37 protein-coding genes, 1 tRNA gene and 1 pseudogene (1 of these 39 running past the window's edge) are annotated in these 57671 nt (G+C 39.5%); 15 read left to right on the top strand and 24 right to left on the bottom strand.

Annotated features, from left to right (window positions below; translation table 11 throughout):
* The 3 genes from H6H03_RS26895 to H6H03_RS26885 form a co-directional block, all read left to right on the top strand.
* Positions 1-384: the 3' portion of a sugar ABC transporter ATP-binding protein gene (locus H6H03_RS26895; RefSeq protein ID WP_190958113.1), read on the top strand. The gene continues 1170 nt to the left of window position 1, outside the view; 384 of the gene's 1554 nt are visible here — the last part of the coding sequence; its start codon lies off the left edge, out of view; it ends in the stop codon at positions 382-384.
* A complete protein-coding gene (locus tag H6H03_RS26890) occupies positions 381-1379 on the top strand; it encodes an ABC transporter permease subunit (protein WP_190958112.1) in 999 nt (332 codons plus the stop codon). The genes H6H03_RS26895 and H6H03_RS26890 overlap by 4 nt, the downstream gene beginning before the upstream one ends.
* 697 nt (positions 1380-2076) lie before the next feature.
* Positions 2077-3693, top strand: a complete 1617-nt coding sequence (locus tag H6H03_RS26885) for an iron uptake porin (protein ID WP_190958111.1) — start codon at positions 2077-2079, stop codon at positions 3691-3693.
* A 302-nt stretch (positions 3694-3995) separates the two neighbouring features.
* Here H6H03_RS26885 and H6H03_RS26880 read toward each other — a convergent pair whose 3' ends face one another.
* Both H6H03_RS26880 and H6H03_RS26875 read right to left on the bottom strand, forming a co-directional pair.
* Positions 3996-6125 carry an ATP-binding protein gene (locus tag H6H03_RS26880; RefSeq protein WP_190958110.1) on the bottom strand — a complete coding sequence of 710 codons (2130 nt, stop codon included), beginning with the start codon at positions 6123-6125 and terminating at the stop codon, positions 3996-3998.
* A gap of 170 nt (positions 6126-6295) precedes the next feature.
* Complete coding sequence (locus tag H6H03_RS26875) at positions 6296-8974, bottom strand: MHYT domain-containing protein (protein WP_242058005.1); 2679 nt, start codon at positions 8972-8974, stop codon at positions 6296-6298.
* A 738-nt stretch (positions 8975-9712) separates the two neighbouring features.
* On the opposite strand from H6H03_RS26875, the gene H6H03_RS26870 reads away from it, so the two are divergent.
* From H6H03_RS26870 to H6H03_RS26845, 6 genes are all read left to right on the top strand, one after another.
* A complete protein-coding gene (locus H6H03_RS26870; RefSeq protein WP_190958108.1) occupies positions 9713-20698 on the top strand; it encodes a DUF4347 domain-containing protein in 10986 nt (3661 codons plus the stop codon).
* A gap of 576 nt (positions 20699-21274) precedes the next feature.
* Positions 21275-22720 carry a serine/threonine-protein kinase gene (locus H6H03_RS26865; protein WP_190958107.1) on the top strand — a complete coding sequence of 482 codons (1446 nt, stop codon included), beginning with the start codon at positions 21275-21277 and terminating at the stop codon, positions 22718-22720.
* 278 nt (positions 22721-22998) lie between these two features.
* On the top strand, positions 22999-24564 hold the full coding sequence (locus tag H6H03_RS26860; protein ID WP_190958106.1) for an NACHT domain protein: 1566 nt from the start codon (positions 22999-23001) through the stop codon (positions 24562-24564).
* Position 24565: 1 nt separating this feature from the next.
* Positions 24566-26923 carry a WD40 repeat domain-containing protein gene (locus H6H03_RS26855; RefSeq protein WP_190958105.1) on the top strand — a complete coding sequence of 786 codons (2358 nt, stop codon included), beginning with the start codon at positions 24566-24568 and terminating at the stop codon, positions 26921-26923.
* 63 nt (positions 26924-26986) lie between these two features.
* On the top strand, positions 26987-28993 hold the full coding sequence (locus H6H03_RS26850) for a WD40 repeat domain-containing protein (protein WP_190958104.1): 2007 nt from the start codon (positions 26987-26989) through the stop codon (positions 28991-28993).
* 59 nt (positions 28994-29052) lie between these two features.
* Entirely contained in the window at positions 29053-30102 is a 1050-nt protein-coding gene (locus tag H6H03_RS26845) for an AAA family ATPase (protein ID WP_190958103.1), read from the top strand.
* Between the two features lie 82 nt (positions 30103-30184).
* Here H6H03_RS26845 and H6H03_RS26840 read toward each other — a convergent pair whose 3' ends face one another.
* On the bottom strand, positions 30185-32347 hold the full coding sequence (locus tag H6H03_RS26840; protein WP_190958102.1) for a GumC family protein: 2163 nt from the start codon (positions 32345-32347) through the stop codon (positions 30185-30187).
* Positions 32348-33045: 698 nt separating this feature from the next.
* A complete protein-coding gene (locus H6H03_RS26835; RefSeq protein WP_190958101.1) occupies positions 33046-34005 on the bottom strand; it encodes a ribonuclease Z in 960 nt (319 codons plus the stop codon).
* Positions 34006-34239: 234 nt separating this feature from the next.
* On the opposite strand from H6H03_RS26835, the gene H6H03_RS26830 reads away from it, so the two are divergent.
* A complete protein-coding gene (locus H6H03_RS26830; protein WP_190958100.1) occupies positions 34240-35037 on the top strand; it encodes a class I SAM-dependent methyltransferase in 798 nt (265 codons plus the stop codon).
* Here the strand turns inward: H6H03_RS26830 and H6H03_RS26825 are convergent.
* From H6H03_RS26825 to H6H03_RS26775, 11 genes are all read right to left on the bottom strand, one after another.
* Positions 35034-35420, bottom strand: a complete 387-nt coding sequence (locus H6H03_RS26825; RefSeq protein WP_190958099.1) for a PspA/IM30 family protein — start codon at positions 35418-35420, stop codon at positions 35034-35036. The two genes, H6H03_RS26830 and H6H03_RS26825, sit on opposite strands and share 4 nt — an antisense overlap.
* 222 nt (positions 35421-35642) lie before the next feature.
* Positions 35643-37526, bottom strand: coding sequence for a sensor histidine kinase (locus tag H6H03_RS26820; protein WP_190958098.1), 1884 nt, complete (start codon positions 37524-37526; stop codon positions 35643-35645).
* Between the two features lie 111 nt (positions 37527-37637).
* Entirely contained in the window at positions 37638-38315 is a 678-nt protein-coding gene (locus H6H03_RS26815) for a response regulator transcription factor (protein WP_190958097.1), read from the bottom strand.
* Positions 38316-38432: 117 nt separating this feature from the next.
* Entirely contained in the window at positions 38433-39092 is a 660-nt protein-coding gene (locus H6H03_RS26810; RefSeq protein WP_190958096.1) for a hypothetical protein, read from the bottom strand.
* A 600-nt stretch (positions 39093-39692) separates the two neighbouring features.
* Entirely contained in the window at positions 39693-41075 is a 1383-nt protein-coding gene (locus H6H03_RS26805) for an HlyD family secretion protein (RefSeq protein ID WP_190958095.1), read from the bottom strand.
* Positions 41076-41324: 249 nt separating this feature from the next.
* Positions 41325-43475: a peptidase domain-containing ABC transporter gene (locus tag H6H03_RS26800; RefSeq protein ID WP_190958094.1), complete on the bottom strand. Its 2151-nt coding sequence runs from the start codon at positions 43473-43475 to the stop codon at positions 41325-41327.
* Positions 43476-43809: 334 nt separating this feature from the next.
* On the bottom strand, positions 43810-44058 hold the full coding sequence (locus H6H03_RS26795) for a CTB family bacteriocin (RefSeq protein ID WP_190958093.1): 249 nt from the start codon (positions 44056-44058) through the stop codon (positions 43810-43812).
* 171 nt (positions 44059-44229) lie between these two features.
* A complete protein-coding gene (locus H6H03_RS26790) occupies positions 44230-44481 on the bottom strand; it encodes a CTB family bacteriocin (protein ID WP_190958092.1) in 252 nt (83 codons plus the stop codon).
* A gap of 194 nt (positions 44482-44675) precedes the next feature.
* On the bottom strand, positions 44676-44909 hold the full coding sequence (locus H6H03_RS26785; RefSeq protein WP_190958091.1) for a CTB family bacteriocin: 234 nt from the start codon (positions 44907-44909) through the stop codon (positions 44676-44678).
* Positions 44910-45103: 194 nt separating this feature from the next.
* Entirely contained in the window at positions 45104-45337 is a 234-nt protein-coding gene (locus tag H6H03_RS26780; protein WP_190958090.1) for a CTB family bacteriocin, read from the bottom strand.
* Between the two features lie 194 nt (positions 45338-45531).
* Complete coding sequence (locus H6H03_RS26775; protein ID WP_190958089.1) at positions 45532-45774, bottom strand: CTB family bacteriocin; 243 nt, start codon at positions 45772-45774, stop codon at positions 45532-45534.
* A 571-nt stretch (positions 45775-46345) separates the two neighbouring features.
* On the opposite strand from H6H03_RS26775, the gene H6H03_RS26770 reads away from it, so the two are divergent.
* The 3 genes from H6H03_RS26770 to H6H03_RS26760 all read left to right on the top strand — a co-directional run bounded on the left by H6H03_RS26770 (position 46346) and on the right by H6H03_RS26760 (position 48949).
* Positions 46346-47254, top strand: coding sequence for a YihY/virulence factor BrkB family protein (locus H6H03_RS26770; protein ID WP_190958088.1), 909 nt, complete (start codon positions 46346-46348; stop codon positions 47252-47254).
* 86 nt (positions 47255-47340) lie between these two features.
* Positions 47341-47847 carry a DUF4112 domain-containing protein gene (locus H6H03_RS26765; protein ID WP_190958087.1) on the top strand — a complete coding sequence of 169 codons (507 nt, stop codon included), beginning with the start codon at positions 47341-47343 and terminating at the stop codon, positions 47845-47847.
* Between the two features lie 166 nt (positions 47848-48013).
* Entirely contained in the window at positions 48014-48949 is a 936-nt protein-coding gene (locus tag H6H03_RS26760; protein ID WP_190958086.1) for an alpha/beta fold hydrolase, read from the top strand.
* Between the two features lie 651 nt (positions 48950-49600).
* Here H6H03_RS26760 and H6H03_RS26755 read toward each other — a convergent pair.
* The 4 genes from H6H03_RS26755 to H6H03_RS26740 all read right to left on the bottom strand — a co-directional run bounded on the left by H6H03_RS26755 (position 49601) and on the right by H6H03_RS26740 (position 53044).
* Complete coding sequence (locus tag H6H03_RS26755; protein WP_242065748.1) at positions 49601-50254, bottom strand: hypothetical protein; 654 nt, start codon at positions 50252-50254, stop codon at positions 49601-49603.
* Between the two features lie 202 nt (positions 50255-50456).
* Entirely contained in the window at positions 50457-51554 is a 1098-nt protein-coding gene (locus H6H03_RS26750; protein WP_190958085.1) for a D-alanine--D-alanine ligase family protein, read from the bottom strand.
* 290 nt (positions 51555-51844) lie between these two features.
* Positions 51845-51994, bottom strand: coding sequence for a PsaJ protein (locus H6H03_RS26745; RefSeq protein WP_190958084.1), 150 nt, complete (start codon positions 51992-51994; stop codon positions 51845-51847).
* Between the two features lie 39 nt (positions 51995-52033).
* Positions 52034-53044 carry an SDR family oxidoreductase gene (locus tag H6H03_RS26740; RefSeq protein WP_190958083.1) on the bottom strand — a complete coding sequence of 337 codons (1011 nt, stop codon included), beginning with the start codon at positions 53042-53044 and terminating at the stop codon, positions 52034-52036.
* Positions 53045-53939: 895 nt separating this feature from the next.
* Here H6H03_RS26740 and H6H03_RS26735 point away from each other — a divergent pair.
* Positions 53940-54788, top strand: a complete 849-nt coding sequence (locus tag H6H03_RS26735) for a lysophospholipid acyltransferase family protein (protein ID WP_190958082.1) — start codon at positions 53940-53942, stop codon at positions 54786-54788.
* A 146-nt stretch (positions 54789-54934) separates the two neighbouring features.
* Here the strand turns inward: H6H03_RS26735 and H6H03_RS26730 are convergent, their stop codons facing one another.
* From H6H03_RS26730 to H6H03_RS26710, 5 genes are all read right to left on the bottom strand, one after another.
* A complete protein-coding gene (locus tag H6H03_RS26730; protein ID WP_190958081.1) occupies positions 54935-55105 on the bottom strand; it encodes a hypothetical protein in 171 nt (56 codons plus the stop codon).
* Between the two features lie 64 nt (positions 55106-55169).
* Positions 55170-55241 (bottom strand) — tRNA-Asn (locus tag H6H03_RS26725).
* Positions 55242-55384: 143 nt separating this feature from the next.
* Complete coding sequence (locus tag H6H03_RS26720; RefSeq protein WP_096538339.1) at positions 55385-55936, bottom strand: NYN domain-containing protein; 552 nt, start codon at positions 55934-55936, stop codon at positions 55385-55387.
* A gap of 261 nt (positions 55937-56197) precedes the next feature.
* On the bottom strand, positions 56198-56875 hold the full coding sequence (locus tag H6H03_RS26715) for an energy-coupling factor ABC transporter ATP-binding protein (RefSeq protein WP_190958080.1): 678 nt from the start codon (positions 56873-56875) through the stop codon (positions 56198-56200).
* 13 nt (positions 56876-56888) lie between these two features.
* Positions 56889-57161 (bottom strand): hypothetical protein, encoded by a 273-nt coding sequence (locus tag H6H03_RS26710; RefSeq protein ID WP_190958079.1) that lies wholly within the window; start codon positions 57159-57161, stop codon positions 56889-56891.
* A gap of 403 nt (positions 57162-57564) precedes the next feature.
* On the opposite strand from H6H03_RS26710, the pseudogene H6H03_RS26705 reads away from it, so the two are divergent.
* A pseudogene (locus tag H6H03_RS26705) lies at positions 57565-57671 on the top strand (photosystem II D2 protein (photosystem q(a) protein)); the annotation flags it as partial.

Genomic DNA, 57671 nt, shown 5'->3' with positions numbered 1-57671 from the left:
GAAGCAGTGGAAAACTTCAACATCCGACTGGCTAACTTGGAAATTAGAGCCGTGGATCTTTCTGGTGGGAATCAGCAGAAGCTACTGTTAGCACGTTGGCTAGCCATCAAACCCAGAGTCATCATGCTGGATGAACCGACACGCGGCGTAGATATCGGTGCTAAGAGCGAGATTTACCGAATTATCAGCGAGTTAGCAGCCCAAGGTGTCGCTATTTTAATGGTTTCCAGCGAATTACCAGAAGTCGTGGGTATGAGCGATCGCGTTTTGGTAATGCGAGAAGGACAGTTAGTAGGCGAACTCGACGACAGTCCCGGTAAAGAAATTACCCAAGAAAAGATTATGCATTATGCAACAGGAGCATCGGGAGTAGTAGAATCATGAGCCAAACAATAAGACCAACCAATAGGAAAGTCGGCAACAATCCCAAGGCCCGCCAAGGGAAATCCATCGCCACCTTTTTGGAAGTTGCAGGTATTTTACCAATACTCGTACTTATCTGTATCTTATTTACCTTCCTTTCACCCAACTTCCTTACAGGCGGTAACCTTGTCAATATCTTACGGCAGGCATCGATTAACATTGTCCTAGCCACAGGCATGACCTTCGTGATTCTCACCGGAGGCATTGACTTGTCTGTGGGTTCAATGTTGGCCGTTTCTGCCGTCGTTGCCTTGCTGGTGTCGCTACTTCCGGCTATAGGTTGGGCAGCTTTGCCTGCTGGCTTGTTGGCGGGATTGCTTTTGGGCTTACTCAACGGCGCTTTGATCGCGCTTTTGGATGTGCCACCTTTTATTGTCACATTGGGTTCCCTGACAGCTTTGCGGGGTGTTGCCTATTTGATTGCCAAGGGAACGACACTTATTAACCGCGATATCAATTTTGCTTGGATTGGTAATAGCTATATCGGGCCTCTTCCCTGGTTGGTAATCATTGCCTTACTGACGGTAGCAGCTAGTTGGTTTGTACTGCGGCAGACTGTTTTAGGAGTGCAAATCTACGCTGTGGGTGGTAACGAACGGGCGGCAAGATTAACGGGGATTAAAGTTAATCGGGTGTTGCTGTTTGTTTATGGCGTGAGTGGATTGCTGTCAGGTTTGGCAGGAGTTATGAGTGCCAGCCGTCTTTATAGTGCTAGTGGCTTATTAGGTCAAGGTTATGAATTAGATGCGATCGCTGCTGTAATTTTAGGTGGAACTAGTTTTACAGGCGGGATTGGCACAATTGGCGGTACTCTTCTGGGTGCATTAATTATTGCTGTCCTCAACAACGGTTTAACTCTGTTGAACATGTCTTTCTTCTGGCAACTAGTCGTCAAAGGACTAGTAATTATCGTTGCCGTAATGATTGACCGACTCCGCAGACGTTCCAGACGCTAGAAAGATAAAAGTTAAAAGTAAGAATTCAGGAATCAGAATAGTTGAAAAATCAATGGTTATATATCTGCTTGATTTTCTGAAAATTATTAAGCTTGGTATCTAAACCTTATTAATTCTAGGTTCTGAATTCTTACATAAAAAGTAAAATCCAATAAATAAACTTAGGTGCTTCACACACTTTTGCTTCTTTTTTAACTTTTATTTTTTTGTTATTTACAGTCGAGAAAATCAATAAATTAAAAACACATCATTTACCGAATTTACCTAATAAAATCTGCATTTTAGCCTGCACTCATTCATTTATAGCGTTTCCTAGTCTGCTGAGCTGAGGTACAAATATCTGCGTACTTCTGCGCTTTATTCCGCTTCACTCTGCGTTTCAAACTATTATCTTTACCTCACTTAACTGGGAATCGCTATAGCAGAGCAATAATCACGCAAAAAGCAAATATAAAAATTAGCCATAGTTCAGACTTTAAAATACTGTTTTTATCAATAGAAGCGGCAATTGAAAGTAGCGATCGCCAAAAAGTAATAAGAGTTTGAAGAAGAATTCACCAATTCAGAATTCAGAAATTTATCTCGACGTTAATTGATGGTTTCATCTTCAGCATTCAGAATCTAGAATCCTGACTCCTGACTGGTGAATTTTGAACCGAGATTTTTACCCATATTTGATTCCAGGGCATAACATCCAATGCTGAAAAATCTTTTATACAGTTTTCCACTGCTTTTATTATCATGCCCAGCAGTTTGGGCAAATTCTTTGAATGATAATTCAAATACTCCAGATGCTAACTTTAGTACCTTGCAAGGACAAGTTACCTCAGTGTCTCAGTTTTCTGATGTCCAACCGACTGATTGGGCATTTCAAGCACTGCAATCGTTGGTGGAACGCTATGGTTGCATTGCAGGTTATCCCAATTCCACCTATCGCGGTAATCGTGCTTTAACTCGTTACGAATTTGCCGCCGGTTTGAATGCTTGTTTGGATCGGGTTAATGAGTTAATCGCTACAGCTACCGGCGATTTAGTCAGTAAGGAAGATTTAGCAGTGCTGCAAAAATTACAGGAAGACTTTGCAGCAGAACTGGCGACTCTGCGCGGGCGGGTGGATAACTTAGAAGCACGTGCAGCCACACTAGAGGCGCAGCAGTTTTCTACTACTACCAAGCTGAACGCTCAAATTATTACTGCGATTACCGATACCTTTGGCGATCGCGTGGGAGGCGATACCGATGAATCCAATACCATCTTTGCTACTCGCGGTCGTTTGAATTTGGAGAGTAGCTTCACTGGTAAAGATTTGTTGCGAGTTCGATTGGAATTCGGTAACTTTGTCAATTCCAATGGTTCAAGCCAAATTGCGGCAGCCAGTGGTACAGGGATGACGCGGTTAAACTTCGACAATGACATCGACAATAGACTTATCATTCCCCACATTCGTTACTACTTCCCGGTGAGTGATTCTCTATCCTTCGTTGTCGGCCCTACAGGCATTGGTTACAACGACATCACAGACAACGTAACTCCTGCTACCATTGCCGATGATGGCAACGGGATTCCCTCACTATTCGGCAAGAATAGTTTCCTTTTCGAGCGGGGTGGTGGTGGTGCAGCCGTCAACTGGAGTATTAGAAAAGACTTAGTTCTGACTGTGGGCTACTTAGCAAATAATCCCAATATCCCCACACAGAACAATGGGTTATTTGATGGTGGCTATAACGCTCTTGCCCATCTAGTGTATTACGCCAAACAAGGAGCTATTGGTGTCGCCTACTCGCATGGCTATAATCCTGCTGGCACCGTTGATGTCACAGGTGGAAGAGGTAGCGCCCTCTCAAGCGCTCCCTTTGGCAACAACATTGCTACTTCCAACAGCATTGTCGGCCTCCAAGGTTATTATCGCTTTTCGCCAAATTTTCAAATACACGGTTGGGGTGGATATATCTGGGCAACTGCCAACAGCTCTGGTTTGAGTGATATTTCCAATGGTAGGGGTGGAACAGATTCTTTATTTGTGAATAATGGCGATAATGCTAATGCCTGGTTTGGAGCGGTTGGCTTGTCCTTTCCAGATGTGGGAGGTAAGGGCAACCTGCCAGGAATTCTCTTTGGTTTGCCGCCGCGGATTTCTAACAGTGATGTCCGTGAAGAACCAGACAACGCTTACCACATCGAAGCATTCTATCGCTTACGCTTAAACGACAACATCTCCGTGACTCCTGGTTTTTGGGTAATTCTGAACCCAGAAAACAACAGCGAAAATGATACTCAGTATGTCGGAGTACTTCGCACAACCTTCGATTTTTAAATTTAAAAATGGGACTGTGGGAGGGTTCGCCTGGTGGGGTGATGAAATTCTCTCCCCATTTTTGCGTCCTTGGCGTCCTTCTCTTCGAGACGCTTCGCGAAGGCGGTAGCCTGCGGCAAGCCGCTCCGCGTCTACGTTTCCTTATCCATATTTTTCACGACTCATTTAGGATTACTATAGGACTCATATTTGATTTTTACGAAGCTAGGTACACCTTTATTCCCAGTCCCCAGTCCCCAGTCCCTTACCTCTACGAGTTATTCAGGAATCAAACCGGATTCCTATATATGATGAACATTTAACTACATTTGTTGGATGGGAATTTCAATGATAAATTCCGAACCTTCTCCAACAACAGAATCAAAATATAGTTGACCCCCATGCAGTTGGGTAATGATTTGATAGCTGATAGACAGTCCTAAACCTGTACCTTTACCCACAGGTTTAGTTGTGAAGAACGGATCAAAAATACGCGATCGCACTGCTTGAGTCATTCCGACTCCATTATCTACAATAGCGATGATAATTGAACGCTCAATTGCCTGGGTGCGTATGATAATTGTGGGTGTAGATGATGCTTCTAATGCATCAATCGCATTCGCCAACACATTCATCAACGCTTGATTAAATTCCCCCGCATAGCATTCGACCTGAGGCAAACTCCCATAGTCTTTGATTACTTGAATTTCTGGGCGTTGATTAGTAGCATTGAGACGATGCTGCAAAATCATGAGTGTACTATCAATGCCTTCATGAATATTAACGGTTTTGCAGTCTGCTTCATCGAGACGGGAAAAGTTACGCAGTGATAAAACAATCTCCCGAATCCGCCCAGTTCCATTTGCCATTGATTGGAGAATTTTCGTCAAATCTTCTGCTAAAAAATCAAGGTCGAGTTCTGCCCGTCTTTCTTCGATTTCCGGTGGTGGACTCAGGAAATGTTCGTGATAAAGTTGGGTTAATTCGAGTAAATCTTGGGTGTAGTGGGTAACATGGCTGAGATTACCGTGAATAAAATTGATGGGATTATTGATTTCGTGAGCAACGCCCGCTACCATTTGTCCCAAAGCGGACATTTTTTCACTTTGTACCATCTGCGCTTGGGTGCGGTGTAGTTCTTTTAGTGTATTTTGTAACTCGGTCGTCCGTTGTGTCACCCGTTGTTCTAATTCAGCATTCGCTTGTTCAAGTTGCGTAAATGAAGTTTTCAATTGACTTGCCATGCTGTTAAATGAATTAGCTAGTTGCCCTAACTCATCTTGTCGAGTGTCATCAAGGTTAATCTCAAAATTACCGTTTGTGAGTTGATCGCTAGCAAGTGTTAATTTCTGGAGTGGTTTGGCAACCTGTTGTTGCAACACCGAAAACAAGAGTATGACTTCTACAAGCAATGCCAAAGCACCAGCCACCAGCACAAATCGAGCGGTGTCAAACGCGGCTCCCGATAGCAAAGACTTGGGATAAACTGTAACGAAATACCAATCGGGACCATCTAATCGCGTAACTGCCAAAAATTCATTGTTTTGGATATTTTCAATTACGCCTGTCCGCAGGTTTTGAGCTAATTCAAAAATTTGTTGTAAATGTGAGTCATTGAGATCCGCGATATTAATTTTACCTTGGGTCTGCTGAATTTTATCCATGTAATGAGGATGAGCGATCAACCGACCATCGGCTCTAAAAATTAAATTGTAAGTTCCCGGTAACTGATTTTTGATGGTTTGCTCTATCAAATCTTTGAGAATGATATCGTGTCCGACAGAACCTAAAAACCAATCGCCTTCATATACAGGAACGATCGCAGACACCATCCAATCTTTGATATTTGGATCGAAATAAACGCCCGTCCATGCAGGTTTGCGGGTTGGGTTATGGATTGGATCGGCTACGTAGTAAAATTCTTGTTTTGTCAGATCGAAACCAGGAGGCCCTATGAGATTAACAGGCACGTCTTTCCAGTAAAGTACGCTATTCTTGTCAGGCGTATCGAAATAGGTATCTGGAAAGCGCACGCTCCATGCAGGCCCGTAAGCTTGAATTAAGGCGTAAGTTATCATAAATACCCGTTTGCGCCTCGCATCCATTTTCGCATCCCGACTGATGTAGGATGTAGGATATCGAGCTATGTCAAACTGCGAGATGGGTTGATTTTGCGGTGCATTGCGTTGAGTTCCATCAGACCAGCTAAAGTGGACGCGATCAAACTTTGCTGCTAAATCCTCCTCGCTCGGTCGCTTGAGTTGTTCTAAAATTTGTTGCTTCAGAAATATGAGATTGTCTTGTGCTAGTTTGAAAGCAGTGCTTTCTCGCTGTCCCCGTTCGGTAATGTATTTCTCTAACTGCTTCTTGGTCTGTGCTTCCAAATTAGACATGACGTGGAAGTAGCTTACGCTTGTAGAAATTAATACAACTCCGGCTACTCGGAGTGTCATATTCAGTAGAGTTTTGCGTGTCAGTGATGTTTTTTTGATCGATTCATGCCCAAGGGGTGACTTGAGAGAAAAAAGTTTGAATACAGACAAGAAGTTGAACATAAGCCAAAAACTAAATTTGATTTCTCATTTTTAATAGAATGCTTATGTTTGTGGCAATGGTCTTTTTTCTACTCCCCAGTTTTAAATCCACCCAGATACACTTGCAATTGCTGTGTCAATTCGATTGTTTGTTCTAGGGAGTTAGATACAGTGCTAGACGAATCTGCGGTGTATTTTAAGGTTTCGGCAATCTGTTCAATTAAAGATGCGATCGCTTGGGAAGTTTCTGTTTGAGATCCTGTTGCCGTAAAAATGGATTGTACTAAATTGTTCATTTGTTGAGATACTTCTAAAATATCTTCCAAACTTAACTTAGCATTTTGTACAATATTTGCTTTTTCTCCTATCTGATTCGTTCCCGATTCTATAGCTTGAACTAATGTGGTAGTTTCCAATTGCATATTAGTTAAAACGCCTTGAATTTCTTGTGTTGCTTCGGCTGATTGCACGGCTAATTGGCTAATTTCTTCTGCTACTTTCGCAAAGCTTCGACCGCGATCGCCCATCCATGTGGCTTCAATGCTAGCATCGCTGGCTAACAAGTTAGTTTGGGTGGCGATTTGTCCAATCATTGATACAACATGAGAAATTTTTTGAGAAAATTCACCTAAACTATTGATTTTGTTAGCTATTTGTGAATTTGTTTTTTGCAACTTCAAGATGCTTTCGGCAGTAAAATCTATTGTTGTCTTGGCTGTTTCTGCTGTGTTAGTAGTACTAACGGCTATTTGCTGTAGTTGTTGAGTGCTATCTGCCACTTTTTGAATCCACAAATTCAGATGATATACTTCTTGAAGGGCATAGTTAATCTGTTGGACTTGTTTGACTGCTTCATTTCCCACTTGCTCGACAATACCAGAGTTTTCGCCAAGGGAAATATTCATTTGGTCGGCAATTTGTTGGACTTGAGTAACAATTTGCCACAGTGTATAAATGATGGTATTAATCAAATTAGCTAAGGTTCCTACTTCGCCTGTTGCCACTTGAGAACGAACAGTTAAATCTCCTTGTAAGACCTCGTTAATATCAGAAATAAGTTCTATTAGCTGCTTTTGGAGAACTTTTTGACTACGCCTTAATTCTTCTTCTATTTCCTTGCGTGAAGTAATTTCAACTAGCACGCCAACAAAGTTGATTGTTTGTCCAAAAACATCTGGAACAGGAGAAATGGTTAATTCACACCAAAAGTAACTTCCATCTTTGCGATAACTTTTGAGCACAACTTGGCATTCTCTTGAAGTCTCCATTGCCTCGTCTAATTCTGCAATGGTATCTAAATCTGTGTCATACCCTTGGAGAAATTTGTAGTTACATCTGAGTAACTCATCAGATGAATAGCCTGTAATTTTTTCCAAGGCAGCATTGCAAAATATAATTGGATTTGTTGACTGACGTGGATCGGTAATGAATATACCGTTACTGGCTGAAGCGATCGCCCGATCGCGAAGCCGTAAAACTTTCTGCGTTTGCTCAAGTTCAGCTACTAAACTCGCTTGTTCTAAAGCGATGCCAAATTGAATTGCTAATTGTTTAAATAAATTAATTTCATACCTGTGCCAATATCGAGTTGTAGAACATTCATGGGCACACAATAAACCGACAAGTTGATTGTTATGAATAATGGGTGCAATCAAATTTGCCTTGATTTCAAAACCTTCGAGAATTTCCCGGTGACATTGTGTAAAACCAGCTGCATAAATATCATTGGTAGCTCGAACTCGACCATTTTTGTACATTTCAATATAGTCTTCTCGGAATGGATCGTTAACCGTTTTTCCTAAGGTTTTCGTCCAACCTGAGGCAACGGACTCGGCAATGATAGTACCACTCCAATCAGTATTGAAACGATACATAATCACACGGTCTGTTTTCAATGCTTGACGAAGCTCATGAACAGTTGTGTTCATGACATCATCTAATTTGAGCGATCGCCGAATTCTTAAGGTAATTTCTGTAAATAACTGTGAAAGTTTGGCTTCAGCTTCTTGCTGTCCTAAAAGCTTTGTTTGGGCAGACAAACGCCGGTCTATAAACGAAGTCAGCAGCGCAAAACCGAGAATCACGAATGTAGCAGTACCAATAGAAATACCCAACAAAGTTAGGGAATCGTTCGTTGTTGCTGGTCCAGAAATTGCTGCTGGGTTAGTCGGCATGAATTTAACAGCCGCCATCCCTGTATAATGCATTCCAGCGATCGCTCCTCCCATGACAATAGCACTGCCAATCTTTGCCAACCAGTCAGTTTTACTAGTTGGTGTGCGTAAATGAAAGGCAATATTGAGTGCTAAAATCGACGCACCAATGGCGATCGCTATAGAAAGTATAAACAGCACTGGGTTGTATGTGACAGTTGCTTGCATCCGCATCGCCAGCATTCCGATGTAGTGCATGGAGGCGATACCAATACCCATTAACGTCCCACCAACTAGCAACTGCCAAATGCTTAATACTGGACGACTGGCCAGGAAAAGTGCGCCCCCCGAAGCAATAATCGCAGGTAGTATAGAAACCAGCACAATCAACATGTCATAGGCGATTGGTGTTGCCATACTGAAAGCTAGCATCGCCACAAAGTGCATCGACCAAATACCGATTCCCATAACCATTGCGCCGCCAATTAACCAAGCGACTTTCGCCGATGCTTTGGCTGCTGTTACCCTTGCAGCCAAATCAAGAGCAGTATAAGAGGCGAAGATAGCGATCGCAATTGAAAATATTATCAGGCGTAGGTCGTGGATGCTACTCATAGCCATATCTGCTTGCAACCTTAGGTAAAGCTTATGCTTTATTTTTTTTATTATTAGTATATTGTCTAGAGATGCTTAGCAAATATTTATTAAATATTACCAAGACCCTTAACTTCGTAAATTATTTCACTGTACTTAAGTTTAAGTAAATTTACTGGGTTATCTTGGTATTTACTGAGCTATATTACTATTCGTATTCTAAAAAAAAGCTAACTTAAATCTTGCACTAAAGTAGAACAAATAGAATTTGTGGCCTTGCATACTTGCGGGATGATTTAGCAACTTGCAAAATTCTCCCTCTGCTTCCCTAACAATGGGATATTTTTTATTTGGAACTCCCTTAGCACTCTATTTTTGCAAATTATAAAATCTCTCCGTTTGCCTCCCCAGGCTAAATTCATCCCACTGTTATGCAACGCGCTATTTTTAATCAGAAACACTGACAGTAGCAGTAAATACTGTTTGTAAAAAAGCGTCAATTTTCTTGAATTTACGTTAATGAAGCACAAAATTTGAGGGTGTGTTACGTAACTATCAACGCACTCGATATTTTAAACTGCTGCATTGACATTCTGCACTTTGTATTAACTACTGAAAATCGTCGTTAAAAAGCGATTTTTCGTAAGTATCATAACTTCACAGCTTTGTTACTATGACCACGATTTTCATCTTATGAGCTAAATGCAAATTAGCTCAATATTTATTAATTGTAACCGTTATTGTTTAAAGGAATTAAAGATGACAACTACACACCAAACAGCAATTGTATTCGTTAATGATAATTTAGACGAATCATCGATTAATTTATTAAAAAATACAGTACAAGACAATACAAAAATTATTACTCTCAATTCCAATGCAGATGGTATTGCTCAAATTACAGAGTCTTTAAAGCAATACTCACAAATAGAAAGTATTCAGATTTTTTCCCACGGTAGCGAAGGAAGCTTACAACTAGGTAATACCGAGTTAAATACTACCAACATCAATGAATATTCTCAACAATTACAGTCTTGGAGCAAAGCATTAACTGAAGATGGAGATATCTTACTCTTAGGCTGTAATGTAGCAACAGGAGAGCAAGGCAAAAGATTTGTTGAAAAATTCAGTGAACTGACTGGTACAGACATCGCTGCATCAGACGACTTGACAGGAAATACAGAGTTTGGTGGAGATTGGGAACTAGAGTACACCACAGGTTTAATTGAAGCACCTCTAGCCTTTCAGATAGAGGTACTAAAAGCTTATACAGGTGTATTAGGTCAAATTCACGTTAAAAATACAAACGATAGTGGTATCGATAGCTTGCGACAAGCTATTTCCCTTGCTAACAGTACTGCTGGTGGGGATGAAATTATTTTTGATATCACAGGTACTATCACTTTATCCAGTGCTTTACCTGCAATTACTGATGATCTAAAGATTGATGGTGATAATAAAATTACCATTAATGGTAATCAACAGCAAATTTTAACAGTTGGTAACGGAGCAGACGTTACAATTTCTGACCTAACCCTAACAAATGGTCTTGCCAAAGGTAGTGATGGTGCCAGTGGTGGCGGCGGCGGCTTAGGAGCTGGTGGGGCTTTATTTATAAATAATAACTCCTCTGTATTAGTGAATAACGTTACCTTCACTAATAACCAAGCTAGAGGTGGTAATGGAACCACAGGTGCTTCTGGAGGAGCTGACGAAAGAAGTGGAAGCAGTGGCGGTTCTGGAGGCCGTCTCAATATCAGTGGTTCTGACTATTACAACAGTATTTCTAATACAGGAGCAGGAGGAGGCGGGGGAGGTCTTCAACAAGGCGGTGGTAACGGTGGTAGTGGAGGCTTCGGTGCTGGTGGCGGTGCTGGTGGTGGCGGTGGTGGCGGTGATAATGGCAATGACGTTGCTGGCAATGGTGGTGTCGGTGGTAGTGGGGGCTTCGGTGCTGGCGGCGGTGCTGGTGGTGGTGGCGGCCATGACTATGATAGGGTAGGTGCTAACGAAGAGGGTAGCGGCGGTGCTGGCGGTGCTGGCGGAGAGTTTGCGGGCGGTGGTTCTGGAGGCTATGGTGCTGGTGGTTCTGGTGGAGTTGGTGGCGGTGGTGCTGGTCTTGGGGGTGCTATTTTTGTCAACAACGGCTCTAATTTAACGTTGATTGGTGGAAGCTTCAACAACAACACAGTTATAGGAGGAACTGGAGCAAATAATGGTCAGGGCTTAGGTAGTGCTGTTTTTGTTCGGGATGGTGCAACACTCAATACACTAGATGTAACTCTCAACGGTAATACTATCTATGGGTCAAACACATCTCTTCCTCGTCCTACAGTTAGCATTACTCCTATCTCTATTACACCTTCAGAACAGGGCTTGGTTGCTGCACAGTTTAAAGTCAGTCTTTCTACAGCTATTCCGGCTGACTTAACTGTTAACTATACTCTCACTGGTAGTGCCACAGCTAATAAAGACTACACACCATCAAGTAGTATTGTTATCCTTGCTAATACCACTAATGCTACTATTAGCATCCCAGTTCTTGAGGATAAATTCTTCGATCCAAATGAAACTATAGTTGTTACTCTAGCTTCGGGAAATTTTTACAATATCAACTCTTCCCAAAGTAAAGCGACGCAAACAATTATAGATAATGAACCTAAAGTAATCAGTGTCACAGGTCTGCAAACTGTAGAGGGTGGTACTAATGGTCAATTTACGATTACCTTAGACAGGCCTGCTCCTGTTAATGGGTTGAATGTTCGATACAAAATTGGCAATGGTTCAGCAGTCTTCAAAGAAGATTACAAGCTATTCATTACCGATCAACTCAATCCTGGTCAAGAAATTGAACTATTAAACTCGGCTGGTTTCATTACTATACCTGCGGGTAGCACGACATTTAACGTCAAGGTTGTTCCCATCAACGATCGCATTCTAGAACCAACTGAAACCATTATCTTGGAAATTGTCGAAAATCAACAAAATGGCGAACTACAAGATTACGGAATTGAACCAGGTAAAGGTCAGAGTAGTATAAACATTCTAGATAACGAAATTGAACCAACCATCTCAGTTAAAGCAGGAAATCAACCTTCAGAAAACAACTCCAACTTAGGAACATTTGAGTTTACGGTTAAATATCTTGACCAGAATGGCAATCTTTTAAGTAATAACGATCCCAGAATTCCTGAATATTACATTGATAAGAATAGCAACCTGAGTAGAGATATTGTCATTGAATATGACTTAAATGGCTCTGCCATCAGAGGAGCAGATTACCCTTTAGTCAAGCTAGAATCTCCGATTCGTAACGACGAGTATAAGTCTATATTGAAAAAGACTGTAGCCATAACTCCTGAAAACGACTTTATTGATGAAGATGTCGAAACAATTAATCTGAATCTCAAAGAAGCAATTCCATCTCGTCCATACTACAACATCAACAATGTTGAGTCTAACGCCATCCTATCAATTGAAGATAACGACACCGCAGGAGTCGTGATTTCTCCAGTCAGTGGGAATACTAGCGAACAGGGAGACCAAGCTACATTTACTGTCCGCCTCGCTAGTCAGCCTACTTCTCCTGTCACCATCAACTTTTCTAGTTCTCAGCCCAACGAGGGCAATACTACCGTCAACTCCATCACCCTTGATAGTAATAACTGGAATCAACTGCAAACTATCACAATTCAAGGTGTTGACGATACAATTCCAGATGACAATCAAACCTACACGATCCAAACTAGTATCACTACTAGCGATCCAAAATATCAAGTAATTGATCCGCAAGATATCACACTCATTAACTTTGATGATGACAAGCCAAATATCTTAATTCGGCAGTCAGATGGTAGTACAAAGGTAAGTGAAGGTGGAATCACAGATAGCTATACTCTGGTTCTGACTCAGAAACCTAGTGAAATTGTTGAAATTACTGTTAACCCCGAAAGTCAAATTGATTTGGGTGCTGGGGCGGGTGTTCCCATTGTCCTCACTTTCACCCCAACTAACTTCAATACTCCTCAAACTGTCACACTCAAAGCAAACGACGATCTAGATTTAGAATTTACTCATCGTAGCGTTATCAGTCACGCTGTTCGTAGCAGCGATTCTGGATACCGACAACTCCCTGTTGGTAACGTGAATGTCGAGATAGAAGATAACGAAAAAATTACTGTTAACGTTAAAGCCATTGGTAATGGTAGTGAAGAAAGCGGTATTCCAGGGATAATTGACTTTATTCTCGATCGAGCTGCACCAAGTCAGGGCTTTAAGATTAATTACACCATTACAGGCGCTCATCCCATCAGTGCGAATGCAGCCACTCCTGGCGTAGACTTTTTACCTTTGACAGGTTCTATTCAAGTCGATCCTGGTGCTACAGGTGCAACTCTTAATATCACACCAATCTTTGACATCCTATCAGAATTACCATCTGAAGATGTCACGATTTCAATTGCTGCTGGTGATGGATATATAGCGGGACAGTCTAATACTGCAACTATTCAGATTACAGATGATGATGTTCCAGGGTTGAGAATTATTCAATCTGGTACAACCACTGAAGTTGTCGAGGGAGGTCTAACAGATACTTATCAAATCTATCTCCTAAGCCAACCAACTGCTGATGTTACGGTCAGTTTTTCCACTTCTCCCAATGGTCAACTAGACCAAATCAGTCCTATTACCTTTACTCCAGAAAATTGGAAGCAACCGCAAACTGTCACTGTAACTGCAATTGATGACGGTAAACTAGAAACTGCTAATCAAAATAAAGCTACTATTCAACATTCTGTCAGCAGTTCTGACCCCACCTACAACACAGGAACAGTAATTAATGGACAACCCATTGCTACTATTTCTGTAAAAATTTCCGATCCCATTCTTGATGCTGGGGAAGTGGCGAATGTTTTCGACCAAAGCCTCAGCTTTTTGGAAGATTCTTTTAACAATGGGTTCTTTAAAACTGACTTACCAATCTTTGGTTCGCCTGGTAACTTAGGAATTGACTTCATCAAAAGTTTCAAAGATGGACTTGTTAACGTTATCCGGGGAGATGCTCAACTGACTCCAGAAAAACTTAAAAAACTTCTAGAAAGAGAGTTAGGTTCAAAAGATTTTGAGCTAAAAAACGTTAACATCAAAGCGGATCAAGAAGAAGTTTACTTTGGATTTACTTTAACAGATACATATAAATTTCTAGATGAACCAATTAAGGCTGATTTAGGGTTCCCAGTTTTAGGTGTAAAAGTTGATGGTCGTTTTCAATCAGAGTTTACTTGGCGATTAGATTTAGGTTTAGGTTGGAATAAAAAATTTGGTTATTTCATTGACACGGAAAATACAGCTATTAAAGGTAAATTGAATTTAGGTGTCGATCCTAATTTCGCAGCACAAGGAAATTTAGGTTTTTTACGTCTAGATTTGAAAAATAATAATCTCAGCCCAACTGAAGGGCGAATTGAGTTTGATTTAGGTTTCAATGATGTTGATAACTATGATAGTGTTAAGTTTCTTGATGTTGATGGAGATGGAAAGCTTAATGGTATAGATCCTTTTGTAGTTATTAACAAGTTCGGAAATTCTCCGACTATAACAGGGGAAGATCAAGGTAAAACTTATCAAGGTGTTGGGGTTCAGTATGCTGATTTAAATGATAACTCTGTACTCGATGCAGATGAACCCTATGTTGTTTCTAAGTTCGATCCTACATTTGCTGTTTCGGGGTTAGGGCTGGAAGGTTTAACAAAAAATGCGCTTTTTAATAATGGAATCGATGGACAAGGAAAATTTAATCCTAATTTAGGTAAGCTTGATTTGGATGGTAATGGTGAATTCGATCGCTACATTGATTTAGATAACGATAACGCCTACGATCCCGGTGAACCCTACTCCCCAGATGCAACAGGTGAAACTTTTACTATCGAAGAAAGCAATTTAAAGTGGGATACTTCTGTTCAACGTGGTACAGTCCAATTCATCGATCTCAACCAAAACGGTAGGTATAACCAAAATGAGCCTTTTGTCGTTAACCAAGGCGAAGTCCGCTTTATAGCTTTAAACGCTAATCAAGAAAGAGATAAAATTATCAGTATTGATGAGCCTGTATCTTATCAAAACAACGAATTTGTCACTATACCTGGTGCTATACCATCTAACACTAAAATTCGTACATACTATACAGATGGTTCATATTTAACTTTTAATGAAATCAAGCAGGCATTACTACAAAAGAAAGGAAAGGATTTATTAAATCTTTATTTTAATGCCGATGTTAACCTGGGATTAAAAGCAAAAACTAGTGTTCTAGGTAATTCCTCTTTTCCTTCAGTTTTATTTGATTTTGCAGCTAATTTCCCAGTTTTAAATTATCAGGATGGGGAGCTAACAGGGCGTAAAGCTCCAGAAGTTGCTTTCAATAATATTCAGCTAGATGCAGGAACGTTTGCTAGCAATTTTGCTAAACCAATTGTAGAAAAAGTTGATAAATTAATCGAGCCGATTCGACCAGTTATTAAGTTACTACAAGCTGATACTAAAATATTCTCAAAATTAGGATTGGCTTCTGTATTTGATCGCGATGGAGATGACAAGGTTAGTGTTTTAGAAGTTGCTGAATTTTTGAAGAGGTTAGAAAGCTTTGGGAATTCTTCTGGAATCGGTACTAAGTTCTTTAACGCAATAGTGCGGTTTGATAGGCTACTTGACACTATCAAAGAAATTTCTCAGCAACCGCAAGGGCAACCGATTTTAATCGACTTAGGTTCTTATAAATTACTCGATAGTATTGATGTTACAGACCCCGACGATGTGAGTAAGGAGAAGAAAACTGAACCTACAAAAAAGGCTTCTAGTGCTGACGACCAACTTAAGGGTACAACAAACTCTGCGTCAGTAAAAGTGGTCAAGGGATTCACTGGAAATCCCGATTTTAATGTTCCCTTGTTGACTAATCCGACTACCGTTGTTGATTTGTTACTTGGTAAAGATGTTCCGCTTTTTACCTTCGATCTCCCGCCCTTGGTTTTCGACTTTAGTGTTAGCAAAGAGTTTCCTGTATTTTGGCCTGTTTCTGGTCTTTTAGGAGGAGGCTTTAGTGTTGCAGCTGACTTAGCCTTTGGTTATGATACCTACGGTTTCCGTCAGTGGTCGTTAAAAGATTTTGCGCCGCTACAAGCTTGGCGAGTTTTTGATGGTTTTTATGTGAGCGATCGCGCTAACGCTGATGGTACAGGCGAAGATGTTAATGAACTCACCGCTAGAGCTTATATCGAAGCTGGAGCAGGTTTAAATTTTGTTGTGATCTCTGGCTATGTTAAAGGTGGTTTAGAAGGTCTTTTGGGTGTTGATTTAATAGATGGTGGTGAATTAAATGGGACAAGTGATGGAAGGATTCGTCCCTCAGAAATAGCTCGACGCCTGTCATCGCCTTGGGAACTCTTTCAACTTTCTGGTGCGCTTAACGTTTTTGTAGCCGCAGAAGTCAGATCGTTTGGTGCCACAGTCTGGGAAAAACGGTTAGCTACATTTAACTTAGCTAGCTTTAGTGTTGGGCCAAAAGGTAATTCTGCGGGTACAGCTTTTGATGCTGATATCGCTGCTGCTTATGTCTTCTTTGATGCTAATTTGAATGGTGTTCTCGATCCTACGGAACCTTACACAATCAGTAATGCTGATGGTACTTACAGTTTAGACATTGCTTTAGCTCAGTTTGACGCTAATGGTAATGGCAAAATTGATGCTACTGAAGGCAATATCATTGTTGTGGATGGGATTGATACCTCAACAGACATTACTCAAACCACACCGCTAATTACCACACCGGAAGCAACCGTTGCGAGTCCACTCACAACTTTAGCCGCTAAGATTGCCGAGTTGAAATTAGACTCAGCCGCAACGCAAGTCAAGCAGGTGTTAGGATTACCTGCTACTTTCAACTTGTTTGAATATAAATTCTCAGACCTTGACATAACCACATTATCAAAGTTAGGTCAATTACAAAATCTACTCATTTACGCAACTTCAGAAATTGCAACCGCCACAGCCACCCAAGAACCTCAAACTATAGCTGCTATTGCTAATGAAGTTTTAGAAGCGATCGTTACTCGTGTTAATAATAATACCGCTTTTAACTTAAGTGACAAAGCAACAGTAAAAGTCATACTGCAAGAGGTAGTATCTAGTCGCAACATCGTTTTGGATGCTACTCAAGTTGAAGCGATCGCATCTCAAATCAGTGGAGACAATCAGACTATCATCACAGTTACTAATAATACTCAACTAACTGCTGAAGAACAACGTCAACAAATCATAGCTGAAATAGCACCAGCTGAATTAGCTGGTGGTTTTCAAAGCCTTGCACTTAAACCTCTGTCGGCACTTACTCAATTAGTTGCTGATACGCTGGATACTGTTGGCGCTCAATCTCAAGTCAAAGCTGCTTTCGGATTACCAACAATAGATATATTTAACTTCGATCCTTTTGCAGAAATCGCTAATGGCGATCCTTTAGGCAATGGTTTAATTGTCTTTGCCAAACAGACAGTAGTACAAAACACTATTGTGGTACTAACACAATTCCTCAGTGGGCATTTGGGAATAGACGTTAGTAAGGTTTCTTATCAAGTCATTGATGCCTTGATTGAGCCTATTAAAAACAGTCAGTCTGTGGATCTTAGCAATGTCAGTTTTCTCGCTGCAATTATTCAGACATTGGCTCCTAACTTAGCAGCTGAAGATATTAACGGTGTCACTGAAATTCTTGCTCAAGCCAATCAGATACTTACTACCATCGCTAGTAATACCAGTTTGTCTTTGCTAGAGAAAACAACTCAAATCACTCAAGTTCAAAAGGTGATTCAAGGTGAAGTTGCAGCAGATTTAAAAGCTGTAGGAACTGGTACGAAGCCCATTAGTGAAGCACTTACTGAAAATACAGGTAATGCTTTAACTAATCAAATTACAGCCGCAGAAGTTAGCAATCCTGCCTTCAAAACAGATGACAATACTCTAACTGCCATCACTCCTCAAGGGACACAGTTACAACTTAAGGTTCTCAACAAACCAGAAAATACATCATTTGCTGTTACCAAAATTTTTACTTCCAAAAACGGAACAGCAACCTTGAATCAAGACGGCACAATAACTTACGTCCCCAATTCTGGTTTTGTGGGAGAAGATAGCTTTTTCTATGTTGCTAGCAATGGCACCGAACTTATTAATGGTAGTGTAAATGTTACAGTCTATACTAGCTTTGCTAATCAAGCGGGTAAGACTAGAATTTACACTGGCCCTGACGATGATTACATTACTACCGGAAATGCAGATGATTTCATCAAAGATGCTGGTGGCAAAAACTACATAGATGCTGGTGAAGGTAATAATGTAATTTATGGTGGCGCTGAAGACAGCGAAATCCATACAGGGAACGGGAATGATTTTATCCAACTCCTGGCAGGGAATAACGTTATTTTTGCTGGCGATGGCTTAAACAATATCACCACTGGTGCTGGTGATGACAAAGTAACTAGTGGTAGTGGTGATGATGTTATTAACGCTGGAGAAGGTGACAATATTATTCATGCTGGTGATGGTAATAATCTGATTACGACCGATGACGGTGACGACCAAATCATTACGGGCAAAGGTGATGATTTCATTGGAGCTGGTGATGGCAATAATATCATCCGAGCCGGAGATGGCACGAACGTCATCGCTACAGGTGCAGGCGAAGATAAGATTTATACAGGAAGTGGCAAAGATATTATCAATTCCGGTGCTGGTAATGATGTCGTTAGGACTGGTGCAGAGAACGATGACATTAATGGCGGTGATGGCGATGACTCCATCTTTGCAGGCGATGGCGACGATATCATTGCGCCTGGTGCTGGTGATAACAGAGTATTCACGGGTTTAGGAAAAGACACCATAACTCTAGAAGTGGGCAAAGGTGTAACTAAGATTTATCAATTTGAAGCAGGAGTAGATCAGATTCAGGTATCTGAAGAACTACAAGAGCAATTGACCTTCACTCAGGGTACAGAGAAAGAAGCTAACAAAACATTTGTCAAAGTTGGAGAACAACTCATAGCTGTTATATATGAACGCAATAACATCAAAGTAGAAATCGCTCCACAAGACCAAAAACTTCTGAGCAATGATTCCCAAACACCCGCACTAGTAATTGATGAACTGACAACTCAATACTTTGAAGATGAAGTTGCCGAGCCGATAGTTAGTTTCGATGAAAAAGATCTTAAAAAGCGATCGCTCAAAGATTTGACGGCTACAGACATCATCAACTTTAAGGTGATGCCTAATCCAGAGCAAACCAACGAAAATTTACAGCAAAAAATCCAAGAAGGCATTAAACAAAAGCCTGTGAAGGTAATCATTAAGTTGCCTGATGGACTTGAGGATATAACTGTGAATACGATTCTCCAACGTCGGGCAGATGGTTCTCTCTACGACTTCCGCCGCTTGTCTAATGGCCAACGAGGATTACTAGATGAGGAACTGCTGACTGGAGCCATATTACAAGACCGAAATCTCGATGGGAAGCCAGATTGGGCAGTGGTTTATCTGCAAGATGGTGAATGGGGTGATGAAGATGGTTTAAGCAATGGTGAGATAGCATCCTCTTTAGTTCTAGCCAACTGGGATTTAGGAACTAGCCGTATGGAAGTTCGTTCTGGGCAAGATGGCTTCAACTTCCACGGTAATCGCAGCTTTGTACAGTTTTCTCTCAACCGCTTTTCTGGGGTAGAAGCTTCGGAAGTTGGTTTAGCGCGAGTCCGTTTCGGCGACAGTGGAGAAATTATTGAGGTTAATGGTAAAGCTGTCGGTTCTCTTGAAGAAGCCAAACAAGCGATTATTAGTTTTGGAGAGACTCTGTTTGGCACTTTAGCAAACAAAAATCCCAATCCCGGCTTTGGTACTCAGACTCGCACCATCGCTTTTGAAGAAGGGGAACAAGTTGTTTTCTTTGCGATTCAAGGCGGTACAAAGGAAGATTTGCTGACTAACGGTTTGAATTCTAAACCTGTGCAGTTTTCTCTTCCAAGCCTTAACAACGGGGCTACAATTTTGACAGCCAACAGTGATGCAGCTGGTCAAATAGCTAAATTCTCAGTAGCTAGTTTGTTTGATATCGATGCGAAAATCCTGACTGCACAAGAACTACAACCCCAATTGGCACAGTTGGCAACTAGTCACAAAACAGGTAAGTTGATCGATCTCAAGTCTTCTGGTGCTTTTGATGAGAAGCAAGTAGTGTTGGAATTTTCAGTCCAGCGAGAAGCTGCATTTAACAACTGTGCTTACTTGTATCGGGTTGATGATGCTAAAGGTTCGATAAAAGACCCCTTGACTAATATGCTACTTGACCCAACAGTTAATCTTAACGATGAACAAAAACAACGTTACTTGCAACTAGCAACCAGTGAAAATCTAGTGAAAGATGTACAATTTAGCACAGGCAATTTTGCTAGTACAATCTTTGGTGCATCCCTCCAAGGAGGAGAATACTATGTGCCGTTTCTCATATCTGATGGCACGCTGTCCAGCATTGGCAATGATTTGAGCCGCGTTCTCACTCCCTATATTGGGATTAACAGCGATCGCTTAGACCATATTCGCAGTCTTGGCAATAACAGCTATGGCTTTGAGGATATAGTTAGCGGTGGCGATCGTGACTATAACGACATGATTCTGTCGATTAACAAAGTGCAGTTTCAAGGCTAATAGTTAGCCATAAGAATCTGTTCAGAAGGCAGGAGGCAGGAGGCAGGAGGCAGAAGGCAGAAGGCAGCTATCATACGTGTCAACTTAACCTGAAACCTTTGTGATGACGTAGTTTTAAATTCACTCATTTACGAGTTCGATCCGCGTTACCCCACCCCGATTTTGTCTAAAGCCACCCCCAACCCCTCCCCTTGGCAAGGGGAGGGGTTGGGGGTGGGGTAAAATGTATGTGGGATAAGCCTTTGAGCTTAAGTTGACACCAATGGGCAGCTACGCTAACCACGCTTACGCATAGTGGGATAGATTATAGTTGCCAATGTCCAATAAGAATTACAAATTACACAATGTTGTACTACTCTTTACATTGATTTCAGTATCTTAATCAAAAAGGCAATTCGTGATATTCTCATACTGAGATACTAAAAATAAGTATGCAGCTAATACATACTTTATTTGTTTAGGATAAATTAATAATTTATATCAAAAAGTATGCACTGCCAAAGTTTTTAAAACAGGCAGTTGTAGACTGTTATTTCTAAAGAGTGCTTCCAAACAAACCTAAGTCAAGAAAACGTGATGATATCAACACTTTTGAGCGATCGCTATCGCATTATTAGCGTACTTGGAACTGGTGGATTTTGCGAAACATTCTTAGCGGAAGATACCCAAATGCCTTCGGGGCGACGTTGTGTAATTAAGCAACTCAAGCCAGTAACCGACAACCCAGACGTTTACCAATTGGTACAAAGGCGATTTCAAAGAGAAGCCGCTATTTTAGAAGATCTGGGAGGAGCAAGCGATCAAATTCCCACTCTGTACGCCTACTTTCAAGCAGATGGGCAATTCTACCTCGTACAAGAATGGATTTCTGGACAAACCTTAAACCAATACGTAAAACAAAACGGTTGTTTGAGCGAAAGTGAAGTAATTCCGATTTTAATCAGTCTGTTGAAAGTGCTGGACTTTGTACATAGTAAAGGCATCATCCACCGCGATATTAAACCAGACAATATTATTCTGCGTTCATCTGATGGCAAACCAATATTAATTGATTTTGGTGCAGTGCGAGAAACAATGGCGACAGTTATGTATCCAGAAGGCACTGTTAGTAATTCGATTATCATTGGTACACCAGGTTTTATGCCTAGCGAACAAGCAGCAGGACGCCCAGTTTTTGCCAGTGACTTGTATAGCTTGGCGCTAACAGCTATTTTCTTGTTGATGGGAAAATTGCCCCACGAATTGATGACAGATTCCTATACTGGAGAGCATGTTTGGGATAGGGATGCCATCAGTCCCAATTTGATGGAAGTTTTAAAAAAAGCAACTCAATTTGATGTTAGAGAGCGGTATTCCACTGCTAAAGAAATGCTGGATGCCTTGCAAAACATTGCCAGTTCAGCTGCACCGAAAGTACCGATGCACAGTCAACTGTCTGCTTTGACTAATTCTGTGATCCGCTTGCCAGCTGCTCAAAGCAGCAAACAAAACGCTATTTTTATTGGCAGCACTTTAATCGGCGGTGGATTAATCGGTGCATCGGTAATTATTGGACTTTTGTTAGCAAACTCTCGCTCTGGAACATATCAACAAACTACATCTTCCAGAATTCCAAAAACAGAAATTCATGAAAATTCTTCTTTGTCTCTTCCACCGGGAACATCAAATTATCAAATAGGGATAATCCGCGAATCACCAATTACAAATGCCGCTAATCTACCTAATTCTTTTTATTTTGTAGCAAATTCCACTTTGCCAAATCTACAAGCTGCCATCAACCAAGTCAAAATTTTACAATCCCAAGGAATTAGTCAATCAGGAGTGTTCTGGACACCAGATTACCCCAATTTATCAGAGAAAAAAAATTCCTTTATAGTTTATGTAGCCACCTTTAAAAACCGCCCCAATTGCATTAATTTTCTCAAAAATTACGGGCAAATAAACCCAGAAGCATATTGCGCCTTTGCCAGTAAAGATTTAAATGCACCAATGGCTAAAGTGTCTTTTAAAGAAATAAAGTGAAACATAATTGAGGATTAAAAGGCGAACATAGCAGTCCGATTTGATTTATGAACTTATTTATGTGGGTAAGCAAGAGGTTTATAGAACAATACGGTTTAGATAAGCCCAAAACTTCACCCCGCTAAACCTGTGCTTTAGCTACCCTCCCCAAAAATAAGGCTAAGGTAAAGAGTTAGGGCTGGGATTGTTTGATTATAAGTAATTTCACGTAAATGATGTTACTAAATATCAAGTATAGTATTACTCATAATGAAAATAGGAAATTTTGAGTAATAAACATGATAGAGTTTGCCGCCATTACTTCAGTGATTAGTAAATATGCTCCCCAAGCTAGTCAACTAATCATTAAACAAGCTCAAAAAAACGAAGTCGTTATCAAAATTTTACAAGAATTAAAGCTCAATCCTACCCAAATTCCCGATGATATTGATGGGGTTTATGCTTACACTCTAGTCAAGTATGGTGTATTTAAACCTGAAGCAATTTTAAACCTGTTTCGAGAGAAAGTAGTCAAAGATTATTTTTGGAATGCTTACAGTAATAGTGTTCCCTTTCAGTTTGTAGAGAATACTAAAAAATTTATTAATCAAAATAACGCGCTGAAAACGCAAATTATTACTGCAAAGATTAACTTTTTAGCTGAACTAGAAGAATTTGGCGAAGCTTTTATTGCAGTTGCTAAACAAACCAAAAACTCCAAATATCAGCCTTATCCAGATTGGAATTTAGATGTTTATCCCAAAGAGTTTAAAGCCTTAATCTTTGAAAAAACTCGCTTATTTTGCGGGCGTGATTTTGTCTTTAAGGCTATTCAAAAATTCTTCACAACTCAACCTAAAGGTTATTTTACTGTGATTGGGGATGCAGGGATGGGGAAAAGTGCGATCGCTGCTAAATACATCTTAGCTACTAAATTTCCTTGCTATTTTAATGTATTCGCAGAAGGGCGCAACAAACCAGAACAGTTTTTAGCCAGTATTCGCCAACAGTTAATTAAGCGTTATTCTCTCCAAAATGCAGACAACGCTGATTTAAGAACTTTACTGCAAAAAACCAGTGAAGAACTCAAAGGACAAAAACTTGCCATTATTGTTGATGCACTAGATGAAGTAGAACAAGAGGGAAATGGTAATCTTTTAGATCTACCACAAAATCTTCCTGATGGAATTTATTTTTTACTCACAAGAAGACCTTATAACCAAGAAACCAAACGGTTAACCTTGTCTCCAGATACTCCCGGAGACGAATTAGATTTAACAAAAAGTGATTATTCAGCTTTGAGTCAGGAAGATGTCAAAGAATATATTCACTTATTTTTGCAGAACGATTATAAACTGAGAACTTGGATTCAGGAACGCAATATTTCTGAGGATAATTTTACTCAGGAAATAGCTCTCAAAAGTGAAAATAATTTTATATATTTGCGCTATCTATTACCTGGAATCTCTGAAGGTAAATATAATGATTTAACTTTGAAAGGATTACCACAAGGTCTTCAGGACTATTATACAACCCATTGGCATCGCATGGGGATGGATAAAGAATCCAATGAAAAGAAGGTCAAAACACTCTATATATTGGTAGAAAGAGGTGAACCTATATCTCTAAATATGATTGCGGAAATTCTGGATGAGGATGAATATGAAGTTAAATCTGTGTTAAATGATTGGATTGAGTATGTAACACCGAAAGTCAATCCTGATGAAGAAAAAATTTACTATAGTATTTATCACCGCAGTTTTCTAGAATTTCTCAAAGGGCAAGACAAACTAGGTAAAGGTCGAAAACTGTTTAGAGAAGTTAACCAGAGCATGGCTAATTATATGCTCAAGGAGATACTCTAACATGGGAAACCTTGCTCATAAATTAGCCTCAAAAAATGCTGAGTTTCAACTTTTCTTTTTAGGACAATTCCCGGAAATCCAGTTAAAGGCAGAAAAGCCCAACCCAAAAGAGTATTATCTAAAAATAACTGATTTTGATTTTATTTCTCTGAAAATTCAACATCCTAAGCTGGGAGTAGAACCTCTAATTAGAGATTATGCTTTAATTGAAAATCCAGAAATATTGAATGGGTTAAAGGAAGAAGAGAAATTAGAACTAGAACAAATCAAAACCCTAAAATTAATTCAACGTGCGCTAGAGTTATCAGCCCATATTTTGAATCAAAACCCAAATCAATTAGTAGGGCAACTGTGGGGAAGATTAGAGAGCTTTCCTCTGCCAGAAATTCACAAAATATTGGCAGATGCAGCACAAAGTAAAACTGAAAATATCCGCTTACGTCCCATTACAGCCAAATTAACCACTCCTGGCGGAAACTTACTGCGTACCCTGACTGGTCATAACGCTTCGGTACGAGCAGTAGCCATCACCCCCGATGGCAAAACAGCCGTTTCTGCTTCTGAAGATAACACCCTGAAGGTCTGGGATTTACCGCAGAGAACAGAAATCTCTACCCTGGCTGGTCATAGCAGTTCGGTACTAGCAGTAGCCATCACCCCAGATGGCAAAACAGCCGTTTCTGCTTGTGAGGATAACACCCTGAAGGTCTGGGATTTACAGCAGAGAACAGAAATTTCTACCCTGACTGGTCATAGCGGTTCGGTACTAGCAGTAGCCATCACCCCAGATGGCAAAACAGCCGTTTCTGCTTCATATAGCTCGTGGAGCTTGACTTTTCAGGTGTGGGATTTGAATACGGGAATAGAAATTTCTACCTTGACTGGTGATGACTTCCGGGTAAATGCAGTAGCCATAACCCCAGATTGCAAAACAGCCGTTTCTGCTTGTGATGACAACACCCTTCAGGTGTGGGATTTGCACGCAGGAAAGCAAATCTCTACCCTGAGTGGCGATCGCAAATCGCTAACAGCAGTAGCCATCACCCCAGACGGCAAAACAGCCGTTTCTGCTTCATATGACTGGAACTGGACTCTTCAGGTGTGGGATTTACAGCAGGGAATAGAAATCTCCAACCTGGCTAGTCATCATGACGGTTCGGTGAAAGTAGTAGCCATAACCTCAGATGGCAAAACAGCCATTTCTAGTTCATTTGGCGACACCCTGAAAGTGTGGGATTTGCATACAGGAAAGCAAATCTCTACCCTGACTGGTCACAACACAAATGTAAATGCAATAGCCATAACCCCAGACGGCAAAACAGTCGTTTCTGCTTCTGAAGACAAGACCCTAAAGGTGTGGGATTTGCAGCAAGGAACGGAAATCTCTACACTGACTGGCCATAAAACATGGGTACTAGCAGTAGCAATCTCCCCAGATAGAAAAATAGCCGTTTCTGGTTCTGATGCGGAAATTATGAAGTTGTGGGATTTGCAGACAGGAAAGCAAATATCTAACCTGACTGATGATAACGGTTCGGTAGACTTTAGCAAAATAACTTTTTCTCGTTATCAAAACATCCTGAAGGTGTGGGATTGGGAGAAGGGAACAGAAATCTTTACTCTCACTGGTCATGACGAAAGGGTCAGTGCAGTAGCCATAACCCCAGATGGCAAAACAGCCGTTTCTGCTTCATCTGATAACACCCTGAAGGTATGGGATTTGGAGCAGGGAACAGAAATCTCTACTCTCACTGGTCATAATAGAGGGATCAGTGCAGTAGCCATCACCCCAGATGGCAAAACAGCCGTTGCTGGTTCTTATCAAACCCTGAAGGTGTGGGATTTGAATAGGGGAACAGAAATCTCTACCCTGGCTGGTCATAATGATTGGGTACAAGCAGTAGCAATCTCCCCAGATGGCAAAACAGTGGTTTCTGGCTCTTGTGACAACACCCTAAAAGTATGGAATTTGAATACCGGAACAGAAATCTTTACCCTGACTGGTCATCACGATTGGGTACAAGCAGTAGCCATTACCCCGGATGGCAAAACGGCTGTTTCTGGTTCACGTGACAATACCCTGAAGGCGTGGGATTTACGCACAGCAAAGGAAATCTTTACCCTGACTGGTCATAACGACTCGGTAAAGACAGTAGCTATTACTCCCGATGGTAAAAAAGTCGTTTCTGGTTCAGTTGACACCACGCTGAAGGTGTGGGATTTGAATACGGGAACGGAAATCTCTGGTTTTATTGGCGAACATTCTATAGATTGCTGTGCAATTTCCCTAGATGGATTGACAATTGTCGCAGGAGAATTATCCGGTCAAGTTCATATCCTATTGTTGGAAGGTGGTTAAAAAATGAATAACATCACCCAAAATACAATTGATATACTGTATCTGCTGAAGGAGATCGAATAAATGGGGTTAATTTCCAGTAAGTTAGCATCAAAATCAGCAGAATTTCAAAATTTATTTATAGGTCAATTTCCCGAACAACAATTAAAAGCAGGTAACTCGAAAAGATATTATCAAACTCTCACGGATTTTGATTTTATATCTTTGAAAATTAAATATTCTAAATTTGGAGTAGAAGCTCTGAATAGAGATTATATTTTGATCCACCGACCAGAGATATTGGAGAATTTAGAAGCAGATGAAAAACTAGAACCTGAACAACTGAAAACTCTCAAACTAATTCAACGTGCGCTACAATTATCAGCTCATGTATTGAATCAAGACCCAAATCAATTAGTGGAACAATTATGGGGCAGATTGCAGTGTTTTCAACAGCCAGAAATTCAGAAAATCTTGGCAGATGCAGCACAAAGTAAAAATGGAACTATCTGGTTACGTCCAACGACAGCCAGTTTAACCACTCCAGGCGAAAATCTACTGCTTACCCTGACTGGTCATAACCATTGGGTACAAGCAGTAGCCATCGCCCCAGATGGGAAAAAAGCCCTTTCTGGTTCTTGGGATAAGACCTTGAAGTTGTGGGATTTGGAGACAGGAAAGGAAATCTTGACTCTGACAGGTCATAACGACTTGGTATATGCAGTAGACATCACACCAGATGGGAAAAAAGCCCTTTCTGGTTCTGCTGACACCACGTTGAAACTGTGGGATTTGGAGACAGGAGAGGAAATCTTGACTCTGACAGGTCATAACGACTTGGTATATAGAGTAGATATTACACCAGATGGGAAAAAAGCTTTTTCTAGTTCTTATGACAGCACCTTAAAGCTGTGGGATTTAGACACAGGGAAAGAAATCTCTACACTCACTGGTTGTAGCAACTGGGTAAAAGTAGTAGCGATACTTGGGTTGGGCTACGCCAACGCCCCAGAAGGAAAAACAGCGCTGTCTGCTTCTAATGACAGCACCTTAAAGGTGTGGGATTTAGACACAGGGAAGGAAATCTCTACTCTGACTGGTCATAAAACAAGGGTACAAGCAGCGGCCATCGCCCCTGATGGAAAAAAAGCCCTTTCTGGTTCTGAGGAAGGAACCCTGAAACTGTGGGATTTGCAGACAGGAAAGGAAATTTTCACGTTCACTGGTCATAACTCATCAGTAGAAGCAGTAGCCATCGCCCCTGATGGTAAAACAGCTGTTTCTGGTTCAGTTGATAGGACTTTGAAACTGTGGGATTTGCAGACAGGAAAGGAAATTTCTACCTTCAGAGGTCATAATAAGTCGGTGACAGCACTAGCGATCGCCTTTGATGGCAAAACAGCTGTTTCTGGTTCTTGGGATAACACCCTGAAACTCTGGGATTTGGAAACAGGAAAGGAAATCTCTACCCGAAGTGGTCATAACGACTGGGTAATAGCAGTAGCGATCGCCCCTAATAGTAAAACAGCTATTTCTGGTTCTCGTGACAAGACCCTGAAACTGTGGAATTTGCAGACAGGAAAGGAAATTTCTACCCTAACAGGTCATAATGACTGGGTAACAGCAGTAGCGATCGCCCCTGATGGAAAAAAAGCCCTTTCTGGTTCTGGGGAAGGCATCCTGAAACTGTGGGATTTGGAGACAGCAAAGGAAATCTTTACTCTGACTGGTTATAACGACTGGGTACATAGAGTAGAGATCGCACCTGATGGGAAAACAGCCGTTTCTAGTTATACTAACTACGTTCTGAAACTGTGGGATTTGGAGACAGGAAAGGAAATACCTACCTCTGCCTTGACTGGTCATAACGGAACAGTAAAAGGAGTAGCGATCGCCCCTGATGGCAAAACAGCCGTTTCTGCTTCTGATGACAGCGCCCTGAAACTGTGGGATTTGGAAACAGAAAAGGAAATCTCTACTTTTATTGGTGAAAGTTCTATAGATTGCTGTGCAGTTTCTCCAGATGGATTGACAATTGTAGCTGGAGAAAAATCAGGGCGGGTTCATTTCCTGAGTTTAGAAAGTGCTTAATAAAATGAATCATCAATATCCCCAGATATCCGCCAGAATTTCTGCAATATTCAAAAAACATGAAAACAATTACTGAAAATCCCATTCATATCCCCAGATATCCCCCAGAATTTCAGGAAATCATTACCGCCAAAAATCAAAACTTTGTCGGTCGTGAATTTGTCTTTGCTGCGATCGACAACTTTCTCCATCAATGCGATCGAGGGTATTTTACTATTATTGGCGATCCTGGGATTGGTAAAAGCGCGATTCTTGCCCATTATGTGAGCCAAAATCCTGGCGTTGTCTATTACAATGTCGAAATTGCCGGAAAAAATCGCGTTGAGGAATTTTTGACGACGGTTTGCACTCAATTAATAGAAATTGCCCAAAGTCAAGGTAGTAAAAATATTGCTGATAGTTTGACAGACTCTACCACAGAAAATAGCACTTTTTTATCGTTGTTACTACAACAAATCAGCGATAGATTACATCCAGAAGAATGGTTAATTATTACTATTGATGGCTGTGACAGAATTGATATTAATAATCAACCACGCGGCTCAAATATTTTCTATTTACCTCGTTATCTGCCAGAAAAGGTTTATTTTATTCTCAGTCGTCGTCCATTTCTCACAGATAGATCGGGTTTATTAATTGAAGCTCCAGCGCAATCTTTAGATTTATCAGCCTACTCAAAACAAAATCGTGCTGATATCCAAGAATATATTAAAAATTATTTAAATACTCAGGATATTAACCATCATTTATTAACACAAATCAGCCAAGACGAAACGAATTTTATGTATGTTAGTGAAATCTTGGCGGCTATTAATCAAAATATTTATCCCAAAAACTTACACCTATATTACCAAAATCACTTAGACAAGATGAATTTAGCAACCAGTGAACAGCAAACTATGGCTTTACAGGTGTTAAATATCTTAGTTAAAGAGCAAGCAATCTCAATAGAAATGATTGCAGAAATATTAGATGAAGATGAATATGAAATTAAGGTAATTTTGGACAAATGGCGAGAGTTTTTACATTTCCAATCAATAGGAGCAGAAATAAATTATAGTCTTTATCATCCTAGTTTTCATGATTGGTTGAGCCAACAAAGGGTATAAGCGACGAGAGTCTCCAGATCCCCGACTTCTTTGAAAAGTCGGAAATCTAAATTTTCACGAATGATTAAGTTGGGCTACGATCCTATTTCACTTCATTAGCAATAATTCCAATTAAATTCAACTTACTCAAAATTTCAATAGCTTGAATTAATTGAGTTTGCTTGACTTTACCCATGCGCTCTACCATGACGATCGCGTTGCAAAAAGATGCGATAATCCTAGCATCAACGGTGGCTAAAATTGATGGAGCATCTATGAGTACTAAGTCATAGTTTTCTTCAAATAACTCAATTAGTTCTTTCATTCTTTGAGAACTCAGCAGCTTCACCCTATCTTCTGGAACGGGGCCAGCAGTCAAAATATCAATGAATGGATGAATGGGCTGAATGTAATCTTGAAAATTACTGGTCGTCTCATCAAGTAATAATAAAGATAGTCCCCAGTCATTGGTGAGTTCTAATACTTTGTGGAGGTTAGGATTCTGCAAGTTAGCATCAATTACTAACACCCGTCGATGCATTCGGGTAGCACTAGCCACTAATCCTAATACTAAAGTTGTCTTCCCTTCTGCTGGTAGTGCTGAAGTCAACATCAATGACTTGAAAGGCAAAGGATATTTGAATATTTTAATGTTTTGGTAGATCATGTCCAAAGTTTCATGGACAGGTAACTTGGCACTTGGTTCTACCATAGCAGGAGGTAAACTGCGCTGCTGATTCCAAGATAGATTTAAAAGACGCTTTTTAGTATGAAGCGATCGCAGTTTTGGTACCGTTCCCAGTACGCGCAGATTTGTCAGTTTCTTGAAATCTGCCGCACTATAAATAGTGTCATTAAACTTCGACAAAATCAAGGCTAGTAAAATACCTAAAACTGGCCCAATTACTCCTCCCCCAAGCAAATATAATAATTTGTTATTCCCTACATAAGTACCTAAAGCAGGTTCTTCCAAAACTTGCCAGTTATATCCTTCCTGAGAAATTTTCATTCCTAAGGATTGTTGTGCTTGAAGTAATTGTTCGAGGGTTTTATGGCTAGTTTCTACCTTTTGCCGCAGACGATTATATTCAGTTGTTAAGTTAGGATATTTGTCTAATTCCGCACGAAGTCGCTGTTCTGATTGCACTAAACTTTTCTCATTAGCAGTTAGCCCTAAAACATTTGTTTGTAGGAGAATTAATTCGTCTATTAGCTTGGGTTCGACTCCTACGATTCCAGCTTGTAAAAGTTTTTCGTCCTTACCAGCGTTAGTGATATTTTTCACTTCCTGCCGTAACAATGTTAGTTGGTTTTGGCGTTGCTGTTTGAGTTTTTCTACTGATGGATAATCATCTGTATAACGCAACCGTTCCTTAGCCAGCGCTAGTTCAGTTTTTTGAATTTCATTTAAAAGTACTTGGTAACGGCTTGATTGATTTAGGCGAGAAGAAAGTTGAGCATTCTGTTGGGAAGAAGATGCTATTTCTTGTTGTAGGCTATCGTAACGAGCGTTAACATCTTGAAGCTGGGCGCGAGTGTTTTGCAGCTGTTGTTGAATGTCAGCCAAAGATTCTAGCACGATTTTACTTTGTGCTTCCGGATCGACTAAATTATGTTTCTTGCGAAACTGTTCTAAATTTTTATCAGCTTGAGTGACCTCTTTTTTGATTTCGGGGAGACGGGTATTCACAAAAGCCAGTCCCCGATTTAAACGCTCTTTTTGTTGTTCTTTGTTGTAGTTTTGATAGATTTTTTGTAAAGCTTGAAGTATTCTTTGTGCTTTCACTGGATCGCCATCATTAAAAGACACTTCAAATACTTGACTAAACACTGGTTCGGCTGGTGTATTTGCCTCTTCTGTAGTCACTTTCAGAGGTGCGGTATATTTTTTTTGACCTTTGAGATATTCTAAGGTGATATCTGGATAATTAGGATGAAGTAAATCTACAGCTTTCTGAAGTAGCTTTGAACTCAGCATGAGTTTCATCTGAGTACTGTAATCAATACTTTTAGTGTCTGCATCTTGTGTGATATTATTTGACTGCGCTCCTTGAGATAAATTGGAACTCACCAATATTTGCATGGAACTTTGATAATTAGATTTGGCAGTGACAGCAAAGAAGCTGGCAAGTGACATAACTACACACCAAACCCCCAAAATCACAAAGCGTTGACGAAGCAAAATAGTAGGTATTTGTCTGATGTTAAACCTGCTTTGGACTGAGGTGATAACTTGTTGGTCTTGATTCAGACTAGTTTTAACCACTATCAAACTCCTCTAATATCGAAAGAATTTATTTCTAAGATTGTGAAAGACATTTTTGGAAATGATTTTTTTACACCTACGAAATACAAAAAATACTTATTTATTGTCCAAAAATTAAACCACTTGAAACGATCTTATGTCAACTAACGTTTTCATGTTCATGAATTCATGCATATAAATTTTCAATCAGTACTAAAACAATGTTTTTTCAATAAATCTTTATTTAAACAATAAAAATCTTGATAAAAAATTAATTAACTAGATGCTGTCGTAATTTAGCACATTACTAATAGCTAGCAAGGTTATTTTTTTAACTTGTTAGACCTTACGCACAGTCTACGATTCTTCTCTACGAAATGCTTCTCTAAAGGCAAGTTGCGTGTAGCTTGCTTCTCCATAGGAGTACGGCAAGTCGGTGTGAAAAAATCAAACTATGTTATCTTAATAAAGGTTAATTTAGCTCAAACCCTCTTTCCTTCTGCCTCCTGCCTTATTCTGACGATAAATATTCACAACCACCTACTTACAGCAAGTCGCAAACTGTCTGCGATAAATGAAGCTTTCTAGGGATTTTTGCGTAAATCCTACTTGTAATATAAAAAATATTTGGCTCAAAATCTTTAGTTGAGAGTAATATCAATAAGTTACAAGGGTATGATTGGTGGTTGATGTCTTGTGGGGTGGTAAAAAGAACATTTTTACACGCTTACTTTGGTTAACTCGACTTCGCGCCGCCTGGGTACTTCATGAACCATGAAATCATAAGCCATGTCAGTATTCTTAAAAATCGCACGGGCTTCCTGAAGGAGATCTTTTAACTCTAAGTTATTTCCGGGAGCATAGCGGGGACTAAAATGAGTCATAATCAGCCGATGTGCGCCAGCAGCTAAAGCTGTTTGGGCTGCCATTGTACTTGTGGAATGCAATCGTTGAAAAGCCATGTCTGCATCTTGATGGGCAAAGGTGGCTTCATGAATTAATACATCTACATCCTTCGCTAATTCCACTGCGCCATCACAAAAAACCGTGTCTGTACAATAGGCAATCTTGCGACCAATTTCTGTAGGGCCGCACAATTGGCTACCATGAATCACACGTCCATCCTCAAGGGTTACTGTTTCACCGCGCTTGAGTTGACCGTAAATCGGGCCGGAAGGAATTTGCAAGGCTTTGGCTTTTTCGATATCAAAGCGTCCTGTGCGGTCTTTTTCGGCTACGCGATAGCCAAAAGCCGTAATCCGGTGATGTAAATTACCACAGCTAACGATGAAGTCATCGTCTTCATAAATTATCCCTGGACGGATGGCATGGACTTTAATGGGGTAGGAAAAGTGTGTGTGGGAATAACGCGAGGCGGCTTGAATGTATTCGTTTAATCCAGGTGGGCCGTAAATGTCAATTCTTTCTACATTGCCAGCCAAGCCGCAAGTAGCAAGAAGTCCCATCAAGCCAAAAATGTGGTCGCCGTGCATATGCGTGATAAAAATTCGGCAGAGTTGGCTGATTTTTAGTTCACTCCGCAAAATTTGATGCTGAGTGCCTTCGCCACAGTCAAATAACCACAGTTCTGCCCTTTGGGGTAATCTCAGGGCGACGCTGGAAACATTGCGCGATCGCGTGGGTACCCCGGAACTCGTCCCTAAGAATGTTATCTGCACAGCTTTCTTTAGTCTTCCTCTTGCTCAAGTTGCAGCTCTATGTTTCTATAGTGGCACGGTTGATGAGCAAAATACTTTTTCTATTGGGCATAGGGCATGGGGAAAGGGAAAGGGGTAAGGGGGAAAGGTTAAATTTATCCCTTTACCCTTTACCTTTTAACCTTTCCCCCTGCCTCAAGAGCCTCCTCATCTCCCCACCTCCCCAATCCCTTCTAGCTTGAGACAATCCATACTATGAGCAAAAATTCAATAGATAATCGCAAAAAATTGGTTGCTCTCAGACATACTAATTTTCAAAAAAATTTATCTCTAAATCACCAGCTGATTGATTTAGTAAGGGATATAGATAGCCACGCGTTTTTAACAAACCCTGCCTCTCAAAACATTTTCCTTTATCTCACAGAATACGTGAGGGCTGTTTTAGAGTATTGGTTTGGGACAAGTTTGGATAAAGTACGCGTTCTTGATTGGGGATGTGGGAAAGGACATATTTCTTTTTTAATGCGTGAAATGGGTGTTCAAATTACTAGTTGTGATGTGGGAGGTGGCGGTGATTCAGCTTTCAATCAAATTACACCAATCATCGAAAAAGCACCTCTAAAAGTTGTACCTCTAGAACATCTCTATTTACTTCCCTTCAGCGATGCCAGCTTCGATGTTGTGTTAAGTTTTGGAGTTCTTGAACACGTTCCTAATGACCTTGCTTCTCTTGGCGAAATTCATAGAGTGTTAAAACCATCAGGACTTTTCTTTTGTTTTTTCCTGCCTTATTATCTTTCTTGGACTCAGAATTTAGCCCATTTACGGGGAGACTTTTATCACGATCGCTTGTATTCTCAAAAAATGGTTAAAAATCTCCTCAAGCAAACTAATTTTGAACTCCTTGACTTTTGGCACAGACAACTTTTGCCAAAAAATAGTGTTTCATATCCTAAATATCACGTGTTTGAATCTGTAGACCAATGGTTAACTACAAATACACCGCTCAAATATACTGCAACTAATATTGAGTTTGTTGCTGTTAAAAGTTAGGTTGCTTGATTTCGCCAATAAATAAGGCGGATTTGAAGAGTAGTGACATGAATAACATGTCGTTCGATTAAAGTTTTTAATTCTCGCGCTCTGGCAGTACAATTTTGTTTATGGGCTAATGCCTGACGAACTCGATCTTCACAAGAGTTTTTCAAGGCGATTTGAATTTCTTTTTCCCACGCCATCGCCAATGCTTGAAGGCGATCGTAATCTTTTTGAATAATTTCTTTTGCTGTATTTGACTCAGCAATAGCTTCATGCAAACTTTGAAGATAATGATTCCATGTGTCTGCTATCGGCTCAGTGTTTTTGCTATCACCTCGACTATTTTGATAATATAAATTTGATTTTATTTGGGTAAATGAGTGACTGATTTTTACCATGTTTTTACCCCTATTAATAGTTATTTTAGTCAGATTAACCACTTTTCAATATTGTGGAAATCTTGTTCTTAAGTATAGAAAATAGTAATTAGCCAAGTCATTGGCTTTTGATGAAGACTCAATTACACTATTAAGAAGAAAAAATGATAAGTTTGGGAACTAATTTATTTCTATAAAATACATATTTTCTTGGGTTTTAACTATATATATTATTCTTCATAATTATTTATTAAAGTACCAAACTTTAGTTACAGGCCAAGACAATTCACAGATTGTTCCTCTAGAAGAAAGAGGTACTCGTTGAAATTTACCTTTGAGTTGCTTTGCTAAATTTCTGAACTGTTGAGTACCGCGGCCTTCTCTAGATGAATTAACGCCCAAACCATCATCTATAATGCTCAAGGTGTACCAGCCTTCAGATGAAAAGCAAGTGACTTCGAGGCGAGTTACTCCCATAGCATGTTTACCAACATTGCACAAAGCTTCTTCCAGAAATCGGCATAGTCCTTGCTTTTGTTCTATGCTTAAATGTTGGTCATCTATCGGTTCAAAAGTACGAATTTTAACTTTGATAGTTCTAAAGCAAGGAAAGTCTCGCGCTAAGGTATAGCTATAAACTTGATAAAGAATTTCGTGTAAAGGATCTTGCAAATTTAAAACTAAAGTATTTCCTAAATAAAGGCTACTGTCTTGAGTTGGCGGTTCTCGTTGTAAAAAATCATAAATTCCTCTGAGTTCGTGGTTTAGTTTTTCAAGTTCATTTTCGAGTTCTGGGAGTAATTCTTTGATTGGCAAATCTTGATATTTAACCATTTTTAAAACTTTAGCTAGACTTTGCAATGGCCCATTGTGAATTGTTTCAAATGTGCGTTCAATAATATCTTGTCTGGCTTTAATTCCCGATCGCAAAGCTTTATCACATTGATATAAGGCAGTGAGTTCTATACCATTGAGAGCTAAAACGATAATTGTAGGAATTACTGGAACCCACCAGCCCCAAGTTAAAAGAAAATAGCAGGTAACCAGTAAACTAGAAGTTGTAGTAATGACAATGATGATATTTGCTAAAGGAGATTTACTCAATCGAGCGATCGCAATTCCTAAAAACCCCCAGGCAAAAATCCACAAATATTCCCATCCATCTGACCAAGTATTTAAAAGTGGTCTATCATCAAGGACAGCGCTGACAATTTGGCTAACAGCGTGTGCTTGGATTTCTACTGTATGAATTGGTGTTTTTGCAGAGTGCTTAGATGTATTTGCCGAAGTAGGTATCAAGTCTTTTGGACTAGGGGAAGTTATGCCGATAATTACAATGCGATCGCGTAACAATCTAGAATTAAATTTGTTGCTTTTAATATCATTTAAAGATATACTTCTAAATCTTTTTTGACCGCTACGAAAATTTAGCAGTACTTGAACTCCTGTGACATCAGTTCGGACATAGCCACCAGAGTTAGAATCAAGTTTTGGTAGTGGAGTATTGCCAAACTGCATTGTAGTGCGATCGCGAATATTATTTTTGAAGTTAATATTTTCATGAGCTAAATAAACTTCAGCTAAACGTAGAGATAAAGATAATTTTTCTCCTTGAGGTGTTGGTGTTATTAATAAACTTCGTCTTAATTTGCCATCAGCATCCGTAATTTGATCGGCAAAACCAATTTGTTCAAGAGAAAAATTAGGTGGCGGAGCAATTTGCTTGGGCAATATTTTTTCAATGGCGATTAAATTTTTGATATTTTTAAAAGCTGTCAACAGTTCTGTATGACCAGGGTTAACCGGAAAATCTCTATAAATATCAAGACCAATAACTCTAGGTTGACACCTGTGTATTTTCCATAGTAGTGCTGCTAAATCTCTATCTGATATTGAAGAATTGAGGAGGCGATCGTCTTGATTAATGCCAACAATTATAATTCGTTCATCTATAGGTTCTTCAGGACGTAGACGCAGGAAACTATCAAAAGCTAGCCACTCTAAAGATTGCATTGAACCACTCAGACGAGCAACTATCACCAGTGCAATGACTATAATCCCTGGGAATACACCTACACGCCAAATACGAATTTCTTCTTTGATTATTTTCCAGAGCTTAGGCTGCATCAGCTCTCCTCCTAGCCTTTAGCTATAAATAATTATTTACTAAATTTTAATAATTAAAAGTATTTTTTACTAACTATTAATAACAGAAAACCCTTAAATATTGACAAGTAGTTAATCAATTAAGCCTTCTTCTCTAGCCCGGATTTCAGTTTGGATACGAATATTTTTCCCTTCATCAGGATAAACATTTAAAGCATCTTGTAGCTTACTCCAGTAATGACGCACCATACGTTCAGATATGCACATTCGTTCAGCAATAGTTTTGTCTTGTAATCCTTCTTCAAACGCTAAAGTCAATACTCTCAGCCACTCTGCTTTAAACTCTAATCCTGAATAGATTCCTTTAATATCTTTTGTATGAGTTAATCCCTGTAATGCCCAATCAACTCTAGTCAACATTTCTTGGGTGGAAAGACTTTTATCAGCGACTGTAAAACCTCCTTTATGGCTATCAATATCAGGTCTAATTCTCACTAATGTTCTGACATGAGCAGTTTGGACAAGAATATTCAAGTTGGGATAGTGTTTCATAAAAATCCTAAGTAATTGAACACCCGTGTCAGGTCGCGCTGTGATTCCATAATTTTCTGGAATGGAAAGATCCATAACTACAAGATCTAGCTGTAAACTACTCACTTTATTCAGAGCATTATTAGCATTTATAGCAGTGACAATTTCAGCACCAGGGTAATGTTTTTGTAAAATATCTACTGTTCCACTTAAAACTGACTCATGGTCATCAATGACTAAAATTTTCAGCAACGACTTTTCGGACATTTCTTGTTTCATAATTCACAGCCTGCTGATTAAGTACATATTTAAAAAATCTTGATAATTATCTACAATAACTAATTATTTTTATTAAAATATAAAGAAATATTTGAAATAAATTCATAAATATAATAATTACCAATAAAAATGCCAAGTAATCCTCAGGTTATTGGTTCGACTAAAACATTTACCTGAGGTTAGTAATTGAAAACTATCACAAAGATAGTTTAATTCTGGTAGTGTAGAATGGAGAAAAAATGTAGATACATTAGAATAAGTAATTTCTACAATTAATTTACCAATAGTCTTTTGTTGCTTTAAGTTGATATAAATTGATGTTAATGCCAGAACTTCTGCTAAAGTTATGGTCAGTAACTCATTTAAAGCCGTTAATACAACTAAACTGCGTTCCGCTGGCTCATGCCGCCAATAAAGGGGCAAATCAATTTGAAAATATAACTGAGGATTGGATACTAGCCAAGGTTCTAATAAGTACTCAATAGCTAAGGGAAAACTGTCTTGAAGGGATGCTGGAAATAAGCGATCGCTCAGTTGCACTAAAGAGTGATGAAAATTGTCAATTTGCTTTAAGCATTCTTGAATTTTATTATCTGATAAATTCAGATTATCTACTGTCAATAAATCTAAATTGCGGCGTATTGTAAAAGATTCCTGTAACAAATCATCCCGAATTCTCTCTGCTTCTACAAAGAGTTTAATTGACTGTCTAGCAGACCACCATTGCAATGAACGTTGAATTCTCTGATAAGATGTCAGAAACCATACTAGGGACATAACGTAGACAATTCAAAGTATAATTTTCGTACACAAGTTCAGGCTCACATAATATTGTTATGTCAGCTATTTTAGTAGCATCAGAAAAAAGTTGTATGCAACCCCCGGCATATTTAATCTAAAAAAATGCCAACGTGTACAAAATAATTGCCAAAAAGTGCAACGAGAATTTATCAAGATTTTATAATGTATCATTAGCAAATTTTAGATGAAATTTCCTGTATTTGCTACATTTAAAAAAGACAAAATTCTCTTCCTTGAAATAAACACGGAAGAAGGAGCTATCATAGGTAAATACTAGAAATATAGCAAAATTCAGAATAAGCTACGCCCCGGTGCGCTAACAGAATTCAGGACTCAGAATTCAGTATTCAGTATTCTGAAATCCTGATTTATTAGTTTTTAGTTATTAACAAGAAAGAATAAAGGCGTCAGTAGCCAGAATTCACTTGGATATCTTGTATAACTAGCTGATATAGCTTGCTTATCCGTAGGATTAGAAATGGTGAAACACTACACCTTTCTTGAAATTTAGTGGTCTACAATTAGTAGCGGATTGAAATTCTGTACTAATTGATTCTGATTATTGAATTCTTATTTTTAAATATCCGTGACTAATCTGGCCTTTCTCAGTATGAATTGTAATGCTGTCTCTTCTTGGGAGATAATATTAGCTTTTGCATTCATCCCTGATTGAATATGACATTGAACTTTAGCATTACCAAATTTGAGCATTTTGGGCTGAATTGTGGCTTCAAAATAACCAGTATTGGTCTTGCTATCCACAGGTATAATTACATCTGGAGAAATGCTAGTAACAACACCTTCGAGAGTACCATAATCAGGATATGGGCAGGCGTCAATTCGCAATTGCACTTTTTGGCCAACTGCAACTTTTTGAATTTCAGCTGTGGGAATCATCGCTTTAATAACCAAAGCAGCATCCTGAGGAACAATTTCAGCAATAGATTCGCTAACACCCACAACTTGACCAGGGTTTCGTAAATTTAGCTTGAGAATTGTACCGTCACTAGTGGCGCGAATAATGCTGTTTTGGAGTTGAGTTTCAATTTGTTGAACTTCTTTTTGATATTGCTTGAGTTGGGTTTGCATTTCCACTAGCCGCTGCATTAAAGCTTGTTTTTCTTTATTTAAAGTGGCGATGGTTGCTTCACCTCTAGCAATTTCTTGAGAAACGCGTTCTTCGGCGATCGCGATTTTTGCCATGCTAGGATTGACTATAGCTTGGGCTGATTGTAGTTTAGCTTTAGCAATTTCGATGGATATTTTTTCCGATTCGACTATTAATTTAGTCTGTTCAACAACTAGTTTTTTCTGCTCAAATTCCCGGCGACCAATCGCTCCCATTTCTGCTAATTGTCCATAGCGATCGCTATCCATTTGGGCAAAGTCTAAATCTGCTTGAGCTTTTTGCAAATTTGCCTTGGCTTTTTGCAAACTAGCTTCTGAAACTAACAATTCACTTTGAGTAGAAACTTTTCGTTCTTGATACTCTCGTTCGTTGCGTGCCAAATCTGCTTTTGCAGAAGAAACACTTCGTTCTATAAATCTTTTTTCAGCCGATATCTGAGTATCTAAAATAGCAATTTGCGAATCAATTTGAATTACTTGTACTCTACTTTGTTCGATATTGCTTTGAAGTTGACTTTTTTTGATTTGCAATTGTCGCGTATCCAGACGAGCAATGACTTCTCCTTTTTTGACAATTTGATTTTCTTTCACAAAAATACCTTCAACAGTTCCCTCCATTTCTGGTTGCACTAGCTTAGTATCGCCGATTGGACGAATAGTCGCAGCAGTTTCCACCATGACATTATATTGAATCCATGAAGAAAGAGCGATCGCAGAACCAATAGTTCCAAGGAGTAACGCTCCAGCTAAAGATGTCCAAGTACTAATAGGAGGAAGAAATTCATCCTTTTCCAGTGATGGTACAAACTTTTGATTATGGGTATAAAGCATATTTCTCCTAATAATTGAAAAAAGTATTTGCAAATCATAAGTCAGAACTCAGAATTCTGAATTATGAATTATGAATCATTTTTGTAGAATTAGCAGATTTTATGGAAGCATTTAAATAATTAAACATTACACCAAATCCAAATTTTATTAGTAAACAAGACTTTTAAAACCTCTAAAATATTAGTAGTAATTCCAACTCAATTAATAATTTTGCTTCTGAGTTCTGAATTCTGACTCCTGAATTCTGATTCAAGGTATTAAAAAGTCTATATGGTCTCCTGGTTTTGTTCGCAGATCTTCCAAAGAACCTTGAAGCTTTAACTTGCCACTATCTAGCAATACAATCCAATCAGCTCGATTAACTACCTTTGGGCGGTGAGTAATTAAAATCGTAGTTTTACCGCAGCGATGTTGAAATAATTTATCTAAAACTTGTGCTTCACTTACTGGATCGAGTCCACCAGTAGATTCATCTAAAATTAAAACTGGCGGATCTGTAACAATAGCTCTTGCTATTGCTAATCTTTGACGTTGCCCACCAGAAATATTTGCACCAAATTCACCTAAAATAGTTTGATATTTCTCAGGCAAATTATTAATAAATTCATCAGCTTCAGCTATTTGACAAGCTCTGACGATTTGCTCAAACGTAACATGTGGTGCGCCTAAGCGAAAGTTTTCAACAATCGAACGACTCCAAAAATGAGGCTCTTGGGGAACAAGAACAACCTGCTGACGTAGACAATCAAGAGAAAGGTCTTGGATGTTATAAAGTCCAATAAGAATATTCCCAGATTGCAGTGGATATAATCCAGCAATCAATTTCGCCAAAGTACTTTTACCACAACCAGATTTACCGATAATCGCAACAACTTTTCCACCAGGAATACTTAAAGAAAAGTTATCTATTAAGTCAAGCCGACCAGCATAATGAAAGTTAATATTTGTACAAACTATATCAACATCACCGCGTATTTCAGCAAAAGCCTTTATCTCATCGCCCTCATTTTCAGCTGTGGCGTCTATAACTTCTGTGAGACGTTGTGTAGCTGTTTTTGCCCGCGTAAATTCTTCAACAAAACTTATTAAAGTACTAATTAATCCCAGGAAATTACCATTCATTGAGTTAAAAGCAAGTAGCTGACCAATGCTGAGGTTTTCTGCGGGATTAATCACTAAATTGCCGCCAAACCAAAGCAAAATCACCCCACCAATACCTGCAACAAAACCAGAAAATGTATTATTGATAATCCCAATTTGGATTGTACTAAATGTCACGTTAGCTAGACGAGAAAATCTACTTTGAAATTCGTCCCAAAATTGTGGTCTAGATGTGGTAGTTTTGAGAGTTAGAGCGCCCTTAAATGTTTCTACTAAAACCCCTTGTGTTTCTGCTTCTTGAACTAATAATTCGCGAGTTTTTTGTCGCAAGGTCGGCTGGAATACTATGGTAGATATGCTCATCATCATAGCAATAAATACAGCAACTACCGTGAGTTTCCAGCTATAGAAAACCATGAAACTAAAAGAAATTACAGCAATGAAGAATTGACTTGGTAAAGTAATAATTAAGCTGGCAACTAACTGATTAATTTGGCTAATATCTCGTAGACGGCTGACAATTTCACCGCTACGTCTGGCTTCGTAATAAGACAGGGGTAATCGTAAAATTTGCCGCCCAAATTCCAGAACTAAGCTTAATTGTAAACGTTGGGCAAAGTGAGCAATTAAGTTAGATTGTACAAATGAAAGACTACGAGAAATAACATTCATCACTACCACAGCGATCGCTACAGTAGTCAGTAATTTTGTATCGCCTCGAACCAACACATCATCAGTCAGAATTTGCAGCAGAAAAGGAGAAGCTAAAGACAGCAAACCCAACGTTAAATTCAAAGGCAAAACTTGAGCTAAAATCGCACGATAATTCCAAACACGTTTGAAAAAACGCCAAAAGCCGCCAACTTTATCACCATCTTGAGCAAAAAAGCGTATTGGATCGGGCTCTAATAAAAGTATTAGCCAATCTGTCCAGCCTTCTGTTATCTCTTTTAGAGAAAGATAACGCACACCTACTGCTGGATCTGCAATTAAACATTTTTTGCCTTTCTTACCATATAAAACAACCCAATGATTCCCTTTCCAGTGAATAATTGCTGGTAGTGGTGCCTCATTCATTCGATTGAGAAGTTCCGGCGAAGTTTTCACTGGACGAGCATTAAAACCGAGTGTTTCTGCTCCACGTTTTAGCCCCAATAAAGTGGTTCCAAATTGTCCAGTACCTACCGCTTCCCGGATGCGGCTGAGAGTAAAAGTACGTCCATAATATTTAGCGATCGCAGCAAGACAAGCAGCTCCACAGTCTTCTTTGCTATGCTGTTTCACAAACTGGTATTTCATAAGTAAATTACTCTACATAATGACAACTAGCGCCACACCGCAAAAAGAACATTACATTTGACAAAATTTCAAGCCTGGAAAATTAAATAATTTTGTAATTTAAAATTAAAGCAACACGGTACTAATGCTATGTAATTTTGTCAGTCTGTTGTTATGTCTTTGGAGTTGTTAATTCTGAATTATGAGTTATTACCTGAGACTAATTAACAAAACATGACCCATATAATCGTATTCTTATGGGTCATTTTTCAAAACTTTGCTATCAATTTTTCTTCGAGTTTATCGATAATTTCATGCTACCTATGCTAACGTTTTAGCCAACGCTTGCAGTAGATTATTCTAATTTAGATTTTAGATCGGCAATATCATTCACATCTAAAGCCAAAAAAGCTAACCCAGCAGTTGCAATCTCTTTAGAACTACCATAAGAACTAGCAGTGCTGCCATTTGGCCCAGAATAACTACTGCCGCTGAGAATATTTTCTCTGGCTATGTAAAAAGTAGTATTTAGAGCAAGATCGGCACCACCAACTACAACTTCTAGTTGTTCATCAGATAAATCTTTAAACAATTCGCCAGACATAGCCGCAAACCTCGTAATTTAAGTTCCATGAAATTTTAGAATTATTTACGTGAGTTCGTATTAGCTCTAAAAATAGAGAAAGTTTAGTTTTAAGAATTATATTTTATTCTGTTACTAAACTATTTTCATAGAACTCACGTATTATTTGATTGCTGTTTTTACTTGCTCAGCTTAATGGCTGTATTTTTTTGAAAGCTCAAGAATCTCATCAGCATCTAAGGCTAAAAAAGCTATTCCAGCAGTTGTAATGTCTGTAGAGCTACCGTTGGAGCTAGCAGTGCTACCGCTGGGATCGGAACTGCTTTCGCCATTTAGAACGTTTTCGTCTGCTGCATAAAAAGTTGCATCGAGTTGGAAATCAACACCACCAGCTACAACTTCTAGTTGCTCGTTTGATAATTCTGTAAACAATACATTAGACATGGTTAGAAACCTCGGAGTTTTGATTTGGAAAATTTGAAAGATTAGTAATGTGAGTTCGCGATTAAGAAGTGAAAATTTAACTTTCTCATATTAGAGATAAAATCTCTAAGTTCTTTTCATCAAACTATTTTCAGCAAACTCACGTATTAGTCCATTGCCTTTTTTAGCTGCTTATCCTAACAGATATATCCTTTTTAAATCTTAGGAATTTCGTGAGCACCCAACGCTAAGAAAGCTATTCCAGCAGTTTCAATGTCTGTAGAGCTACCGTTGGAGCTAGCAGTGCTTCCATGAGGATCAGAACTGCTTTCGCCATTTAGAACGTTTTGGTCTGCTGCGTAAAAAGTTGCATCGAGTTGGAAATCAACACCACCAGCTACAACTTCTAGTTGCTCGTTTGATAATTCTGTAAACAATACATTAGACATGGTTAGAAACCTCGGAGTTTTGATTTGGAAAATTTGAAAGATTAGTAATGTGAGTTCGCGATTAAGAAGTGAAAATTTAACTTTCTCATATTAGAGATAAAATCTCTAAGTTCTTTTCATCAAACTATTTTCAGCAAACTCACGTATTAGTCCATTGCCTTTTTTAGCTGCTTATCCTAACAGATATATCCTTTTTAAATCTTAGGAATTTCGTGAGCACCCAACGCTAAGAAAGCTATTCCAGCAGTTTCAATGTCTGTAGAGCTACCGTTGGAGCTAGCAGTGCTTCCATGAGGATCAGAACTGCTTTCGCCATTTAGAACGTTTTGGTCTGCTGCGTAAAAAGTTGCATCGAGTTGGAAATCAACACCACCAGCTACAACTTCTAGTTGCTCGTTGGATAATTCTGCAAACAATACTTTAGACATAGTTAGAAACCTTGGAATTTTGATTTGGAAAATTTGAAAGATTAGTAATGTGAGTTCGCGATCAAGAAGTGAAAATTTGATTTTTTCGTATTAGAGATAAAATCTCTAAGCTCTTTTCATCAAACTATTTTCAGCGAACTCACGTATTAGTCCATTACCTTTTTGAGCTGCTTATCCCAATAGATGTATGCTTTTTAAGCATGAGGAATAGTAGGAAGACCTTCAGCTTGCAACGCTAAGAAAGCTATTCCAGCAGTTTCAATATTTGTAGAGCTACCGTTAGAGCTAGCGGTGCTACCACTGGGATCGGAACTGCTTTCGCCGTTGAGAACATTTCTGTCTGCTGCGTAAAAAGTTGCATCGAGTTGGAAATCAACACCACCAGCTACAACTTCTAGTTGCTCGTTTGATAATTCTGTAAACAATACGTTAGACATGGTTAGAAACCTCGTAATTTTGATTTGATGAAATTTGAGTTAGCTATTAGTTGATTGCCTTGTGATTGGCTGCTCAACTAACCGCTTGTTTAATACGATATACGTCACTAGCTATGTGAGTCATTTGCATTTTCCGCACAGTTAATTACCATGCACAGAAAAACTTGTTGCAAAATTAAGCAAGTACCGTGTCTGAAAAATACGCTTAGACAAAACTTCTATTTTTATATTCTGCCTTGAGGATGATTATTCATAAAAATCGTTATTGTAGCAGAACTATACACCCCTAATATTCGTTGGATATTTGTTCTTGCTGATTATTCGTTTAATGTTAAACTCGTTTGTGTAACGAAAATCACCCGGAAAATAAGATATCCTCTTACTAACGTCGTAATTTTAGTTACAATCCTCAATGGAATTAGGTTAGCGATCGCCTTATATAAAACTTCTATTTGATTGCATCATCCAAAAACTTTGTATAGATATCAGTCAGTTGAAATGATAAGTTTCCAACTGCACATGATATTACCTGCGTGTGACAATATCATTTGAGTTGCTAATTACTGTAGTTATGTTCAAGCCTCGTTTTGTTCGCTTTTTTCGTCACCTTAATTGGTGTACATTGAAACAAACTTTCGCTAGGACAATGGAAACACGACTTTTTGGACTAGCCTCAGAAATTGCTTTCAATGCCATGTTATCCCTGTTCCCAGCGATTCTTGCTTTGATTACAGCTATTGGCTTATTGGCAGAATCTTTACAAAACACTTTTAAACAACTGGCGACGCAACTCAGTCAAATTTTACCTGAAGAAGCTTTAATTCTGATTCGTGATTTTGCCACTACAGAAATTACCAATTCCAAAAACAGTGGTTTATTTTCTCTAAGCTTTTTATTAGCAATTTGGACTGCTTCAGGTGCCGTGAATACTGCAATGACAGCCCTCGACCAAATCCATCAAATTCCCTCAGAACAAATACGCCCTTTTTGGAAAGCCAAGCTTGTTTCTTTGGGATTAACAGTCGGTACGATATTACTTTTAGTATTGGCTTCTTTTTTAGTGTTTACCAGCGATTGGCTGTTGGGAATGGTAGCACGTGAAAATTCTTCTTTAATCTTTTTGTTCGATATTTGGCAGCTGTTACGCTGGCCTTTAGCTTTAAGTATTGTTGCTTACGCTTTTGGCTTTGTCTATCGCTACGGGCCGAGTGTGTGGAACCCAGGCACACCAATGATGCCTGGAGCGATTTTAGCAGCTGTTTTCTGGGCTATGTTATCCGCCTTATTTCGGCTTTATGTCGCGAACTTTGGGAATTATAATAAAGTATATGGTGCAGTTGGAGCTGTGATAGTTTTGATGCTCTGGCTGTCGATGAGTGCCGCTGTAATGTTAATCGGCGACCAGTTGAACGTGATTGTCGGCGAAGATATGCGTTCCAAAGTACAGCCACAATCTAGCAAAAATATTAACAAATATTAATTAGTAAATCTTGGAAGAAACTTTTGCAAAAGTTCAAGACAAGAGTAAAATGTCTAACGATTGAATATAAATAAGCGATCGCTTTCATGCCTGATTCTTCTTTTCGGTCTTCCATGATTGAACCTGATGCCAAAGCACCTACTTTAAAACGCCTCCGTCAGATAAGTCGGGTGTTAGATAATGCTATCACTATTCCCGGAACTCAAGTTGGCATTGGTATCGATCCAATTTTAGGATTACTACCTATTGGTGGTGATTTTTTGGGAGTCATGTTTTCTTGCTACATTATTTTAGAAGCAGCACGCTTGGGTGTATCTAGAGCCTCCTTAGGCAGAATGGTTGTGAATGTAATTATTGATGGCTTAGTAGGTGCTATCCCAGTTTTTGGAGACTTTTTTGATGTTGCTTGGACAGCTAATAATCAGAATCTCAAGCTATTGGAAGAACACTTAAAATTTCCCAGCCAGCAAAAGAGTGCAGACAAGTGGTTTATCATTGCTGTTTTTATTGGATTGTTGCTAATCTCCATTGCCTTAGTAGCATTACCCGTGATCCTAATTAGAATTCTTTGGAATGCGTTAACTGGCAGCTAAATGATTAGAATTGAGAATCCAGAATTCAGAATTAAGAAGACTCTAAAACTCAAGCTTAATCATTTTAATAAAATTCAGAAGCTATAGTACCCTTGGCTATATATTCATTCTGACTCCTGAATTCTGATTCCTGGCTAATTAACTTAAATTATTGATTTATAAAGGAATGAAAGATTGGTGGCAGGCCACTTTTCCTAAAGGGCGGCAAAATTTGGTTATTACTGATGCTCATGGGTATCCTGTACAAATTGCTTATGGCGAAAAAGGTAAAGGAAAACCGCTAATTCTCCTACATGGTATCGGCAGTTGGAGCTACAATTGGCGTCACCTAATAGCACCATTATCTAAATATTTTCGCGTAATTTGTTTTGATGCCAAAGGATTTGGTTTTTCCGAAAAACCATTGTCTCGAAGAGAACATAACGGTCATCAAGTTATTGAATTTCAAAGAATTATTCAGGCATTATGTGATGAACCAGCAGTGATTGTGGCTGAATCTCTGGGGGGATTAGTTGCCCTTGCCCTTGCTCAAGAATATCCCCAATTAATTGGGCGGTTGATAGTAGTAAACGTGCCTATTTTTCCCGAAGGTTTACCCCATTGGGGTATGTGGTTACTCGCCCAAACACCTCTAGAAATAATGCAAACTGTAGACTCGTTGCGTCTGGCATCTCTGTTTGCACCTTTATTTAGAGAAATAATGGCAATAGAAAGACGTGCAGTACTATTCGATCCTTCAATTTTGACAGAGGAAGATATCTATTGGATAACTTACCCGTTTATTGAATTACCTGGTACGATCGCTAAAGTTGCCGAAGAGTTACAAATAGCAGCCAGAGAAATAAAGAATTTGCAAGAAAATAAGCCAAATATCCTCGCAAAAATTCAAAATAATTTGCATAAAATTCAGTGTCCTACACTAGTTTTGTGGGGCGAGCAAGATAGTTGGTTTCCTACTAGTCATGGTGCAAAATTACATCAACACATCTCTAATTCCAAATTTCAAATTTTGTCTAACTGCCGTCATGATGCTTCAACTGGTGCTTCTGAGGTACTGAATACAGCAATTGTGAAATTTTTGCAAGATACTGAGTTTTACTAAAGAACAAGAATTCAGGATTCAGAATATTTCAACTATGAAATGATGTGACTTTGATAATTTGTACTGCATATATTCATCACTCATTCGTACAAAATTCATACTGAATTCTGGCTCCTCAATTCTGAATTCTTCTTCATAAAAAGAGAGTGGGAGGAAGCATATCAGTTAGCTTTCCAACTCCCACTCTATCATTTGCTACTGAAGTGAACAGGAATGTATACACACGTTGCTTGTGGTTTGGGGGCTAATGTGTACTTCAAGAACAACAGCTATATACATTTAATATTCCTGTTGTAGCAAATGCCAAACTTAATTATTAATGTTTATCCGGCAAAAAATCCTTTCATAATAATTATTGGTGACAGCTTTTTCTGTGTAAACCTCTTAGCAAATAATATTTGCTGTAAAAAATATTTGCTTGCTTGGTAGTCCCTGATAACAACACCCTTGAAGTCGTTTATCTTCTATAATTTAGCTTGCTTAATCCAAATAGGGTTGCCATTTTGGCAGGTTTTTAACTTTTTAAAAGCCGTTAAACCTCTATATATCAAGCCTAAAAAATAAGATTCCTGACTTCTTAGAGAAATCAGGAATCTAGTCACCTTAATTAACAAAAAATATTAATTTGACAGGTTTTTACTTTACAGTATTTTAATACTGGCGTAAAATCGCAGACAATGAACTATCTTTACGGAGATCCATCAAGTCTGCCAATGATTCTTTGCGCGTATCCAAGTGGTGTCTGTGTTCTGGTGGTAGAACTGTCACCAAATGCTTTGTTTTAGGTGCTGTCTGCATCACAGGCATTAGTTGTGGCTGGGGCACAAAAATTGGCTGGTTTTTGGGAAGGCGCGGTTCCAATCTTGTGTAGCGGGCTTCTGCCATGCGTGCATGATGACGATTAACCTGTTTTGGGGCTTTTTGCGGTTGCGTTTTCCGGTTAAGCATTCGGAAAATAATCCAGCAACCACTACCACAACTAAGGGCGATCGCAGCCACCATCCATAAAGGTGTAGGATTAGTATTCTCGGAGGACGGATATATTGGTTGTTCTACGATAACTGGAGGAATTTCTTCTGTTTCTTCTGATGTTACCTGGCCAGGATTAGTTAAGCTATACAAGGCAAAGGCACCACCTCCGAGAAACATCGCTAAAGATCCAGTTAACAATAGCCAAGGATGATGTGCAACCAAATATATCAGACCATTTGAGCTTTTTCTTAATCTAGATTTCCTGTTTGTCAGCTCTGGAGTGGCCCCTATTAGTTGGGTTGGCTCGTGCTGTACACTCTGACTTTTTTCCATGATTACTTTCAGATTTGTACCCCTCTAGTCAATAAATTGTACTGGAGGAGTCAAGCATCAGCTATCCGTAACAAAAGTTCAGATTCGAGTAACTTTTTTGTAAAACAAAGGTTACTAAATCTGGTTAACTTTTGCCTAAATTCTGTATTTGCTGCTACTTTTTTCTGTAATAATCTGGAAATTTATTCGCTGATTTTTCTTGTCAAGTAGGAGAATGTCTTTCGATCGCCAGTTGAATTAAACGATCTACTAATTCTGGAAAAGCAACTCCACTATGTGCCCAGAGTTGAGGATACATACTAGTTGCAGTGAACCCTGGTAAGGTGTTGATTTCATTAATCAAAACTTCTTGTGTCGCTTCTACATAGAAAAAATCTACCCTTGCTAAACCTGCGGCATCAACAGCTGCAAAAGCTTGCAACGACATGTCCTGAATTTTACGAACTATGGCATCTGGAATGCGTGCTGGTATCAGTAAATCTGCTTTACCTTCAGTATATTTTGTTTCATAATCGTAAAAATCGCTATCATAAGTAATCTCTCCAACGACAGAGGCTTGGGGTTGGTCATTACCTAAAACGGCACACTCCACTTCCCTAGCTACCACACCAGCTTCTACAATTAGGCGTCGGTCATAACTAGCGGCATTATCTAAAGCAGCTTCTAATTCTGGGCGCGATCGCACTTTGGCAATGCCCACTGATGAACCTAAATTAGCAGGCTTGACAAAAGCAGGATAACCTAATGCTGCCTCAATTTCATCACACAGTTTCGGAAATACACAAGGATTAGACCAAACTTGCGCTCTGGTTATTGCCTTGTATTTCACCTGCGGTAGTCCCGCTTGCTCAAATGCCATCTTCATGGCAATTTTATCCATCCCCATGGCCGAACCTAACACGCCAGAACCCACAAAAGGCACTTGCATCAACGTGAGCAAGCCTTGAATTGTCCCGTCTTCACCGTTGGGGCCGTGGAGAATGGGAAACCAAACATCCACTTCCGCAACTTGAGAGGGTGATTGCCATTGGCTGAGGGTTTGGCTTTGAGGATTAGATGTCAGTCCCCCAGATGTTGATTCTTGGGATTCCAGTAGTGGGACACCACTTCCTAAAACCTTTTGGGGTGCTTCCCCCGCCAGCCAGCGTCCATCTTTTTGGATATAAAAAGGCAATATTTCGTACTTACTAGTATTTTCCTCTGCACTTAAGGCTTTAGCGATCGCCCGTGCTGAGTTGATCGAAACTTCATGCTCTCCTGAACGACCGCCAAACAATAACCCCACGCGCAGCTTAGCCATTTTGAGTACCTCGAAACTCCTCAAGCAGATAGCGTATCACAACCTACAAAACTTGCCATATTTTTCGCTAATTTTTCGTGCGTTAGGACTCGGTTACCCACAAAATTATTGGTAGAGACGTTGCAATTGCAACGTCTCTACATCGTTGGAATAGTGAAAAATCCTGGGGTGTGGCTCGTGGTTTCCCTACAGTAAAGATATTGTATTGCAACATCTCTACTTGAAGGGATAGAGCGATCGCCAATTTTTTTGAGCTATTAGTTATAGGTTTGAACCTATGACGGGCTGATTTAGGGCATAGGATGGAAAAGAAGATCTGGCAGAAAGTAATTAAAAATTGCCCAGGTAGAAAAAGCAATTGATATCGAAAGAACAGCAAGAACTGGTGCTAGGGAAAGATATCTAATGAAATATCCTTGTTGATTACTTTGTTTCTGCATATAATACTCCCAACATGCTTAATAAATCGAACCTTAACATTACTCATTGTGTTTGAATACTTGTGCTGCCAGTAATGCCAATAAAGCACCTGTAGCGATGGTTCCCCACTGAAACAACCGCAACTTCCCTAAAGCATCAGAAATGCTGGGTATGACTAAATTTTGATAATCTCCATCAATTCTGCCGTCTTCTTGAACAGATTGGTAAAAATTATTGGGTGCATGTTCAGATTTTGATTCATCACTACGTTGTAGATTAAAACCAATCAGCAATAACAACGAATCTACGAACGACGGTGATATTTTCTGTGCTAAATCTAGTAATTTAGCTACATCCCCAACCAATAGATCGCGAATTGGGTGTTCAGCTGCATAGAGGATGGCATCGGCAACAATTCTTGGATCGTAATAAGGTGGTATTCCTGCTGGTTTTACCCCTAACTTCGTCAAGCCATTATTCCAGAACGGAGTGTTAATCACAGCTGGCTTAATACTTGTGACATTGATAGGCCATTTTTCATGTAGCAATTCGACGCGCATAGCTTCTAGAAAGCCCTCAACCCCATGTTTAGCTGAGGAATAAGCACTTTGATATGGAAGCGATCGCCTACCTTCCATTGAAGATACATGGATTAGTGCGCCCCGCCCTTCGCGTTTAAGATGAGGTAACGCCGCCATCGCACCATATACTTGCCCCATCAAATTTACATCAATGACGTGTTTAAATTCTTCTGGTGCTGTATTGTCAAAAGTGGCAAAGATGCCAATAGCAGCCACGTGTGCCCAAGTATCAAGTCGTCCATAAACCTCTACAGCCCGATCTGCGATCGCCCGAACTTGGTCGAATACTTGTACATCAGCAACAATATGGGTTGCCTCACCACCAAAACCTCGAATCTCTTCCACCAAGGACTTTAACTTTGCCTCACCACGAGCAGCGACAATTACCTTTGCTCCACGTTTAGCAAATTGCAGGGCTGTCTCCCGCCCGATACCGCTGGAAGCTCCAACGACTGCAACAACTTGCTGATTAATTGGCTTTAATTGCATAAACGTTACTCCTGATAATTAATTGGGGATTACGGATTAAAAATTTTTCCCACAGCCCCCTGTTACTAATGCTTGAAAAACAAGTTAGTCATTTATTTATTGATGTTCAAATTAATAAATATATGAAATATTTTTTTTATAAATGAGCGGCAGATAGGAATTTTAAATTTATCTATCAATCAGAATTAAAAAAAAATATCTTAATTATCATTATCGCTCTGCATTCCTTCTCCATATCGCCAATCAATATAGTTACACAAACAATTTGTATATTTATTTATTAGATTGAATAAAGCTCTCAAGAAATATCTTGAAGAGCCGTTCAAGTATAACCATGAGTATGAAATAGCGCTTAATTACAATTTAACTTTGCTAATTAGTTTTATCGTCCATCCAAAGAAATAACTCGATATAAAGCTAATTTGTCATCTACAATACGTAAATTGTGTATGCAAAAGATGAATTCACTGCAAATTGAAAATTGTGGCGATCGCCTCAAAATCTACCCAATCAATCCAGCAAACTTTGAGTGAAGTACCCACAGACATAAAACTATATTAAATATTTCGCCTATCCATTTTTGTGGACTCATAAATCAGCCAATTTTGAATATCTAACTCGTGCCATATTGTCTCGCGACGATACATTTCTACTTTTGGGATTGTTTTATCTGCTTTACAGAATCCATCAAATACTCATGCAGCTATGTAAAGCTAAATATCGATCGGCCAGTGCCAAGCAGCAGATTTATTGCGGGCGATGGCTGAGAGAATAGATCGGTAGCTACAAAATTCGCTACGTTGTTCAATTTACTTTTCAAGCTGCAACAATTTTGGAATTTTGCTGCCACGGTAAAAGATGATTCGATCTTTACCAGTACTGTTAGAATGTATCGATGTCAAAAAAGCAACATTTCTTAAACAAAAAACTCGGTTGGTCATTGGATGAGCGAGATCCAAAGTTCATCAAATCTCTAATGCCTCTATTTAGCTTTTTCTATCACTACTATTTCCGAGTTGAAACTAGTGGCTGGGAGAATATTCGACCTGAAGAAAAAGTTTTGTTTGTCGGTTCGCACAATGGAGGACTCGCAGCTCCGGATATGACAATGATAATGTACGACTGGTTCCGACGCTTTGGTGTGGAGCGACCCGTTTATGGTTTGATGCATCCCAAAGCTTGGGAAGTTAGCCCACCACTAGCGCAACTGGTTGCCAAAGCTGGAGCGATTGTGGCTCATCCAAAAATGGCTTACGCTGCCTTGCGGTCTGGAGCTAGTGTACTAGTTTACCCAGGCGGAGCCGAAGATGTCTTTCGACCACATCATTTGCGTAACAAAATTTATTTTGTGGGACGACAAGGATTTATCAAGTTAGCCTTGCGGGAAAATGTCCCAATTGTGCCTGTGATTTCTTGGGGTGCCCACGATACGCTAATTGTGCTTGCTGACTGCTACAAAATTGTGCAACAGCTCCACGAATGGGGAATGCCTTGGGTATTGGGAATTGACCCAGAAGTTTTTCCCATTTATCTGGGGTTACCTTGGGGATTAGCAATCGGGCCCTTGCCCAACATTCCCTTACCTGTGAAGTTGTACACGCGGGTTTGTCCTCCCATTGTATTTGAACGTTATGGTCGGCAAGCAGCCTGCGATCGCCAGTATGTCAATGAATGTTATGAATTAGTTATTAGTCAGATGCAGCAAGAGTTAGACAATCTAGTAAAACTGTCTGCTAACTCATAGGGGACTTGCAAAATTTATTTCCAGCGATCCCAAAATCCAAATCCCGACTACATCTTCTGTTTCCTGCTTTGACATAAGACCCAGGCTTAAAAGAACAATATTTGGGAGCATCCAATTTTCTCAAATTGAGATTCTCCCAATAATGGTTATGACGGCACAAATAGAGCAAACACAACTTTGCCAATATTGACCGTGGCAATTTGAGATTTTAGATCGTAAATTATTTTGCTACTTCTCCACAGAAACAAGCTATATGCCCCGCCCCTAGCGGCTGCAATAAATCCTTCGATCAAAAATTCAAAATCTTCAATCCCCATACACTCTTCGTGTGGGTCAATATAAAATCACCAATCAAAGATTGATTGAGTATTAATTTTTTAACTCCCCAGACTGGATTCGAACCAGTGACCAATCGATTAACAGTCGATCGCTCTACCGCTGAGCTACTGAGGAACGCTCACGATTTATAATCTTAAACCTAAACTATAGAATTTGCAAGTACTTTAGCTAATTTTTTTTCTTAGATGTTTAATCATAGATTTTTGCAACCCAAAACCCGCTCTAGAAGCTAAACAAAGGCTTTTGGATAATCAGATTTACTGTAATCCCATTCGTAATTCAGCCAGACGCTGCCGTGCTTTGGCGTCGATTGCATTGGCCAAAAATCTACTCTTTGATTGTTTGCGTGTATGATACTTTTGTCGCATCCGACAGACTGTAGCTTCTACCTCGCCACACAGTTGTTGTGCCGAAAGCCATTCAGCCCCATACCCCTGCACCATCAACTGCTGCGCTCGATCTGATGTAGCGACAATGACACGAGAAATTAAAGATTGAGCTATTTGCTGGCGAAAAGACGCACAAGATTTTTCAATATAAGTATCTGCTGTTTGCCCAAAATCAGTGTAGTAAACAGATAAAAGCTCTGTAATAATTTCTTTATTGCTAGAAGAATTTTGATATTGGGCATCAAAAATTATTTGAGTTGCATAACCTTGAAACGCGCTGTAACCAGTCATTGCTTCCACAAGTTCGTTGCGTGCGGCTTCTAGTCCAGCGCTATCACGGGTTTTTTTCAAGCAAGGCCAAGCGCCTATTATATTGTAGCCGTCCACTAACAAAACGGCTTGGAGTAACGAACGGGGCATGGTTTTTAATCACAATTTTCTAGAGTTAGCAAAATTCATTCATAATTTTTATAATAATTGATGCACTGTATGTAACACTATGTTACATAAAACAAAAAACACCCCAGCTTTATAAAATTGACCTTAAGACAGAGGTAATAACATAAAACGCGCCTTTTTTTTAAGGCGCGTTTTAGTAAAGGGGAGTGGGAAGATGGGGAGTGTGCGGGATGTGGGGAGAATAACTCTTAACTACTCAACAGTCAGCGCTCCTAAGCTCAATCAGGAAACTTCACTATGTATTTGCATCAGACGTTGCTTAAGGCGTTGGGCTTCACCCCTATCTACAAGAGAACCTTTTTCTAATAAAAAAGCGCCGTCACAGTAATCTAGCTCGTCTAACCGATGGGTCACCCACAAGGCTGTGATACCTCGACTTTTGACGAGACGGCGGACACCAGCAACTAAATCCAGTTGGCTATCTGGATCTAACAAAGCAGTGGGTTCATCTAATAATAAGACTTCACAACGACGGGCGATCGCGCCAGCGATGGCAACTCGTTGCTTCTGTCCTCCAGAAAGCGCATATATTGGGCGTCGTTGTAGGGTCAGTAAATTTACTGCCCCCAGCGCCTCCTCAACCCTGACTCTCACAGCAGCAGGAGGCAACTTTTCTTCCACCAATCCAAAAGCCACATCAGCACCAACTGTTGGCATCACCAGTTGATGATCGGGATTTTGGAAGACAAAGCCAACTGGCTGCAAAACCCGAATTTCCCCAGAATTCGGAGCTAATAGCCCCGCCACCAGCCTCAGTAAGGTTGATTTCCCACTGCCGTTTGTACCCAAAAGCATCCAAAACTCACCCTTAGGAACTTCTAAAGAGCAAGATTTAATTACTTTCTCTCCATTAGGCCAACTGAAGTTTAAATCCTTGACCTCGATGCCCACTTGAGACATTTGTCAACCTTGGTTACTCACCAGCTAGAGCGAAAAAGCCAGGTGGTCTCCCACTAGCAGTGGATACACCATCTTTCTGAACAATCTGTACCCCAGAAATCTCACTAGCACGGACAGCAATTTTCTTGTCTGTTTTGCCCTCGCACTTTAGCTCCACTATGTCAGGATTGCCAGAACGCATCGCTGCCAAAATTAGCTGATAGACAGCCTCAGCATCCTCGGCTGACTTACGTTGTACTGAGATCGGGAAAGCAGTGTTTTTGATGCTTAAGTCGATGGTAAACATTTAACATTAATCAAAATTTAACTGTAGCACTCATTTTAACGTCAGCTGACTGATTCTTGGAGAAAGGGCATTGGGCATTGGGCATGGGGCATTGAGATATGTAAGAGGAGCCAGAAACATAAATTCTTTTTCTTCCCACACTTTCCATCTCCCTAAACTTCCTATGCCCTATGCCCCATTCCCTATGCCCTATGCCCTACTCCCTCATATCTATCTATAGTTAATTTTTATGACAAATTATCTAGAAAAATTAGAGATTTGCACTTAAGATGATTAAAGGTTAGTAAAAAATTGTAAACTAGGTTAACGACTTGGTTAACTTTCTGCATTGTAGAGAAGCTTCTGAATAGCTATCTATAATACAGATACAACCTGTACTTATAAGATTTGGAGATTTGCTCTAATGACCATCGCAGTTGGACGCGCCCCAAGTACAAGAGGGTGGTTTGACGTAGTAGACGACTGGCTCAAGCGCGATCGCTTTGTATTCGTAGGTTGGTCAGGATTACT

Source organism: Nostoc paludosum FACHB-159 (assembly GCF_014698835.1).
In the GTDB taxonomy this organism is placed as follows: Bacteria; Cyanobacteriota; Cyanobacteriia; order Cyanobacteriales; family Nostocaceae; genus Nostoc; species Nostoc paludosum.
Note: the sequence above shows the minus strand (reverse complement) of the source record. Positions and strands in the feature narration are given on the sequence as shown.

What these genes read in the sequence shown, in the direction of transcription:
- H6H03_RS26885 (WP_190958111.1), top strand. Translation starts at nt 2,077, where the DNA reads ATGCTGAAAAATCTTTTATACAGTTTTCCACTGCTTTTATTATCATGC.
- H6H03_RS26710 (WP_190958079.1), bottom strand. Translation starts at nt 57,161, where the DNA reads ATGTTTACCATCGACTTAAGCATCAAAAACACTGCTTTCCCGATCTCA.
- H6H03_RS26765 (WP_190958087.1), top strand. Translation starts at nt 47,341, where the DNA reads ATGCCTGATTCTTCTTTTCGGTCTTCCATGATTGAACCTGATGCCAAA.
- H6H03_RS26830 (WP_190958100.1), top strand. Translation starts at nt 34,240, where the DNA reads ATGAGCAAAAATTCAATAGATAATCGCAAAAAATTGGTTGCTCTCAGA.
- H6H03_RS26735 (WP_190958082.1), top strand. Translation starts at nt 53,940, where the DNA reads ATGTCAAAAAAGCAACATTTCTTAAACAAAAAACTCGGTTGGTCATTG.
- H6H03_RS26845 (WP_190958103.1), top strand. Translation starts at nt 29,053, where the DNA reads ATGAAAACAATTACTGAAAATCCCATTCATATCCCCAGATATCCCCCA.
- H6H03_RS26890 (WP_190958112.1), top strand. Translation starts at nt 381, where the DNA reads ATGAGCCAAACAATAAGACCAACCAATAGGAAAGTCGGCAACAATCCC.
- H6H03_RS26780 (WP_190958090.1), bottom strand. Translation starts at nt 45,337, where the DNA reads ATGTCTAAAGTATTGTTTGCAGAATTATCCAACGAGCAACTAGAAGTT.
- H6H03_RS26790 (WP_190958092.1), bottom strand. Translation starts at nt 44,481, where the DNA reads ATGTCTAATGTATTGTTTACAGAATTATCAAACGAGCAACTAGAAGTT.
- H6H03_RS26860 (WP_190958106.1), top strand. Translation starts at nt 22,999, where the DNA reads ATGATAGAGTTTGCCGCCATTACTTCAGTGATTAGTAAATATGCTCCC.
- H6H03_RS26805 (WP_190958095.1), bottom strand. Translation starts at nt 41,075, where the DNA reads ATGCTTTATACCCATAATCAAAAGTTTGTACCATCACTGGAAAAGGAT.
- H6H03_RS26795 (WP_190958093.1), bottom strand. Translation starts at nt 44,058, where the DNA reads ATGTCTGGCGAATTGTTTAAAGATTTATCTGATGAACAACTAGAAGTT.
- H6H03_RS26815 (WP_190958097.1), bottom strand. Translation starts at nt 38,315, where the DNA reads ATGAAACAAGAAATGTCCGAAAAGTCGTTGCTGAAAATTTTAGTCATT.
- H6H03_RS26750 (WP_190958085.1), bottom strand. Translation starts at nt 51,554, where the DNA reads ATGGCTAAGCTGCGCGTGGGGTTATTGTTTGGCGGTCGTTCAGGAGAG.
- H6H03_RS26715 (WP_190958080.1), bottom strand. Translation starts at nt 56,875, where the DNA reads ATGTCTCAAGTGGGCATCGAGGTCAAGGATTTAAACTTCAGTTGGCCT.
- H6H03_RS26770 (WP_190958088.1), top strand. Translation starts at nt 46,346, where the DNA reads ATGTTCAAGCCTCGTTTTGTTCGCTTTTTTCGTCACCTTAATTGGTGT.
- H6H03_RS26825 (WP_190958099.1), bottom strand. Translation starts at nt 35,420, where the DNA reads ATGGTAAAAATCAGTCACTCATTTACCCAAATAAAATCAAATTTATAT.
- H6H03_RS26800 (WP_190958094.1), bottom strand. Translation starts at nt 43,475, where the DNA reads ATGAAATACCAGTTTGTGAAACAGCATAGCAAAGAAGACTGTGGAGCT.
- H6H03_RS26755 (WP_242065748.1), bottom strand. Translation starts at nt 50,254, where the DNA reads ATGGAAAAAAGTCAGAGTGTACAGCACGAGCCAACCCAACTAATAGGG.
- H6H03_RS26880 (WP_190958110.1), bottom strand. Translation starts at nt 6,125, where the DNA reads ATGACACTCCGAGTAGCCGGAGTTGTATTAATTTCTACAAGCGTAAGC.
- H6H03_RS26875 (WP_242058005.1), bottom strand. Translation starts at nt 8,974, where the DNA reads ATGAGTAGCATCCACGACCTACGCCTGATAATATTTTCAATTGCGATC.
- H6H03_RS26855 (WP_190958105.1), top strand. Translation starts at nt 24,566, where the DNA reads ATGGGAAACCTTGCTCATAAATTAGCCTCAAAAAATGCTGAGTTTCAA.
- H6H03_RS26785 (WP_190958091.1), bottom strand. Translation starts at nt 44,909, where the DNA reads ATGTCTAATGTATTGTTTACAGAATTATCAAACGAGCAACTAGAAGTT.
- H6H03_RS26740 (WP_190958083.1), bottom strand. Translation starts at nt 53,044, where the DNA reads ATGCAATTAAAGCCAATTAATCAGCAAGTTGTTGCAGTCGTTGGAGCT.
- H6H03_RS26720 (WP_096538339.1), bottom strand. Translation starts at nt 55,936, where the DNA reads ATGCCCCGTTCGTTACTCCAAGCCGTTTTGTTAGTGGACGGCTACAAT.
- H6H03_RS26870 (WP_190958108.1), top strand. Translation starts at nt 9,713, where the DNA reads ATGACAACTACACACCAAACAGCAATTGTATTCGTTAATGATAATTTA.
- H6H03_RS26730 (WP_190958081.1), bottom strand. Translation starts at nt 55,105, where the DNA reads ATGGGGATTGAAGATTTTGAATTTTTGATCGAAGGATTTATTGCAGCC.
- H6H03_RS26850 (WP_190958104.1), top strand. Translation starts at nt 26,987, where the DNA reads ATGGGGTTAATTTCCAGTAAGTTAGCATCAAAATCAGCAGAATTTCAA.
- H6H03_RS26810 (WP_190958096.1), bottom strand. Translation starts at nt 39,092, where the DNA reads ATGTCCCTAGTATGGTTTCTGACATCTTATCAGAGAATTCAACGTTCA.
- H6H03_RS26865 (WP_190958107.1), top strand. Translation starts at nt 21,275, where the DNA reads ATGATATCAACACTTTTGAGCGATCGCTATCGCATTATTAGCGTACTT.
- H6H03_RS26760 (WP_190958086.1), top strand. Translation starts at nt 48,014, where the DNA reads ATGAAAGATTGGTGGCAGGCCACTTTTCCTAAAGGGCGGCAAAATTTG.
- H6H03_RS26745 (WP_190958084.1), bottom strand. Translation starts at nt 51,994, where the DNA reads ATGCAGAAACAAAGTAATCAACAAGGATATTTCATTAGATATCTTTCC.
- H6H03_RS26775 (WP_190958089.1), bottom strand. Translation starts at nt 45,774, where the DNA reads ATGTCTAACGTATTGTTTACAGAATTATCAAACGAGCAACTAGAAGTT.
- H6H03_RS26820 (WP_190958098.1), bottom strand. Translation starts at nt 37,526, where the DNA reads ATGCAGCCTAAGCTCTGGAAAATAATCAAAGAAGAAATTCGTATTTGG.